This is a genomic window from Bifidobacterium sp. M0399 (assembly GCF_016100595.1).
In the GTDB taxonomy this organism is placed as follows: domain Bacteria; phylum Actinomycetota; class Actinomycetes; order Actinomycetales; family Bifidobacteriaceae; genus Bombiscardovia; species Bombiscardovia polysaccharolytica.
In genome coordinates this window covers 748,205-805,875 of the sequence record NZ_JACFSD010000001.1, presented here as the reverse complement: position 1 = coordinate 805,875, position 57,671 = coordinate 748,205, and the positions used below count along the sequence as shown (strand labels likewise).

General features: G+C 60.7%; 39 protein-coding genes and 2 riboswitches (2 of these 41 running past the window's edge). Of the genes, 22 read left to right on the top strand and 17 right to left on the bottom strand.

What is annotated here, in order from left to right; all coding sequences use genetic code 11:
• On the top strand, positions 1-735 hold the 3' portion of the coding sequence (locus tag H3V09_RS03240; RefSeq protein WP_198190917.1) for a TIGR00730 family Rossman fold protein. Its footprint begins 33 nt before the window's first position; only the last 735 of its 768 coding nucleotides appear in the window; its start codon lies beyond the left edge, outside the window; its stop codon occupies positions 733-735.
• Between the two features lie 21 nt (positions 736-756).
• Here the strand turns inward: H3V09_RS03240 and H3V09_RS03235 are convergent, their stop codons facing one another.
• From H3V09_RS03235 to H3V09_RS03225, 3 genes are all read right to left on the bottom strand, one after another.
• Positions 757-1,434 (bottom strand): O-methyltransferase, encoded by a 678-nt coding sequence (locus H3V09_RS03235; protein ID WP_198190916.1) that lies wholly within the window; start codon positions 1,432-1,434, stop codon positions 757-759.
• Positions 1,435-1,507: 73 nt separating this feature from the next.
• Positions 1,508-2,719, bottom strand: coding sequence for a succinate dehydrogenase/fumarate reductase iron-sulfur subunit (locus H3V09_RS03230; RefSeq protein ID WP_415873494.1), 1,212 nt, complete (start codon positions 2,717-2,719; stop codon positions 1,508-1,510).
• A gap of 129 nt (positions 2,720-2,848) precedes the next feature.
• Entirely contained in the window at positions 2,849-4,750 is a 1,902-nt protein-coding gene (locus H3V09_RS03225) for an FAD-dependent oxidoreductase (protein ID WP_198190914.1), read from the bottom strand.
• Positions 4,751-4,829: 79 nt separating this feature from the next.
• Here H3V09_RS03225 and H3V09_RS03220 point away from each other — a divergent pair, with 79 nt between their 5' ends.
• Entirely contained in the window at positions 4,830-5,174 is a 345-nt protein-coding gene (locus H3V09_RS03220) for an MGMT family protein (RefSeq protein ID WP_198190913.1), read from the top strand.
• A gap of 4 nt (positions 5,175-5,178) precedes the next feature.
• On the opposite strand, the gene H3V09_RS03215 is transcribed toward H3V09_RS03220, so the two are convergent.
• The 4 genes from H3V09_RS03215 to H3V09_RS03200 all read right to left on the bottom strand — a co-directional run bounded on the left by H3V09_RS03215 (position 5,179) and on the right by H3V09_RS03200 (position 10,505).
• A complete protein-coding gene (locus tag H3V09_RS03215) occupies positions 5,179-6,714 on the bottom strand; it encodes a DNA-processing protein DprA (RefSeq protein ID WP_198190912.1) in 1,536 nt (511 codons plus the stop codon).
• Positions 6,715-6,763: 49 nt separating this feature from the next.
• On the bottom strand, positions 6,764-8,350 hold the full coding sequence (locus tag H3V09_RS03210) for a YifB family Mg chelatase-like AAA ATPase (protein WP_198190911.1): 1,587 nt from the start codon (positions 8,348-8,350) through the stop codon (positions 6,764-6,766).
• Complete coding sequence (locus H3V09_RS03205) at positions 8,350-8,997, bottom strand: YraN family protein (RefSeq protein ID WP_232342048.1); 648 nt, start codon at positions 8,995-8,997, stop codon at positions 8,350-8,352. The genes H3V09_RS03210 and H3V09_RS03205 overlap by 1 nt, the downstream gene beginning before the upstream one ends.
• A 611-nt stretch (positions 8,998-9,608) precedes the next feature.
• Positions 9,609-10,505, bottom strand: a complete 897-nt coding sequence (locus H3V09_RS03200) for a pyridoxamine kinase (protein WP_198190910.1) — start codon at positions 10,503-10,505, stop codon at positions 9,609-9,611.
• 266 nt (positions 10,506-10,771) lie between these two features.
• Here H3V09_RS03200 and H3V09_RS03195 point away from each other — a divergent pair, with 266 nt between their 5' ends.
• From H3V09_RS03195 to H3V09_RS03175, 5 genes are all read left to right on the top strand, one after another.
• The gene (locus H3V09_RS03195; protein WP_198191130.1) at positions 10,772-12,091 is read left to right on the top strand and encodes an O-acetylhomoserine aminocarboxypropyltransferase/cysteine synthase family protein; all 1,320 of its coding nucleotides are present in this window, start codon (positions 10,772-10,774) and stop codon (positions 12,089-12,091) included.
• A gap of 194 nt (positions 12,092-12,285) precedes the next feature.
• Positions 12,286-13,176 (top strand): ABC transporter ATP-binding protein, encoded by an 891-nt coding sequence (locus tag H3V09_RS03190; protein ID WP_232339347.1) that lies wholly within the window; start codon positions 12,286-12,288, stop codon positions 13,174-13,176.
• Between the two features lie 11 nt (positions 13,177-13,187).
• Positions 13,188-15,881 (top strand): ABC transporter permease, encoded by a 2,694-nt coding sequence (locus tag H3V09_RS03185; RefSeq protein WP_198199031.1) that lies wholly within the window; start codon positions 13,188-13,190, stop codon positions 15,879-15,881.
• Positions 15,882-16,326: 445 nt separating this feature from the next.
• A complete protein-coding gene (locus H3V09_RS03180; protein WP_232339346.1) occupies positions 16,327-17,211 on the top strand; it encodes an ABC transporter ATP-binding protein in 885 nt (294 codons plus the stop codon).
• A gap of 10 nt (positions 17,212-17,221) precedes the next feature.
• The gene (locus H3V09_RS03175) at positions 17,222-19,897 is read left to right on the top strand and encodes an ABC transporter permease (protein ID WP_198199030.1); all 2,676 of its coding nucleotides are present in this window, start codon (positions 17,222-17,224) and stop codon (positions 19,895-19,897) included.
• Between the two features lie 18 nt (positions 19,898-19,915).
• Here H3V09_RS03175 and H3V09_RS03170 read toward each other — a convergent pair whose 3' ends face one another.
• The 6 genes from H3V09_RS03170 to H3V09_RS03145 form a co-directional block, all read right to left on the bottom strand.
• Entirely contained in the window at positions 19,916-20,605 is a 690-nt protein-coding gene (locus H3V09_RS03170) for a response regulator (protein ID WP_046323043.1), read from the bottom strand.
• Between the two features lie 318 nt (positions 20,606-20,923).
• Positions 20,924-23,647 (bottom strand): sensor histidine kinase, encoded by a 2,724-nt coding sequence (locus tag H3V09_RS03165; protein WP_198190907.1) that lies wholly within the window; start codon positions 23,645-23,647, stop codon positions 20,924-20,926.
• Positions 23,648-24,365: 718 nt separating this feature from the next.
• The gene (locus H3V09_RS03160) at positions 24,366-25,349 is read right to left on the bottom strand and encodes a ribokinase (RefSeq protein WP_198190906.1); all 984 of its coding nucleotides are present in this window, start codon (positions 25,347-25,349) and stop codon (positions 24,366-24,368) included.
• A gap of 54 nt (positions 25,350-25,403) precedes the next feature.
• Positions 25,404-26,438 carry a LacI family DNA-binding transcriptional regulator gene (locus H3V09_RS03155; RefSeq protein WP_198199029.1) on the bottom strand — a complete coding sequence of 345 codons (1,035 nt, stop codon included), beginning with the start codon at positions 26,436-26,438 and terminating at the stop codon, positions 25,404-25,406.
• A 485-nt stretch (positions 26,439-26,923) separates the two neighbouring features.
• The gene (locus tag H3V09_RS03150) at positions 26,924-30,454 is read right to left on the bottom strand and encodes an RCC1 domain-containing protein (protein ID WP_198190904.1); all 3,531 of its coding nucleotides are present in this window, start codon (positions 30,452-30,454) and stop codon (positions 26,924-26,926) included.
• A 508-nt stretch (positions 30,455-30,962) separates the two neighbouring features.
• Entirely contained in the window at positions 30,963-34,382 is a 3,420-nt protein-coding gene (locus H3V09_RS03145; RefSeq protein ID WP_198190903.1) for an RCC1 domain-containing protein, read from the bottom strand.
• Between the two features lie 254 nt (positions 34,383-34,636).
• Here H3V09_RS03145 and H3V09_RS03140 point away from each other — a divergent pair, with 254 nt between their 5' ends.
• The 6 genes from H3V09_RS03140 (at position 34,637) to H3V09_RS03115 (ending at position 40,734) form a co-directional block, all read left to right on the top strand.
• Positions 34,637-36,016, top strand: a complete 1,380-nt coding sequence (locus tag H3V09_RS03140) for an alpha/beta fold hydrolase (protein WP_198190902.1) — start codon at positions 34,637-34,639, stop codon at positions 36,014-36,016.
• 10 nt (positions 36,017-36,026) lie between these two features.
• Entirely contained in the window at positions 36,027-36,830 is an 804-nt protein-coding gene (gene proC, locus H3V09_RS03135) for a pyrroline-5-carboxylate reductase (RefSeq protein WP_198190901.1), read from the top strand.
• 56 nt (positions 36,831-36,886) lie between these two features.
• The gene (ychF, locus tag H3V09_RS03130; protein WP_110425366.1) at positions 36,887-37,993 is read left to right on the top strand and encodes a redox-regulated ATPase YchF; all 1,107 of its coding nucleotides are present in this window, start codon (positions 36,887-36,889) and stop codon (positions 37,991-37,993) included.
• Complete coding sequence (locus H3V09_RS03125; RefSeq protein WP_198190900.1) at positions 37,990-38,790, top strand: alpha/beta fold hydrolase; 801 nt, start codon at positions 37,990-37,992, stop codon at positions 38,788-38,790. The genes ychF and H3V09_RS03125 overlap by 4 nt, the downstream gene beginning before the upstream one ends.
• A 35-nt stretch (positions 38,791-38,825) precedes the next feature.
• Positions 38,826-39,620, top strand: a complete 795-nt coding sequence (locus H3V09_RS03120) for a L,D-transpeptidase (RefSeq protein WP_198199028.1) — start codon at positions 38,826-38,828, stop codon at positions 39,618-39,620.
• 106 nt (positions 39,621-39,726) lie between these two features.
• On the top strand, positions 39,727-40,734 hold the full coding sequence (locus tag H3V09_RS03115; RefSeq protein WP_198190898.1) for a bile acid:sodium symporter family protein: 1,008 nt from the start codon (positions 39,727-39,729) through the stop codon (positions 40,732-40,734).
• 33 nt (positions 40,735-40,767) lie between these two features.
• On the opposite strand, the gene H3V09_RS03110 is transcribed toward H3V09_RS03115, so the two are convergent.
• The 4 genes from H3V09_RS03110 to H3V09_RS03095 form a co-directional block, all read right to left on the bottom strand.
• On the bottom strand, positions 40,768-41,148 hold the full coding sequence (locus H3V09_RS03110; RefSeq protein ID WP_198190897.1) for a fluoride efflux transporter FluC: 381 nt from the start codon (positions 41,146-41,148) through the stop codon (positions 40,768-40,770).
• Positions 41,145-41,582, bottom strand: coding sequence for a FluC/FEX family fluoride channel (locus H3V09_RS03105; protein ID WP_198190896.1), 438 nt, complete (start codon positions 41,580-41,582; stop codon positions 41,145-41,147). Before H3V09_RS03105 ends, H3V09_RS03110 begins: the two co-directional genes overlap by 4 nt.
• 90 nt (positions 41,583-41,672) lie before the next feature.
• A riboswitch (Fluoride riboswitch) is annotated at positions 41,673-41,745 on the bottom strand.
• Positions 41,746-41,792: 47 nt separating this feature from the next.
• Entirely contained in the window at positions 41,793-43,169 is a 1,377-nt protein-coding gene (locus H3V09_RS03100; protein ID WP_198190895.1) for an ABC transporter ATP-binding protein, read from the bottom strand.
• On the bottom strand, positions 43,166-44,905 hold the full coding sequence (locus H3V09_RS03095) for an ABC transporter permease (protein WP_198191128.1): 1,740 nt from the start codon (positions 44,903-44,905) through the stop codon (positions 43,166-43,168). The genes H3V09_RS03100 and H3V09_RS03095 overlap by 4 nt, the downstream gene beginning before the upstream one ends.
• A gap of 97 nt (positions 44,906-45,002) precedes the next feature.
• Positions 45,003-45,161: riboswitch (M-box (ykoK) riboswitch) on the bottom strand.
• 133 nt (positions 45,162-45,294) lie between these two features.
• Here H3V09_RS03095 and H3V09_RS03090 point away from each other — a divergent pair.
• The 9 genes from H3V09_RS03090 to H3V09_RS03050 all read left to right on the top strand — a co-directional run.
• Positions 45,295-45,927, top strand: a complete 633-nt coding sequence (locus tag H3V09_RS03090; RefSeq protein WP_198190894.1) for an NAD(P)H-dependent oxidoreductase — start codon at positions 45,295-45,297, stop codon at positions 45,925-45,927.
• Entirely contained in the window at positions 45,924-47,087 is a 1,164-nt protein-coding gene (locus H3V09_RS03085) for a glycosyltransferase family 4 protein (RefSeq protein ID WP_198190893.1), read from the top strand. The genes H3V09_RS03090 and H3V09_RS03085 overlap by 4 nt, the downstream gene beginning before the upstream one ends.
• Before the next feature lie 9 nt (positions 47,088-47,096).
• Positions 47,097-50,303, top strand: a complete 3,207-nt coding sequence (locus tag H3V09_RS03080) for a UPF0182 family membrane protein (RefSeq protein WP_198190892.1) — start codon at positions 47,097-47,099, stop codon at positions 50,301-50,303.
• Positions 50,300-50,830, top strand: coding sequence for a GNAT family N-acetyltransferase (locus tag H3V09_RS03075; RefSeq protein WP_198190891.1), 531 nt, complete (start codon positions 50,300-50,302; stop codon positions 50,828-50,830). Before H3V09_RS03080 ends, H3V09_RS03075 begins: the two co-directional genes overlap by 4 nt.
• 40 nt (positions 50,831-50,870) lie before the next feature.
• Positions 50,871-51,470: an aminoacyl-tRNA hydrolase gene (gene pth, locus H3V09_RS03070; protein ID WP_198190890.1), complete on the top strand. Its 600-nt coding sequence runs from the start codon at positions 50,871-50,873 to the stop codon at positions 51,468-51,470.
• On the top strand, positions 51,460-55,083 hold the full coding sequence (gene mfd, locus H3V09_RS03065; RefSeq protein WP_198190889.1) for a transcription-repair coupling factor: 3,624 nt from the start codon (positions 51,460-51,462) through the stop codon (positions 55,081-55,083). Before pth ends, mfd begins: the two co-directional genes overlap by 11 nt.
• A gap of 43 nt (positions 55,084-55,126) precedes the next feature.
• Positions 55,127-56,422, top strand: a complete 1,296-nt coding sequence (gene eno, locus H3V09_RS03060; protein ID WP_015021986.1) for a phosphopyruvate hydratase — start codon at positions 55,127-55,129, stop codon at positions 56,420-56,422.
• A 101-nt stretch (positions 56,423-56,523) separates the two neighbouring features.
• Positions 56,524-57,102 (top strand): FtsB family cell division protein, encoded by a 579-nt coding sequence (locus H3V09_RS03055; RefSeq protein WP_046323028.1) that lies wholly within the window; start codon positions 56,524-56,526, stop codon positions 57,100-57,102.
• A gap of 51 nt (positions 57,103-57,153) precedes the next feature.
• A protein-coding gene (locus H3V09_RS03050; protein ID WP_198190888.1) for a DUF501 domain-containing protein crosses the window boundary here: on the top strand, positions 57,154-57,671 show its 5' portion. The gene runs 211 nt beyond the window's last position; the window shows 518 of its 729 coding nt (coding positions 1-518); its start codon is at positions 57,154-57,156; its stop codon lies off the right edge, out of view.

Genomic DNA, 57,671 nt, shown 5'->3' with positions numbered 1-57,671 from the left:
GAAGGCCCGGACCTGGGCAGGACCTACCACAGTGGTCCGGTCATCATGCGCGGGCCCATGATTCCCGAGGCGGACGCCAACGCTGGTTTGCTCTCGTCAGGCGGCGATACGGACTGGCTGCATATGGACCCCTGGCGGGTGCTGCGCATCCAGGCTGAGTTCGTCGACGGGTTCGGTGCACTGGCTGAGCTGGGACCGGCAGCCGCCATCTTTGGCTCAGCTCGGACCGGCAGGGAGGATCCCACCTATGCTGCTGCACGCAAGATGGGCGGCGACCTGGCCAAGGCCGGTATGGCGGTCATCACCGGGGGAGGGCCTGGCATCATGGAAGCGGCCAACAAGGGCGCTGCTGAGGTCGGCGGCAAGTCCGTCGGCCTGGGCATCGAATTGCCCATGGAGCAGGGGCTCAACCGCTGGGTGAATCTGGGCATCACCTTCCGTTACTTCTTCGTACGCAAGATGATGTTCATGAAATACTCCTCGGGCATCATCGTCTGCCCCGGTGGGTTCGGCACCCTGGACGAGATGTTTGAGGTGCTGACGCTTGTCCAAACACATAAGGCGCCCAGCATGCCCATCGTCCTCTTCGACAGGGTCTACTGGCAGGGGCTCTTTGACTGGATGTCAGACACAGTGCAGCAGAGGGGCATGATTTCTGAGCTGGACCCCGATCTGGTCATCCGCACTGATGATCCTGATGAGGCTGTCGAAGTCATCCTGCGCCACCGTGACTGATAAATAATAGGCGGGCGGCGGTCAGCGGGCGCGGGTGGCCATGATCATACCTGTGCCAATGGGTAGCAGACAGGATTCCCAGGCATCGTCTTTGCTTATGGCTTCCATGATGGTCCGTAAGGTGATTGTTTTGGCGGACCTGTTGGCCGGGTTGAGTACGCCGCCCTTGACCGGATCCTTCAGCAGATCGAAGGCATCCGTGAAGATCACCTGTCCTCGGTCCTTGAGCAGGCGCGGAGCCTGGTCCATGACCTGTTGGTAGTTGTCCCCATTGCCTGAGACGACGATAAGGTCGTAGTCGCTGGGGTTGAGCTTGGGGAAGTAGGTTTTGGCAGCCGCATTGACTGCCCGCAGCCTCATTCCAGGGTGGGCTTTTTCCATGCCCGCGAATATTTTTTTGACCAGTGAGGTGCCTTGGGCTGTGGAGTCGACGGCGGTGAACTGGCCATGACCATGCAGGCCCGTCATCAGGCGCAGGGCTTCGACCACAGAGCCGTTGCCGACCAGGATGATGGATGCCGGAGCGTTCCGGCCAGCCAAAAACTGCAGAAAGGCGCCTTGAGACCGGGAGCACTGTGCGAATCCGGCCTCCGAAGCCTTGTCTCGCAAGGTCTGCAACTTGTCTGATTCGACGTTCAGAGCGCTTGCCTCGGCGAATTCCCATCCTCTGGCGATGTTGTTGTACGAGGTTTTGTCCATGCTAACCATGGTAACGACCAGAGGGCACAAGCCTGTCGAATGCTCATGCTGACCTGTGTGCGTACGAGTCTGACTACTCTTTGACGGCTTCGACTAGCTTCCACATCTCTTCACCCACGTCGATGCCTCTGGGGCAGGGTCGGGTGCAGGCCCGTATGGACTGGCATGCCTGGATTCCGTCCACCTGGTCAATGGCCTCTAGACGTTCCTGTCGATGGCTGTCGCGGGAATCGTTGATGAATCGAGCCGCTGCAATCATGGCCGCCGGGCCGACAAAGGCCTCGCCGCCCGCATAAATAGGACAGGCGCCCTGGCAGAGTCCGCAAGCGATGCAGGTGCTGAGCAGTTCATACCGGGCCAGCTCTTCCGGAGTCTGCCGGTATTCTGACGCCGGTTCTGCGTCGACCACCTTAGCCTTAGCTGTTTGGCTGATGGCTTTTGTTAACGGGTTTTGCGCCGAATCCTGGGTCTCTGGTTGATCGGATTCGTGGTGATTTTGGCGGCTTTCGGCAGAGGAATCATCATGAAGCAGATAAGGCATAAAGCGTCGAATCTGTTCAAACATGGTGTCGGTGTCCACTATCAGGTCTCTGAGTGGGGTGAAGCCGGGGAGCGGACGGATCTCTATCACTGAAGATTTGTCAGGGTCTGAAGTTTCTGTAAAGTGTGTGGTGCCTGTATGGTTTGTGGTTTCTGTATGGTCTGAGGTTCCAGAAGGGTTTATGGCTTTAGGGCCTGTGGCTCTGGAGCCTATGCCCGAATCTGAGTGCAATGCCGACGAGGATGTGGTCGTTGCGGTGGTCGCCGTGCCGGTTCGGCGGAAAGCTGGAGGCTGTTGAACTTGTGGACTTCCATTAGCTACACCGAATGAGGCGTATGCGTTCGGCATGGTCTCGGATGCAGACAAGCAGTCGGCGATGGTGGCTGTGCAGAGCAGATCCGGACGGTCGTTGATGAGCACGGCATCCGACCCGCACATGCCATGCCCACAGGAGTACCGGAAGTTCAGTGTGGGATCCACCTCTCGCTTGATCTGCAGAAGGGCATCGAGAACAGTGCGCTGTGGGGCAATGCGGATCGTGTACTCCTGTGTCCAGCGGCGTCCTCGTGCTCGTCGGGTACCCGCTGCGGCAAAGGGGTTGCTCTTGGCGAATGGGCTGGTTCGCGCCGGACGCTCTGATTGAGGTCGTGGGGTAAACCGGGCTATTCGGAAGGTCACCGGACGGGGATCGCGGTCCAATGCTGATGCCTTGGATCCGTCTGAGCCTGTGGACTGTGATGTCACGGTTGCTCCTGTCCTTGTTTGGGATGTGGCCCGATGCCCACTAATATGCGCGGCCTCCATCCTAATCCCTGACTGACCAGCATAGGTGTCGAGCAGGTGTCTGTCGGAACAGGCTGAACTCAGGGTCCATCAGTAATTGCGGCCCTTAGGAGGCATGTCAACGATATGAACAGGCTGCCAGGAGACAACTTCCCTGGCGTCGATCATAGTGTGGGCCAGGTAGTGTTCGTCGTCGCGTTGCGGATAATCGCTCCGGTACAAGGCACCGCGAGATTCCTTACGTTTCAGGCTGGCGTTCAGTACGGCCCGGGCCAGGGTCAGCAGGTTGTCTACCTCCATGATGGCGGTCACCTCTTGGTTGAGCACTGCTGTGCCACTGTGCGCACGCAACTGCCTGGCATCGGCATCCAGTCGATCAATGCCACGCAAACCCTTTTCGATGCTGCTCTGATCGCAGCGGACGGCTACGGCCTCCTCCATCAGACGTCCCAGCCGACCCATTAACGCGTAAGGGTTGTTCGGGCTGGCACCGCCATTGGGGTCGGATTCTTCGTTTTGGTTGTTGGTCAATGTTGACTCCGAGGACTCGGCATCACTCTCTACAGCCAGCAACTTGTCCATGAAGGTCTGACGCCTTCGCAGTGCCTGTGCGAGCGTAGGCGCGTCGGTCATGTCCTTTGGCTTGTCGGCATTGGCCATGATGGTGGCGATGGTCTGTCCGGTTCTGGTGCCGAAAAGGCAGGCGTCCAGCAGGGAGTTGCCGCCTAGCCTGTTGGCCCCGTGAACGCTGACGCATGAGCATTCCCCGGCGGCATACAGTCCGTCGACGATTCGACGGCGGCCATCCTGCCAGCGATAGACGCGGCCACGATCTGTGATGGGTATGCCGCCCATGGTGTAGTGGGCGGTGGGTTTGACCGGAACCATGTCCACAGTGGGATCCAGGTGGGCGTAGCGGTGGATGGTCTCGGTGACCTGGGGGAGCAGACTGGTCATGCGCTGGGCGTCAATGCCGGTCATGTCCAGCCAGACGCAATCATGAGGTCCGTCCGGGTCTGATGGATCGGCCACTCCGCGACCTGCATCAATCTCGGCCACAATGGAACGGCTGACTACATCCCTGGCGGCCAGGTCGCCGTGTCCCGGCGCGTAGTCCTGCATGAACGCCCGTCCTTGGCAGTTCCTGAGCACGCCGCCTTCTGCGCGGGAGGCCTCCGACAGCAGGATGCCAGTGTGACCCAGGCCGGTGGGATGGAATTGGATGAACTCCACATCCTCCAACTGCAGACCAGCCTGTAGGGCGAGCGCCATGCCGTCACCGGTCAGATCCCAGGAGTTGGAGGTCGTATGGAAGAGTCGGCCGGCTCCGCCCGTGCATAGAACGATATTGTCGGCTTGGATGGCCTGCAGCTTGCCGGCATGGGTATCCAGCACGATTAGTCCTTGGGCATGGCCGCCGGGTTCCTCATCAGTGGGCGGGTCAAGGACCAGATCGGTCACATACCATTCCTCGGCGAACTCGACTCCATGACGCAGGCACTGCTGCCAGAGGGCGTGGAGAATCTGGTGGCCGATACGGTCTGCTGCATAGGCGGCTCTCCTGACTGGATGGCCGCCATAATCAGCGGTATGGCCGCCGAACTTCCGCTGGGCGATGTGCCCGTCTTCGGTCCTTGAGAAGGCCACTCCGTCATGCTCCAGTTCGATGACGATGCCCGGGGCCTGCTCGGCCAGAATCCGTACCGCATCCTGGTCAGCCAGCCAGTCGCCGCCCTTGACGGTATCGTAGTAGTGCCAATGCCAGTCGTCTTTTTCCTGGTTGCCCAGACTGGCCGCGATGCCGCCTTCTGCTGAGCCGGTGTGGGAGCGTAGGGGCTGTAGTTTGGAGACGACCAAGACCTTTGGAGATAAGTCGCTCTTGCTCTTTTTGCTCTCTAAAGCTCTGTACAGGCCCAGAGCTGTTGACAATCCGGCCGCTCCAGCTCCGACGATGACGGCATCATAGCGGTTTCTGACCTTCTGGGGATTCATACCAACGATACTGTCACGACCTATTGATAGCGGCACCCTCATCCGGTCTATGTCTGCTTACGCGGGCAGAATGAGTCTTATGACCGAACTTTCCTTCTCCCAGCAGGTTTATCAGGTCGTTAGACGGATCCCTCGTGGCAAGGTCGCCACCTATGGTCAGGTCGCCTCCCTGACAGGTCATCCGCGCAACGCCAGGTTCGTAGGTTATGCGCTTCATGACAATCCCGAACCTGGGGTGATTCCCTGTCATCGCGTGGTCTTTCGTGATGGTTCGCTGGCACCAGGATTCGCCTTTGGTGGTCCGGAGCGTCAGCGTCAACTGCTGGAGGATGAGGGTGTTCACTTTGTTCCTCCCCTTAGTGACGAATCAGCTGGTGCCGATGGTTGGGTGGTGGATTTGGATCGCTGTCGCTGGAAGGCCTGACTCTTCAGGTCTTCGGATCTTCGGCTACCACACATCCGTCCTGCAGACTGACCAGACCACGAATTTCCAGGGATCCCAGCAGCTGCATCAGTTGCCTCACGGAGAGCTCATGTCCCTGATTGGCGAGCTGAACACGAAGCTGTCCCGTCATGGGTGGACCATTCTGACGCTGACAGTTGCGGATCGCCACCAGCACTGCGGTCTCTGCCTTGGTTAGGCGCTCATCGCCGGCTTTTTCCCATTCATGGTCCATAGCTGGATTTGATGGCGGGGTTGAAGAATCCTGTTTGCCCTGAGAGCGGGCCGAAAGCCTGTCTCTATATGTCCGAGATTGTTTGAGTGTGGTTGAGGGCAGTTGACTGCCGTGGCTGGTCTGGGTCGGATGATCGGAGTCAAGCGGTGGTGTGCGCTGCGTGGGCTGTCGAATTGCTCGGTGGTTCTCATGATCTTTGGTGGTTTTGACTGAAACGCCGGTTCCATGTTGAACGGATTTGTCAGGGTGGATAGGTGCATGGGCGGGATGGCAGATGTCTTGGATATCGGTCGCCGACAGGAGCAACTCCGCCTTGCCCTCATGGATGAGTCTGTTGCAGCCGGTGTTTTCTGGCTGGTCGATTCTTCCGGGGGCAGCCAGTACACGACGGCCCAATTCCACGCCCCAGTTGGCTGTGTTCAGCGCGCCGGATCGGTGTCGTGCCTGTGCCACTACAATGTCGGAGGCCAGAGCGGCGATGATTCGGTTGCGCAGCAGGAACCGCCGTGCCTCGGGGATAGTGCCTGGCGGTAGCTCGCTGATCAGTGCGCCACCATCTGCCTCAATGTTTTCAAACAGACGACTGTTGCGTTTGGGACCCATATGCAGCAAGCCTCCAGCGAAAACGGCCACCGTTCGTCCGCCGCCAGCTGCCAATGCTCCCCAGTGGGCGGCGGCATCCGTGCCCATGGCCCCGCCGGAGACGACCAGGTGGCCTTTACCAGCAGCCTGTATGGCTATCTGGTGGGCGGTGGACCGGCCATACTCGTCGCATGTCCTTGATCCGACTACGGCCAAGGGGCGGTCACAGCAGATCAAGGCTTCAGGATTGCCTTGTCCCCACAGGCAGAGGGGAGGGGCCCAATCAGAGCGACGTGCCAGGTCACCCACCTGACCTGGCCAGCAGGGGTCGCCAGGGGTCATCACCCAGAACCGACCTCCACCAGTCATCATGGTCCGCACCTGGTCAGTGTCCATGGCCAGCAAGGGTGTTAGGCGTCTTCGCCAGGAGTCACTGATCTTATGGAACCGAGTTAGGTCTTCAGTGCTCGTTCGTCGCCCCCATCGAGCCGTCCCCTTCAGAAAGCGTTCGTCTAGTCTAGCGCGAGCAGCATCATGAGGGCCGTCGCCATCCGAGTGGTTCGGTGCCCTTAGTTCGATCAGATTTCGACAAAGGTCGGCCGCCTGGTTCGAGCCCAGCAGACAGCTGATCATGAAGGCATCCGGACCGTCTGCAGCCAGGGTCAGCACAGCTCTGGCAAGCCAGTCACCTTCTACCATGGTCATCGGTCGCGGTTGGTCTGCTGGCATGGTTTTCATCAAGGGTTTGGTCATCTCAGACGGCCCTTGTCCTGAGTAGGATGCCGGTGGTCACATCGTCGGCACCGGGGCTGGGCCGTCCGTCCAGGTCTGCCAGAGTCCATGCCAGGCGCATGGTCCTGTCGGCCCCTCGCAGACTGATCCGCTGTCTGCGCAGTGCTTGATCCACGATCGAACGCGCCTTGGAAGATGTGTTCTGACGCAGCCATTCTCCGCTGATCTGGGCGTTGCAGGTCCAGCCTTCCTTGTGGAAACGCTCTTTTGCCGTCTGGCGTGCACGTGTCACACGCTTGCGGATCTGGACGCTGTGCTGGCGTGGACGGTGATCGTCGAATCCCGGGTCGATCACCGGGGGGACCGTGGTCTGGATGTCGATGCGGTCCATGATGGGTCCTGACAGCCTGTTCCAATAACGGAGGCGCTCGCGGGGCGTGCAGGTGCAGCGCTCGCCTGTGCCGTATCCATATCCGCAAGGACAGGGGTTGGCGGCCATGACCAGCTGGAAACGAGCCGGGAAGGTGGTGCTGCCCTTGGCCCGGGACAAGAAGATCCGCCCGATCTCCATGGGCTCGCGTAGGGATTGGATCACCCTTGGAGAGAATTCCGGCGCCTCATCCATAAAGAGGACTCCGCGATGGGCACGGGTGATGGCACCAGGGGTGGCCAGTCCGGCCCCGCCCCCGACCATGGCCGCCATGGAGATCGTATGATGAGGGGCCTCGAAGGGTGGCACATTGGTAATCCCATACTGGCTCAGCGTGCCGCATAGGGATCGGATGGAAGCCACCTCAAGCTGTTGAACAGCATCCAGAGCGGGCATGATGCTGGGAAGCCGTTCCGCAAGCATGCTCTTGCCGGCTCCTGGAGGACCGACCATGAGCATGTGGTGGCCGCCGGCTGCAGCCACCATCATGGCCCATTTGGTCTCCTCCTGGCCAATCACGTCAGCCATGTCCGGCTTCGGTGGAGCTGGTTCGGCATTGGCGGGGGAGTTGACATTATGAGCTGAGTTCCTAGTGTGCACACTCGCTATGGCGGTTGGCTCGTCGGCTTTCTTATGGCCGTCTGCTTCAGGGACGGCGATTCTGCTTCGCCCGCCCAAGGCCTGAATGAGCTGGCCCAGGTGACGCAGTCCGACAACCTCAATATCGGGAACCAGACGGGCTTCGTCAAGGTTGTCTGCGGGGACGAAGGCTCGCGTGATTCCCTGAGCTCTGGCCTGCGTCAGGATGGGCAGCAGACCGTTGATAGGCAGAATCGTGCCATCCAAGTTAAGCTCGCCCAAGATGACTGTATGATCCAGGCCTTCCGTCGGCAGCGCACCGCCGGCTTCTAGGACGCTGGTCGCAATGGCCAGGTCGTGTGAGGAGCCGTGTTTAGGCTTTGAAGCAGGGGACATGTTGACGGTGACTCTGGTCTGCGGCCACCGAAATCCGCAGGCCGAGCAGGCGGATTTGACCCGTTCCCGCGACTCCGACAAGGAGGCATCCGGCAGCCCGATGATGGAGAAGTAGGGCAGTCCTGGGGAGATGAAGGACTGCACGTGAATGAGAAAGGCCTTGAGCCCTATCAATCCTACGGATTCAGCAGATCCAAGACGCATCAGAAGGCCTCTTTGGTGTGCCTGAGGAAGACTGATCCCGGTTTCCATCCGCCCCTGCCCGAATGGTTGGATCCTCTGACAGTCTCGGCGGATGTCTGACAGGAAGTCAGGGGATGGGCACCCTCGGAATACATGCTTCTGCCAGGGTCGGACTTGACTGACAGGCTGATGACATCGAATCGGGTGCTGCGATGCCGTGCGTTGGGTTCTCGGTCGTGGCTTATCAGCCATTGGACTGCTGCGTGACGCAGGTGGATCTGCTTGCGCGGGCCGACAGCCTGTTCTGGGGATCCGAACCGACCGGTGCGCCTGGTCTTGACCTCTACGAATACCAGAGTCGCCTCGGGATCCAGAGCGATGATGTCCAACTCGCCGAATCTGCTTCTCCAATTGCGGGCTAGAATCTTCCAGTTTCGTTGCCGCAGCCACTGGCAGGCGTAATCCTCACCCAAACGTCCGAGCTCTCGGCTGTTTATGCCACTGACTCTGATCTGTCGTTCAATATCTGCCAGTTCTATGTCGATGGATTCATCGTTGTTCGTACTAAACCTTGCTCCACTAGTTCGTGTGTTTTCTGGGTTGTCGAAGGATCTCTTGGAATCGGGCAGAGCTCTTATGGGTCGCGCGACCAATGGGTCTGTGATCATAATGTCGGCATCGGTTCTGCCACCCCTGTTGTTTATGGCTGTGCGGAGATTATTTGCTCTAGTCAGTTCTTGTGTGTCCATGTTTCTAGGAGACCACTGGAAGGAAGTCGGTGACTAGCCGAACCAGGCATGTGGTCGAATGATCCTGCGCACGCACGAAAGTGGATGAACGAGTGGATTCCCGATGCTGATGCTGTATCGATTGCATTCATCTCTACACCAGGCAGAGTCGGCAGAGGCAAGAAGAACTGAAACAGAAGCGAAAGAAAGTGTAAGCAAGCAAAGCGGAACTAAGTAAAACAGAAACCAAGGAAACCGAAACGCACGATACACATAGAGAAAAATAAGCGAAGGGAGCAGAGCATCAGGCAACTAAGAACCCAGGAATAAAGAGATAACAGAGACCGGAAGGTACCGTCGGCGAATTCGCTGGCAACGCCTTCCGGTCTGCTGTGTCCGGGTCGCTCTATGACTGATTTGTCACATTGTCGACCACGTATCTGGCCGGCAAGAATGCGCCGATTAAGGCGGTCTAGGTTTTATTCATCCACCTTGGTCTTCCACCTTTGACAAATGCCCAGACTCTTATGCCGCTTTCGCCGACCTTGGGCTCACAGCTCCTGCACCAGAGCAGTCATCTGCCCCAGGTCCAGCTCAAAACTGACCCCGCGTTGCTGATAGTCGGGTTGATTGCGCGTGTGCTGCATGGCCGAGCGGACGAATTCGCCGGCGATTCGGGCGGCATCGGCCAAGCCTCGTCCAGTAAAGAGCGCCCCGCAGAGGCTGGAGGCGAAGGCATCACCGGTGCCGTGAATCATGAAGGGCAGCTTGTCGTGGACCAGCTCGGTGCGCTCGCTGACTCCGCCATGATCCGCCGAGGCCACGAAGTTGCGCAGCTTGCCGTCCTTCCGGTCGATGCCCTTGATGATGACGTTTTTTGCGCCCATGTCCAGCAGACGGCCCAGACGCTCACCAACCTGGGCATCGTCGAGGTCCTGGCCTTCGTAGTCGATGCCGGTCAGCAGACTGACCTCGGTCAAGTTGGGCATGAGCAGGTCGGCTCCATCAACCAGATTGGTCACGGCCCGGCACATCTCCTCGGTGTAGGTGGGATACATTGATCCACCGTCGCCCATTACCGGGTCGACCAGCCTCAGGGCCTTGGGGTATTCCCGATACATGCGCTGAATAATGTCAACCTGTTCGGCGCTGCCCAGGAACCCGCTGTAGATCCCGTCCAGGTCGACACCCTCCTTCTGCCAGGCATCCAGGTATCTCGGCAGCATCTCGGTGGTGTCGTGGAAGGTGTAGTCCTTGAACATGGTGTGCGCGCTGAACAGGGCTGTAGGCACCGGGCAAACGTCGCATCCGGCCGCCGAAAGAATGGGGATGGCGGCCGTCAGCGAGCACTTGCCATACCCGCACATGTCATGCACAGCGGCGACTCGGGGGATGTACTTGTTGTCGCGCTGGTAGAGCCTGTTCTGATCGTCCGTCTGTCCGGCCATCTTTTGAACTCCTTCATGCCTGCTGAGGCTGTCCGCATCGAAGCTTTCTCCGTTGCTTACTCGACTCTACAGCGGAGGGATTAAACGGGTACTGCCGCGTGTGCAATGTGGAGACAAAAAGGCCCGCTTTCAGCCTTTTGGAAGCTGTTATAAAAAAGGACGATACCGAAAAGTCCTTTTTGGCTTGAACAGGTGGGCTTGGGCCGCTTATGGTCACATTCAAGAACTTACAAGAGGACGCACGTCACCAACAGATAGGAATCGACATGACCGACCAGAACCCGCACAAGTACCATTTCGAGACGCTTCAGCTCCACGTGGGCCAGGAGCAGGCCGACCCTGCCACTGATTCCCGGGCCGTGCCCATCTACGCCACCACCAGCTACGTCTTCCACGACTTCGACCACGCCGAAGCTCGGTTCGCGCTGAAGGATCCGGGCAACATCTACGGCCGTCTGACCAACTCCACCCAGGGGGTCTTCGAGGACAGGATCGCCGCCTTGGAGAACGGCACTGCCGGCTTGGCCGTGGCATCAGGGGCAGCCGCAGTGGAGTATGCATTCCGGAACATCACCCAGACCGGAGACCATATCGTGTCCTCCAAGAACATCTACGGCGGAACCTTCAACCTCCTCAAGCACACTTTGCCCCGCGATGGTATCGAGACCACCTTCGTGGATCCTTCGGACCCATCCAACTTCGAGTCGGCCATCCAGGAGAACACCAAGCTGGTCTTCTTTGAGACCTTCGGCAACCCCAACGCCGACCTGCCCGACTTCGAGGCCATCTCCAAGATCGCCCATGACCACAACCTGCCGGTGATTGTAGACAATACCTTCGCCACTCCTTACCTGTTCCGTCCGCTGGAGCACGGCGCTGACATCGTCGTGGAATCGGCCACCAAGTTCATCGGTGGCCATGGCACCACCTTGGGCGGGGTAGTCGTGGAAGGCGGCAAGTTCGACTGGGCGGCAGTGCCCGGCAAGTTCCCCACCCTGACTGAGCCTGACCCCAGCTACCACGGTCTGCGCTTCTACCAGGATCTGGGTGCTGCGGCCTTCGTCACCCGCATTCGTGCCATCCTCCTGCGCGACACTGGCGCCGTCATCTCGCCCTTCGCAGCCTTCCTCCTCCTGCAAGGGACCGAGACGCTGTCGCTGAGGGTTGAGCGCCACGTTGAGAACGCCCTGAAGGTAGTGGACTACCTGCAGACCGTGCCGGAGGTGGAGTCGGTCAGCCACCCGGCCATCGAGGGGCGCCCCGACCACGAGCTTTACAAGCGCTACTTCCCGAACGGCGCCGGCTCCATCTTCACCTTCGATCTGAAGGGCGGCAAGGATGCGGCCAGGGTTTTCATCAACAACCTACATCTCTTCTCCCTTCTGGCCAACGTGGCTGATGTGAAGTCGCTGGCCATCCATCCAGCATCGACCACCCACTCCCAGGAGACACCGGAGGAGCTGGAGGATCAGGCAATCCATCCCGGTACCATCAGGCTCTCCATCGGCACGGAGAACATCGAGGACATTCTGGATGACCTCAAGGGTGCCTTCCGGGCATTGAAGGAGTCCGGTCTGGCCAAGTAGCCGACAATCACACTTCCTTCTTGGTGCCGTATCCGCGTGATATATGACCGAGAAGAGGAAGAAGCACAAAGTGCCTGTCGAAACCTCATTACGTTTCGATGGGCACTTTTGTATATGTTTCCCTCTTCCCCTCTCCAGTGGTGGACAGCATCTGACTGGTCAGGCTGAAATATTGTGGTGGGTAAAATGGAAGCATGAAACATGGAGCAAAGACGAGGACGTCTTCTGATTTGTCGTCCGGTGCGGGGAAACCGAGGCAGATCGCCCAGGTGGCCATCAAGGCCAAGGGACTGACCAAGGACTATGGGAGTGGGGAGAACCTGGTCCATGCCCTACGGGGTGTTGATGTCGAATTCGAACGGGGCAGGTTCACAGTCATCATGGGTCCCTCCGGGTCGGGCAAGTCCACTCTCATGCATACCTTGGCCGGCTTGGACACCGTTACCTCCGGACATGTCTACCTGAACGGGACCGATGCTGCCGGGGTGAAGGGCAGTCGAGCCAGCCGCCATGGAGGGCGGAGGGGAGTGGTCGACCTGACCAAGCTCAACGACAATCAGCTGACTCTCTTGAGGCGCCAGAGCCTGGGCTTTATTTTCCAAAGCTTCAACCTCCTGCCCATGTTTACGGCCAAGCAGAACATCCTCATGCCTCTGATCCTGGATGGGGCCAAGCCAGACACAGCCTGGCTGGAGGTTCTGGCCAAGACCCTGGGCTTGGAGGAGAGGCTGAGCCACCGGCCCAGCGAGCTTTCGGGCGGTCAGCAGCAACGTGTGGCCATCGCCAGGGCCCTCATTACCAAACCTTCCATTGTCTTTGCGGACGAACCCACCGGAAACTTGGACACAGCCTCCTCGACGGAGGTCCTCAGCTTCCTGAGGGACTCGGTCCGCGAGCTGGGACAGACCATCATCATGGTCACACATGATGTTTTTGCGGCCTCCTTTGCCGACCGCGCTTTGGTCTTTGCGGATGGGCGAATCGTGGCAGACCAGGACAGCCCCACTGTGGATTCTATGAACGCACTGCTCTCCGAGGAGGTCATGGCCTCTGCGGCTACAGCTGACTCGGCTGCTCATCGCTGAGGGTAATGTTTATGTTGTTCGTTGCCAGAAAAATGATGCGGCATGACCTGGGCATGATGATTCCCGCGGGCATTGCCATTGTCGTCGGAACAGTGTTTATTGCCATGACCTTCCTCTTCGGAAATACCATGGACGTTTCCATGCGGCGGATGGTCTCATCCGATGCTGCTCAGGCCAACTACGCCATCATCCCTGCGGAAGGGAGCCATTCCGATCAGAAGAGGGTGAAGGACTTCAAAACCGAGGAGCTGGCAAAAGTCCCAGGCGTTCAAGGAGTCAGATCAGACACGCAGCTCATGGTGGATGTTCGCGCCGGCAAGATCAAAAGCGAGAGCGTGATTGCCATTCCTATGGCGGATTCATCGCTGATGCCGGTCGGTTTGTCCAAGGGATCCTGGCCCAGCGCTGATGACCAAGTGGTTTTACCCGGGCCGACTGTTTCCAGACTCAAGCTCTCCCTGGGTGACAAGGTGAGTCTGAACCTGTCGCCTAGCATGATGTATATTTCCGAGGACCTTGGGCCGAAAGGGCAGGCCAGCGCTGACCAGGTTGCGGGCAGATTCATATCGAAGCCCCTGACCTTGTCGGGCGTCAGTTCGAACCAGGGCAACGAGGGCGGCGAGTTTGGCGAGTCGGGCGGCGCAATCGTGCTGACCCCCAAGACCATAGATGCTTTTATGGCCACAGCAGGTCTTGGTGAAATGGGTAACCTGTATGCCCAGAACGTTTACCTGAATGTTGGCGGGCAGGGAAGCGACCTTGATGGGAGTCTGGCTTCTCTGCGCAGGCTCATGCCTTCCGGCTATTCCCTTGAAGACCGTCACACCATGGAGGACAGACTGGTCAAGACCGCGCTCGGTGGTTCCCAAAACCCCGTGACCACCTTCCTTTTGGTCTTTGGCACACTGGCCATGTTCGTGGCTGCCACCGTCATCGCCAACACCTTCCAGGTCATGGTTGCTCGGCAACGTCGCTACCTGGCCCTCCTGAGGACTATAGGCGCCAATAAGAGCCAGGTCAGGGCCAGCGTCCTGATTCGTTCCATCATCCTGGGCGCTGTGGCATCCTTGATCGGGGTCGGCGCCGCCATTGGCATCATGGCTATTCTGGGTGCAGTTAAGGCTCATACGAATTCCCTCTACTTCCAATTGAAGCTGACTCCGGCGGTTATCCTGGTGCCTCTCGTGTTCGGCATCGTCGTTACGGTCTTGGCCTCCCTCAACTCCTCATGGGCCGCCACTAGAGTCAGTCCTTTGGAGGCGCTGAGGCCTGCTGATCTTCTGGAGAACAAACAGACGAGCAGGATACGTCTGTTTTTCAGCGTTGTCATGATTCTGTCGGGCATCACCATGACTGTTTGGTCTCTCTGGCAGGTCAGGCTCAATGTCACGGGAGACAAGGCCGGCAAGGCATCTGGAGACGGGCCGAACATTGTTGCTGTCATAGCTGTCATCGGCATTATCCTTGCCTTCCTGGGCATTTTGTTCAGTGCCAATCGTTGGATTCCTTTCATGCTCAAGGGAATCGGATCCCTGGTTTCGCGGGTTGGGCCCTCGTCCACAATCGCCGTGGCTAACATCGCGCGGAATCATTCCCGTGTGGCGGCAACAGGTACCGCCCTCCTGATCGGCGTGACACTGGTCGCCACGCTGGTCACAGGCGCCGCTAGCGCCAAGCAGACTATGGCCGACATGCTGGATGAGCACTACTCAGTCGATTTGCAGATCAGCGCTGATGGTCTGGATGCCAAGGCTTTGAACGACATTCGACGGATCGACGGGGTTGCACAGGCCGAGCTGGTGCCCCAGTATGCAGCCATGGTCAAATCAGGCGGCGAGAACGGGGCGGGAATGACTATTTTCGCCCTGGATGCGCATAAGATCGATCGTCTTCTGAACTCCAGGGTCGGCAAGGATCTTTCCGGACCGGATGCCCTGCTGCTTCCAGAAAGCCTCATGGACAGACAGAAGGATTTTCACGACGGCGGGAATCTAGGGCTCAATATTCTCAGCCCGATTCAAGGCGACGCTCATGGCGGATCCACGTCGGTGGCTCAAAGACTCTTCGTAACTAGCATCTATGCGCCCTACCAGGGGATTGATGCCAGCAATTTATATGGCATGACCGACTCATCCTTGCTAAATGGCGTTCAGCCTCAGACCGTGCAGATCTGGGCCAAGGTTGATGGCTCGCCAACAGTCTCGACGTTTATGGACAAGGTGAAGAGTGCGCTTTCTGGATATTCGGCTGTTTCCGTGAAGGGTGGGTTGGCTGAAAAGCAGCAGTGGGATCGGACCATCGACAGCCTGCTCATGATTATCCTGGGCCTGCTTGCGGTTGCAGTGGCCATCGCCCTGATCGGCGTAGCCAACACGCTTTCCCTGTCGGTGTTGGAACGTCGGCGGGAGTCTGCCACCCTACGGGCCATCGGGATGACCCGCAAGCAGATCAGACGTTCCCTGGCTGTGGAATCGGGGCTGATAGCCCTGGGGTCGTCCTTGTCAGGCATGGTCCTGGGCCTGCTCTTCGGCTGGGCTGCAGCCTATGAGATCTTCTCCTCTCTGGGGACGGTGGCTTTCCCGATTCCTTGGTCCATTGGCCTGGTGATTCTGCTGGTAGCGCTCGTAGCGGCGATTCTGGCAAGCGTCCTGCCTGCAAGGCGCGTCAACCGGACTCCACCGGTCGTGGCTCTAGCAGAGGAATGACGACCAGCAGTCAGATCGCATCAGAGCCAGCCAACTTTCACCAAGGCGCACCTTGGTTGGCGTCGGGAATGAATGATTTATTCTGCCAGATGATGTTTTCCTTGAGGCTGCTTGGAAGCGCGCCGGCTTGATCGCGGGGACCTCGTTATTCTCGTAGTCGATTAAGGGGATCGAGGCAATTGTCTCAATCCTCTGGTCTGATGGATCCATGTCTTTAGGCTCATGTCTTTTGTACTGAACATGATTTGCTTCATCTCCGCAGAGTCCATCCCCCGTCGCCCGCGTTGATTTGAATGGTGCCAGCCTAACAGGAAGAGTTCTTCAGTGCACTCATCCGTAAGGATGATTATCTTCATCGCTCCTAGGGAGCATATCGCTGCAGCCGATAGCCGGATACGGTCGGAAGCTGACGGGAGAAAGGCTTCCTCGCGGATAAAGGAGCACCATGCAGAACAAAGCGGATACTTCGTCTTCACAAGGATTAATCGACAGAGCAGTCTCGGGTGTCGCGGGACCGCCTGCCGTCAGTGCCAGACAGCTGACCAAGGATTATGGGCAAGGTTCGAACGTCGTCCATGCCCTGCGCGGAATTGACGTGAATTTTGAGCAAGGCCGGTTCACTGCCATCATGGGCCCTTCAGGTTCGGGCAAATCAACACTTATGCACGTTCTGGCTGGTCTGGATACTGTCACCTCTGGCCATGTCTATATGGCCGCTGATCTTCTGCATTCGAAGAGCGGAGATCGTCACCATCCATCGATTGATCAGGCCGGCCGAGTTGACCTGACACGACTGGACGACCGTCAGCTGACTCTGATCAGGCGGAGACATCTGGGATTCATCTTCCAGAGCTTCAACCTGTTGCCTATGTTCACTGCCAAACAGAATATCCTCATGCCGCTGGTACTGGACGGCGTTCGGCCTGACAGCTCGTGGATGGAGCAACTGGTAGAGACCCTCGGTTTGTCGGAGAGGCTGGACCATCTTCCCGGTGAATTATCCGGGGGGCAGCAGCAACGGGTCGCCATCGCCAGAGCGCTGATAACCAAACCCGGTCTGGTCTTTGCGGACGAACCGACGGGCAACTTGGACCTGGCCTCCAGCACTGGTGTTCTGAAGTTCCTGCGTGATTCCGTGCGCGAGCTGAATCAGACCGTTATCATGGTCACTCATGATGCCTATGCCGCATCCTACGCAGATCGTGCGCTTGTCTTTGCCGACGGACGGATTGTTTCGGACCGAAAAGATCCGACAGTGAAAGCCATGAACGATCTTCTGGCTGAACAAGTCTCGGCCGGCACTGCTGGCGATTCCCAGTTCCAGGACTAAGGGGTGCATTGTGTGGCGGATAACTCGTACGATGATGAAGCGCGATGCACGTATGATGATGCCGGCTGGTCTGGCCATCGTGATCGGCACCCTCTTTATGTGCTTGACGCTCCTTTTTGGCAACGTGGCGAATGCCTCCATGCGTCGCGAAATCAGCATGGATGCGGGTCAAGCCAACTATGCTGTGACATCCAGAAGGGATCTGGACAAGCCGATCCTGCTCGACGAATTCGATGGCAAGGGGCTGTCGAAACTGCGCGGTGTTAGTGGTTTGCGCCCTGATGTCGACCTTATGGTGGATACGGAAGCAAACGGTCAGTCCAGCAAGGGAATTCTGGCCATTGTGAGTGCCAGGCAGGAGCTTATGCCTGTCGATCTGGCTCGGGGGCAATGGCCTGATTCAGACGATCAGGTTGTGCTGCCGCATTCCGTCGCCAACAGGCTCCAGGCTGGTCTGGGCGATAAGGTGCGCCTCCATCTGTCCCCGCTGATGCTTCCAGGTAGTGATAGTGATAGTGCTCAGGATTCTTCAAGTAAAGAACGCCTTGTCGACCGAGGCACTGTGGACTTGACCATCTCAGGCATCAGCAAGAGCCATGGGGGAAAGTACGACGATTTCGGCGGAGCTGTGGTGCTGACGGGTTCTCGGATTGAACGCCTGCTGAGTATGGCGGGAATGGTTGGGCCGGAGTCCCTTCCTGTAGGAAACATCTATCTGCAGGTTGATGGCCAGGGCAAGGAACTCCAGAACACTCTGCAAAATATCAGTCGATACATTCCCGACGGATACCAGCTGGAGGACCGTCGTGCCATGGAGGACAGACTGCTCAGTGAGCAGACCGGCAATGGTGTGAACATCATGACTGTTTTCCTCATGACTTTCGGTGTGCTGGCCATGGTGGTGGCTGCCTTGGTGATTGCCAACACCTTCCAGATCATGGTGGCCAGACAGCGCAGGTATCTGGCCCTGCTGAGGGTTATTGGTGCTGATCGATGGCAAATCAGGGCAGGCGTGTTGCAGCAGGCCCTGTTCCTTGGCGTTATATCTTCCCTGGTCGGCATCTTGTTGGCTATGGGATTGATGGGCCTTGCCGGTTGCCTTGGTTTGCATTCGGGCACCATGAAGCTTGAACTTCTGCTTACACCTACAGCCCTTCTGGTTCCGTTTGTGCTCGGTGTTCTGGCAACCTTGGTGGCTGCCTTTGGGTCTACTCGTACGGCTATCAGGGTCAGACCGCTTGAAGCTCTGCAACCAGTGGATCATCAGGAACAAGGCAGCAGGAAGCGGACCGGTTTGTGGATCAGCATCCTGCTGGCAGTCAGCGGCTTGGTATTCGTGATCTGGTCCTCTTGGCGCGTCACAGAGCTGGTCAGGACAAACTCTGGCGATACAGTCCAGACCAGTAATCAGCAGGAATTATTGCTAGGTCTTGTGGTATTGGGTGTTTTGCTGATTTTCCTGGGTGCCCTGATGGGTGCGCGTCGATGGATTCCGGCTCTTCTGCGTTGCCTGGGTGGACCTGTGTCCCGGATTGGACCATCTTGCAGGGTCGGAGTGGCGAATATCGCTCGAAATCCCTCACGAGTCGCTGCCACAGGTGTTGCTCTGCTGATCGGCGTAACTTTGGTTTCCACTCTGGCTACAGGTGCGGTAACCACTAAACGGACCTTGGCCAAGGATATTGATCAGCGTTATTCCTTGGATATTGAAATATCCGGTCAGGGGCTGAACAAGAATAATGTGTGGGCCATTCAGCGTATCCAAGGTGTTGCTGATGCAGAGCTGGTGCAGCGGTTCAATGCCGAGGTCGAGTCAGGTGGCCCCTCAAAAGATTCCATGACTGTCTATGCCTTGGATACTCCACGGATTAGGCGTGTGCTTCATGGCGATCTGGGTCCAGGTATGCAAAGGTCTGATGCGTTGTTGGTGTCGACCAGAACGATTTCCAAGCATTCCGGTTACCGGGATGGAAGTCAGTTGAAGTTGTTGATAGCTGATCCTCAGGCGGACGATGAACGTGGAAAAGAGGCAGAAGCAAGAAGAACATTGACTGGGGTCTTTGCCGGATTCGGCGGGCTGGATACCAGTGGCGTCTATGCAATCACGGACTCTCAAAATGTTGCCGGGATTGACACCAAGACGCATGAAATCTGGATCAGGACGCAGGGAGATCGCGATGCTGCACTGCTCTTGGATGACATACGTCAGGCTGTTGGAGAGCATGACGACATGGCTATGAGCGGAGGGCTGACACAGAAGAGGATATGGGGTGAAAGAATCGATTCCTTGTTAGCAATCATGGTGGCATTGCTGGGGGTTGCCGTCATTATCGCCCTGATAGGGGTCTCCAATACTTTGATGATGTCGGTGCTGGAGCGCCGTCGTGAGACTGCCACGCTCAGAGCAATCGGCATGAGCAGTGTCCAAGTTCGCCGATCCTTGGGAGTCGAGGCCTGCATGATTGCCCTAGGAGCCAGTCTGGCTGGAATCGTTCTAGGAACGCTATTCGGGTGGATAGGAGCTTATCAGGTCTTTGTGTCCTTAGGGTCCGTGATCTTTACCGTACCATGGTCGGCTTTTGCGCTGATACTGCCAGTGGCCTTGCTGGCTGCGGTGGTAGCCAGTGTGCTGCCAGCCAGGGAGGCAGTCAAGGTTTCTCCCATTGAGGCGCTCAGTGACGATTGATACCGCCCGACGGCCGGTTCATACCAGATGGTTTTCGTAAGCGAAGACCACCGCCTGGACGCGGTCGCGGGCATTGATCTTCTGAAGAATGTGAGTGACATGAGTTTTCACTGTGGGCAGTGAAATTCCCAGATTGTCGGCGATCTCCTGGTTGCTCAGGCCCTGGGCTATGTGAACCAGGACCTGCAGCTCACGATCAGTGAGCAGGTCCGCCTCGGGATCGCGATAGATCGATCCCGATGGCATGGACCCGGTCGCAGGCATGTCATGGGCCATATGTTCGATCAGGCGTTTTGTAGCCGAAGGAGCGATGATCGCATTGCCCTGGTGAACTGTACGGATGGAGGTCAGGAGGGTTTCAGGCTCGGTATCCTTGAGCAGAAATCCTGATGCGCCGGCTTTTATAGCCGCCATGACGTATTCGTCAAGATCGAAGGTGGTTAGCACAATGACCCTGGGCTCGGGGCGGTCAGGTGACAAAGCAGTGATACGGCGGGTGGCTGTCAAACCATCCATGCCGGGCATACGGACATCCATGAGGATCACATCGGGCCGCAGGCGTGAAGCCAGATCCACTGCTTGCTCGCCGTCCGCGCCTTGGCCGACCACGGTCATGTCATCCTGGGAGCCGATGACCATGGCAAAGCCAGCTCGGACCAGATCCTGGTCGTCCACGATGGCAACGCTGATGGGTTCGGTCCGTTCCATGACTGCCTGCTTCTTTCCGCTATATGGTGGCCAGCGCCACCATCCAATTTTATCTGAGTTGAGTGTTGCTTGAAATTACAACTGGATTTAACTTGGATCCAGGGTAATCGCTGTCTGGTTGATTGCTGATTGAGTAATTGTTGGCTAAGCGACTGTCGTCGGAGAGACTTTCAACTGGTGAAGTTATGCTCGTCAGCAATCGATTCCCGGAGTGGCTAATCTTCGAGTTCGCGATTCATGGAGTGCTCAATTTTCCGATTGTGCTGATTACCTGACACGGTCATTTTCCTGTTTGCCATCCATAGGAGGTGCTTATCATCAAGAACGCTCACGCCTGGAGTCTGGGTGGTCCTGTTGGTCCGATTGGGCATGCTCTGGTTCCTTATCCTGTTGCGATTGTTCCGAATAGTTGTCAAGCTGATCATCAAGATCTACTGGCAGGGGTTTGGCTGGGTGAAGAGCCGGTATATGTGGGTTTTTACGGGTGGGCTCGCCCATATGGTTCCTGTCTGAGTTGAGGCTCTTGTTTGGGGAATCGGCGGTGTCGGTGTTTGAGCGCAGACCGGTGCTGGAACTGTGACGCAGGACGGTCAGCAGTTGTCGCATGCGAGCCAGGGCCTGGCGTCCTTGAGAAGCAATGTCGCCGAAGGCTTGCGCTACCTGCTCTGGGGGAGGGTTCACCCCTTTGACCTGATAATGGTTCAACTCGGAGATGGCTTTGGTAGTGGATGCAATGACTGTATTCAGGGTTGCGGCCACTTCTACCTGCATGGTAGAGCCAATGAGTTCGCGCTCTTGATTGGCTGCCAGAGCCTGGCTTTCCTGCAGGGTCTGGTTTAGCGCGCGCTCGCGTTCCTGCTGGAGGAGCAGGACCGAACCACGAGTACGTCGGCGTGAGGCAATCAGAATGGTCAGCAGACAGATCAGGGCCGGTGCGGCCATCACTATGAAAAGTGTTACATGGGATTCAGAGAAAGATGATTCTGCCGGGCCTTCTATCATGTAGGCCAGAATGGTTGGACACCCTTGGTTATTGGCTACACATCTGACAGCCCATAAAACCGTATCCGTGATGACCGCCAACGGAACCCACCGCCGGGTGGTGTATTTACCGTAAACCATTGCTGAATAGACGGCGACTGGGGATAAGACTGCAGCTTCTGGCAGCCAGGGTGAGAAGAGCAGCAGCAGGGCGGCAACTGCAGACACTATGGCGGCGCAAATGCCGGGACGGACCCTGCGCACAATCAGAGGCAAAGCGATACCTAGCGTGGCGATGATCCTTACTGGTCGGCCCGGATCATATTGTCGCGTGACAGGTGCTATAGCAAGAGCTTGACCTGGATTCTCTATCAATACGAGTCCGATTACCAAACCCAGGTCGGCCGTCAATGGATGGCGTTGAAACCAGACGAAGAGCGTGGAGACAATTGAGCGCAGGGACCATTGAGCTTGTCGATTGGCACGTACCCCCGCTTCAGGGTCGGACTTTGGCGGAGTGGCAAAAGGAATCCACGCTTGGAGGTGGTACCCGCCTTCTGTTTCGGGACCAGTTTGAAGGTTGCCTCCAAGAGAAGTCAGTCGTTCGCGCATCCCTAAAAGACCGAAACCTGAATGCGTAGGTCGGTCCATCTGTGGCGGAGAATCTGAATTGGTAGAGGCATGGTCAAATGGGCGGTCGTCAATGGTTAGACACAAACCGTCCGTGAGCCACTGTTCTTCAACTAGCACAGCCGAAGCCGGAGCGGCATGTTTGCGAACATTGGTCAATGCTTCTTGCAGCACTCGGTAAGCAGTTATGGCGCGGCTGCGATCCAGCTTTTCTGGGCAGGGTCGGCCTTCAATGCGTCGGCTGAATTGGGATTTCGGCTGAGCAAGTCGGGCGGCATCTATCAGGTCTGACCATGATTTATAGCTGGTCGGCGGATTGTTTGAAGAGGTGGCAACCGAGGGCCAGGTACGCGCATTGTCGGCCGTATCCATGTTGGCCTTGGCAGTGTTGGCAGCTGGAATCTCTTTGATTGTGGGAAGATGGCCGCTGGCTTGGCTCGGCTGAGTGCAATCTGTTCCGGCTGGATTCAGATTATGAGCGTTCGCGGATTGACTAGCGGAATTCGTTTGGGCAGTTGCTTGAGATTGGTCAGGCGGCTGGATATGGGCTGGGTTCGTTGGTGGTGGGGAGGAAGAGGGTTGGCCTGGAAGAGAATCCGCTGTTTTTTGGCTGGTTTCGGATGCCGGGTTGGGTGGAGCCTTGAGTTTGCCAAAAAGCGAGCTCAGCTCACGTAGGGCGCGGCGGCTCTCTTGATCAATGGTGCGCATGGTCTTGAGAGCAAGGTTCGCATCGGCAGTGGCTGCGTACCTGCCGGCATCTGCCTGCACAATGACAATGGACAGAGTGTGAGCGACTACATCGTGCATTTCACGCGCTATGCGGGCCCGCTCAGCGCTGGCAGACAGGGCCGCGCTTTGCTCTGCCTGCAGGGCCAAGGCGTGGTTGCGTCGCCGGGCCTCATCAATGGCATCCCTTCTGGTCCGCGTCCAGTAGGCTGCAACGATGGCTATGAGCAGCAGAAGCCCCTCGATCAGCAAATTCGATAGGAAGGTGATTGCCAGATCTTTGAATGAGGTCGGCAACATTGAGATGTGGTCCGGCCACGTCTTGCCCGGAGGCAGAAATCCCAGATCGACCAATGTGAAGACAAGGCAGGATAGGGGTGTCATGACCCAGGCCACAGTCAGATAGAGTCGGCGCCAGGATGGACGTCCGTAGAGCAGACAGGAATAGACCATCACCAGGCAGACTGCGTCGGAGAGCATGATGGCAGGTCCCAACAGGAGCTGAGCCAGAGCCACAGCGACGAAGAGCCCGGCTGCTACGTTCGGGAATCGGCGACGGATAACGACAGGGGCTATGAGCAGGACCGTCCACATCAGGATCAGGTTTTCCTGCAAGGGGATCAGAGCCCCATCTCGTAGATTGGCGCTGGAGCCGCTCACCAGCAGAAACAGAAGGATGGCGAAGAGAGCGTCAGTCAGTAGCATTCGATTATTGGACCTGGTGATTGGTCGCTGCGCTGTTTGACTGACTGTGTTCATGGAATCAACAATATTCGGGGACAGCGGGAGGTGCCATCAGTCCGAGGGATGATGAGGTCAAACGCGGTCCCAGGCTGTCGCAAGGCGGATGAGCCGGAGTAGTTGTAATCGGGAACGGGCGCTTAGTGGTGAGTCAAAAGATGGCGGCCTTGCATATGACGATTGGTGATCAGCTGTCTGACACTTGGACAGACTTGTTGCCGCTCCTTGCCGTGGTGCTGCTCACGCATTCTCGCATCGAATGATTCTCTGCATAGCTTATACGGCCAAGACACACGCGTACTCTCCAATGCCCGTCCGATCCTTAGATGCATTTAACTGGCGCTAATAACAGATTCCGTGCTTGAATTCAGTTGGCAACAAAAGCGAATTTCGGACTTGCTCTCAGTTGGCAATGAGTCTAAATTCCACATTTGCACTTAACTGGCAACAAGTATGCATCCCATATTCATTCATCCAGCCTCTATTGCACAGATACCAGTCAGGCCGACGAACCGTCGTGCAATTCGCAACGGTTCATCGGCCTGACAACGCAGGGGAGGGAGTCAGCAGCGCTCTACCTGTCTAATCGTTGGACCCTGACCAGCGGACCCTGGTTACAAGACCCCGGTGGTCAGGATTCCGATGACTCGACCTTGATAGCTCCGGCCCCGAACGTTCAGACTCAGGAGAAACGCAGCCTAATCTGCTCGGCCGTGCCGTAGGAGGCCTGCGCCCCCTGCCCGGTGGCAGCGTAGGCGGAGACGTAGGAGGCCAGCTGGGCGGCCTGCACCAGGGTCATGTTGGAGGCAAGGCCAGCTAGCACGGTGCCCATGAAGGCGTCCCCGCAGCCAGTGGTGTCCACAGCGTCCACATGCACGGCGTGAATCCGGTAGGTCTGGCCATGGTCCAGCACCATGGATCCTTCGCCGCCCAGGGTGACAATCGCCCGGTGGAAGCCGAAGTCCTGCATGGTCTGGTTGATCCGGTCCCAGTCGGCCCCCAGCCAGTCGCCGTCCTCGGGTTCGTCAATGCCCAGAAGCTGGGCCATCTCATGCTCGTTGACCAGGATTAGGTCCGAGTTGGCGATCAGGTCGGCGGGCAGGTCGGCGCGGAATGGGGAGTCGTTGAGCAGCACGGTCATGCCGGCCTCGTGGCCCATCCGCGCGGCCTCGGTGACCGTCTCGATGGGACTCTCCAGGCACAAGCCCAGCACCTTGGCCGAGGTCAGGGCCTGGCGGGAGCGGTGGGCGTAGTCCACATCCACCTTGCCGTTGGAGCCGGGGGAGTAGACGATGGTGTTCTCACCGCGCGCATCCACGGTGATGACTGTGGTTCCGCTGGCTCCTGGAACGGTCATCACATGGGAGACGTCCACCCCGGCGTTGCCCAGCTGCCCCAGCAGAAAGTCAGCGTTGGAGTCGGATCCTACGGCCCCGAAGAGCCTGACCTGGGCGCCGATGCGGGCAGCGGTCGCCGCCTGGTTGGCTGACTTGCCCCCGGGAAGCACCTGCAGGGGACCCCCGTTGATGGTCTCGCCAGGCTTGGGCAGCCGGTCGGTGTTGACGGTGTAGTCCGCATTCATGGACCCGACCACCGAGATGGATCCCTTGATGGTATCCAGTCCCTTGAGCACCTGGTCGGATGCCGCCGCCATATCTTTAATCATGTTTCTCCGTTCCTTGATGAGCTTGTCCGCCTTGATGATCACACTGTGACAGGTTCAGGGATCCTGGCCGGTGTGCGCGGGCGGGCGCCCCACCGAGGCGCAGTGGCGGTAGCTGGTCTGCAGCCGGACCGACCGCACGGGCGAGCCTGCCATCAGCTGCAGGAGCATGTCTACGCAGCGGGTCCCCATGGTGTCGATTTGCTGGGAGATGGTCGACACTGCCGGGGTTAGGATGCGGAAGACGGGCAGGTCGTCGAAGGTGATCATGGACAGGTCCTCGCCGATGCTGATTCCTCGGGACTGGGTCGTTTTGATGGCGCGTATGGCATCCAGGGAGGATCCGAAGAGCACCCCGGTGATTCCCTGCCGGACCCAGAGGTCGATCATATCGGGGTCGAAAGTGCCGGGCTCTACCTGGTCGGTCAAGGGGTCGTCCATGCCCTCGATGCCTGCCAGCAGGTTGCGGTATACGTCCAGGCGTTCCCGGAAGGTGGCCGATTCCTTGAGGGGCCCAGGCACCAGGGTGATACGTCGGTGGCCATTGACGTGCAGATCCTCAAGGGCCTTTCTCAGGCCGGGCTCGGGGTCGGCGTCCACGCAGGGGATGGCCCGTCCGTCGCGTCCGGTGGCACCTTCGGCGGCACGGTCCACGCAGACCAGGGGCAGCCCGCGTCGGGTCAGCTCCTCCAGGGTGTGGGAAGAGCGCGGCCCGGGCACGATGATGGCTCCGTCAATGTGCTGGCCCAGCAGGTTGCGCACCTGGGCCCGGTCCTCGCCGGGGTCGCCCTGGATTGAGGTGCAGATCAGGGTCTGGAAGCCATGGTTGAGCAGCTGGCCCTGGATCAGATAGGCCAGGTCTGCGAAGTAGGAGTTGCGGATGTCGGGGATGAGCAGGCCGATGGTGCGCGAGTGGGTGGAGTGCATGGATCGGGCTCGGGAGTCCGGCACATAGTGCAGGTCGTGGATGACCTGGTTGATGCGCTGTCGAGTGGCAGGGGAGATGCGCCCGGAGTCGTTAAGGGCTCGGGAGACCGTCGATACGGAGACACCGGCCTGTTGGGCCACATCCCTGATCGTCGCGTACGCCATCATGGCCTTTCGTCGAAGTGGTCGGCCGCCGGGCCGGACTGCCGACCTCGGCGGTTGCCTGACCGCCGCCATGGGCAGGCGAACGGTTCTGACAGCCTTCAGTTATATCAGTGCGGTAACGATACCGCAACTTTCGCAGCATGGCCCGTCGAGGCTTGGCTATAAGTAAGGGCGGTCGCGGCTAAATGTTCGGGGATGAAGCTGCTGTTTGCGCGATTATGCTGGGATAGGGAGAGGACAGCGGCCGGGCTGGTTGAAGGCTGTTGAGCCTCCTGGCTGGCCTGTCCGTGTTTCCTCCTCTCCCAAGCGGAGGCGGGGGCGTGCATGCCTGCCCTCGTGCTTCCTGCCTGCAGAAGTGTGGTGGGGGCGCGGGAGGGGGGGTATCGGCTCTCTTGGGGTTTGAGCCTTAAGTGACACTTTCCCTCCCTGCTCCCCAGTGCTTGGCCGGGGACGGGGGAGGGAGGTGATACGCTATCCGGCCTGTCTTACTCGTGCGAAGCATCTGAGAGACTATGCGTTTCCCTTCGGTGGCGGCGGGATGCCAGGACCCCGCCCATGCTGGTCATGCCGGTGGCCAGGGCGAGCAGGATGCCCTCCCCTCCGGCTCTGGGGAGCACGCCTACGGGCAGGTACGTGTATTGGAGGGAGGTGTCCGGCGTTTTGGGTGCGCCGCCCAGCGTGTAGTCCACGCTGACCGTGACCGTGCCCGGCGCGTGTGCGGGCGTCGTCACAGTCGCGCTGCTGCCATCGCCGCGCGTCAATCCTGATACGAGGGTCTGGTCGAATCTGACGCTGGTGATCACCAGCTGTAGGTTGAACGCCACCGGCACAGGAGCCGATTTGTCGTTTGTGGTGTCGTCGCCGAGCTGGCCGGTGTCGTTGCTTCCCCATGCGTAGGCGTTTCCGTCGCTGCCCACTGCCAGCGAATGATTGAATCCGGAGCTGACCTGTGTGGCTTTCAGACCTTGGTCCTTGTCTGTGGGGTTGGCGGGGTCGCGCACGCGCATAGGAACAGGATTCGCGTCACCGAACCAGCTGGCAGTGTTGTTGCCGAGCGCGCCTTGCTGGTTGCATCCCCATGCGTAGGCGTTTCCGTCGCTGCCCACTGCCAGCGAATGAGTGTTCCCGCCGCTGATCTGTGTGTAGGTGAAGTCCGCAGGCGTGCCTGCAGGCGACCTGACTTTGACCGGCGTAGTCTGATTAGTGGTCGTCCCGTCGCCGAGCTGGCCATACTCGTTGTCTCCCAATGCGTAGGCGTTTCCGTCGCTGCCCAGGGCCAGCGAATAAAATCGTCCGGCGCCGACTTGCACGTAGGTGAAGTCCGCGGGCGCGTCTGTAGGCTTCTCCACTTTGACCGGCGCAGTTCGGTGGGTGGTCGTCCCGTCGCCGAGCTGGCCATTCCTGTTGTCTCCCCATGCGTAGGCGTTGCCGTCGCTGCCCAGGGCCAGCGAGTGATAGCCTCCGGCGTTGACCTGTGTGTAGGTGAAGTCCGCGGGCGTGTCTGCAGGCGGCACGACTTTGACCGGCGTAGTCTGGTCGGTTTCCGTCCCGTCGGCGAGCTGGCCGAGGTAGTTGTATCCCCATGCGTAGGTCTTGCCGTCGCTGCCCAGGGCCAGCGAATGCCGGCATCCGGCGCTGACTTGCACGTAGGTGAAGTCCGCGGGCGCGTCTGTAGGCTTCTCCACTTTGACTGGCGTAGTCCGGCGGGTGGTCGTCCCGTCGCCGAGCCGGCCATTGGCGTTGCTTCCCCATGCGTATACGTATCCGTCGCTGCCTAGGGCCAGTGAATGCTGACCTCCTGCGCTGACCTGCACGTAGGTGAAGTCCGCGGGCGCGTCTGTAGGTTTCTCCACTTTGACCGGCGCAGTCCGGCTGGTTCTCGTCCCGTCGCCGAGCTGGCCATACCTGTTGTCTCCCCATGCGTAGGCGTTCCCGTCGCTGCCCACCGCCAAGGAAAAGCCAAAGGTATTCATACTGTCGTATGTTGAACCGCTGACCCGGGTGAATCTGATGCCTCGGCTGGTGTCTGGCGGGGTGATGGTGGTGGATTCCTTACCCAGCTGGCTACCCTGGTCGGGGTTGATTTTCCACGTGTTGTTGGGGTCTTTGAATGTCCATTTGGCGGTGAGGGTGAGGTTCTGGGTGACGGGCTTGCTGAAGTCGTAGGCGATTTCCCCGATGAACCATCCGTCGAACAGGTAGCCTTCAAGCGTCGGGTCGGGGGAGGGCCGCTTCACCCTGCCGTACGGGGTAGTGAAATTCTGGTCTGTTGGTTCGGGGCTTCCCCCGCCCGTGTCGAAACGGACCGTGTGCGTGGATTGTTGCTCGACGCTTCTGGTCAGGGTCTGGTCGACGGTGTAGTTGAGGTTTTTGGTGAAGGGCTGGCCGTCCTGTTTGCCGGCGATGGTGATGATGGCTGGTCCAGGCTGGCGGGCGGGCATGTCCGTCTGCCATGAGTCGTTGTTCCTGGTGATCATCAATGCTTGGCCGTCCGTGCTGGCTGATTCCAGGATGGGCGCCTGTGTGGTGTCGATTCTTGCCGGCTGGCCTGGCTGGTCCTGCTCGCCCAGGCTCCAGCGGTATATGAAGCCTTGTCTGCTGATGGCGGTGATCCCGCTGCCGGTGTTAGCGGCCTGCGTGTACGGCTGGCTCCCGTCGTCCGCGCGCTTGGGTGTTCCGTCGGGTTTCCAGGCCCAGATGTGGCCGTCCTTGTCGACGATGATGGCCTGGCTCCTGTCAGCCGTGATCCTACTGGCTTGCATGCTTTCCGGCAGGCTTACGGCTGTGGGACTGGTTGTGCTGTCGGCCAGGTACCGGGCGTGTCCGTCAGTGTCCAGGAGGAGGAACCCTTGGCTGAGGCCTTGGGCCTGGACGGTGCGCGTGCCCAGGTCCTGTTTGATGCGTGCGGGTTTGGCGTTTCCGGTGTTGCTCACATCCCATGTCCAGGCCTGCCCGTCCGCGTCCACGATGAGAGCCTGGCTGCCGGAGGCGAGGGCGGTGACGGCCTGCGCCTGTCCGGGCAGGCTGGTTGCGGCTTGTTCGGCGAGCTTTGCAGCCGGGTCCTGGGTGTCGGACTGGCTGGCTTGGAAGACGTGGACGCGGCTTTGCCGGTCCATGGCCAGCAGCAGGTCGTCGTTGATGCTGATGCTGGTGAACCTGGTGTCCTGGCCGGTGTCGAGGATCGTGGGCGTCGACTGCTGGCTGGTCCAGGTGTAGATCCGCTGGTCGGATCCCAAGGCGGCCTGCCAATGGCTGCCGGCTGCCGCCTGCAGGTAGCGGAACCCGTCGGGAGCCTGAACAGGGGCGGGAACCTGCTTGGGCGTGCTGTCCTGCGTCCAGGCGTGGATGCGGCCGTCGCCGGTTAACCCGACCATCTGATCTCCTGCTGCTTGGATGCTGACGTAGCAGGGCTCCTGTCTGTCGGGCGGGCTGATGGCCAGGCGGGCGCCGGTGGCGGGCCCGTGATCCGGGCTCAGCGTCCAGTCCGCGGTCTTCGACCACTGGGCTTTCAGGGTCGTGTCCCGGAGGATCGGGGTCTGCAAGTCATAGGGCCGGCCGTCAAGCATCCACCCGTCGAACCGGAAGCCTTGACGCTGCGGGTTCTGCTGCGGAGGGGATACGAGGGTCCCGGTCTTCACTGTTGACTGTGTTGGCTTGCTGCCGTCGGCCGGGTCGAAACGCACCATGTACGAAGCCTGGTCTTCCGTCTTGCCGGCCGATTCAGCCGGAGCGGAGCCTGCGCTGTCCGGATTGCCCGTCATCGATGACGGGGTGCTGGGCGTGGGGCTTAATGGCGTGGCGGCTTGTATCGGCGAGGGCGAGGAAAGGGGAGTGCCTGTTGCGCTGCTGGAAAGAGTGGCGGAGGACTGCTCAGCTACGCTAGGGGTCTGAAGACCCCCTCCCCCGGAGGGGACAGGAGCGTCGTCTTGGGCGGATGCGATACCCAAGCCTGCCAGCAGGCCCAGCAGGACGATCATCATCGCCATGATGCGATGCAGCCGGGAAACCAGACGCATGAAGCCAAAACCCCTTCACCAAACACCAAGTAGAGCAAACGCCGCTTGCCTATACAAGGTTCTTCCTGTCGGAAAGCCCTTCTACCTACCAGCGCCAGTCCTACATCAAATTGCAGGAGCCAATGGCGGGACCCAGCCGTCTTACCGACATCCCCTGTCCTTCACCCTACCACCCAGCCCACCAACAACACACGAGCCAAATCAGCAGCCCGGCGACGATAATTAACTCGGTTGGCGAAAGCGGTTGTTGACAGCAATTAAGCCGGGATCGTGAGCACGGACAGCGGCCAGAGCTGGCTCAGGTTGTAACCCTATGTCCTGCCCTGCTTTGTTCATCTCTTTCTAGGGCGGAAAAAAGAAGGGCCAGTTGGTATTCTGCTGGCGGAAGTGTGGTGAGGGGGGCGCAAGAGGAGTGTCGGCTTCTTGGGAATTGAGCCATGTATGACACCTCTCTTTGTGCCCCCCCCCCTGAGCGGGTGGTCGTGGGTTGACCCACCTGCCGGCCTTCTTACTCGTGTGAAATGCGCAGGAGCCGACGTGTTTCTCTCCTTTGGCGGCGGGATGCCAGGACCCCGCCCATGCCAGTTATGCCGGTGGCCAGGGCCAGCACTATGCCCTCACCGCCCGCCCGGGGGAGCACGCCTGCATGCGTGTACATGTATCTGAGGGAGGTGTCAGTCAGCGTGTTTCCAGCGCCGCCCATCGTGTAGTCCACGCTGACCGTGACCAGGCCCGGCTGATGCGGGGGTGTGAGCACGGTGACGCTATTGCTGTTGCTGACAGGAATCAGGTGCGTGCCGGAGCTGGTGTCGAACCTGGCTGCGGTGATCACCGGCTGCATGTTGAACGCCACCTGCACGGGAGCTAACTTGTTGTTTGTGGTGCCGTCGCCGAGCTGACCGTTTCCGTTGTTCCCCCAGGCGTATGTGTTTCCGTCGCTGTCTAGGGCCAGTGAATGCCAGTATCCGGCGCTGACCTGTGTGGCTTTCAGTCCTTTGCTCGTGTCAGTGGGGCTGGCGGGGTCACGCACGCGCGCAGGAAAAGGATTCCCACTGTAACTGTCGTTGGTGGTGTTGTTACCGAGCTGGCCCTTGATGTTCCATCCCCAGGCGTATGCGTATCCGTCGCTGCCCACGGCCAGTGAATGATTGTATCCGGCGCTGATTTGTGTGGCTTTCAACCCTCTACTCGCGTCGGAGGGGTTGCTGGGGTCGCGTACGCGCACAGAGAAAGCCGAATGTGAATCCTCAGAGATGTCGTTGGTATTGTCGCCAAGCTGTCCATAGCTGTTCCATCCCCAGGCGTACACGTATCCATTGCTGCCCAAAGCAAGCGAATGCAAGTTTCCTGCACTGATTTGTATGGCTTGTAGCCCCTTGCTTGCATCAGCGGGACTGTCGGGATCGCGCACTTGCACAGGAAAAGACGAATACTCACTACGGCCGCTGATGTTGTTGCCGAGTTGGCCATACCAGTTGTATCCCCAGGCGTATACGTATCCGTCGCTGCTTAGGGCCAGCGAATGCCAGTATCCGGCGCTGACCTGTATGGCCTTTAGTCCTTTGCTCTCATCAGTCGGGCTGCCGGGGTCACGCACGCGCACAGGAACATGATTCGAATCGTTGCTGCTGCTGGTGGTGTTGTTGCCGAGTTGGCCGAAGCCGTTGTTTCCCCAGGCGTACACGTAACCATCACTGCCCAAGGCCAGCGAATGCCGACCTCCAGCGCTGACCTGCACGTAGGTGAAATCCGCCGGCAGGTCTGGATACCTCTCTTGATCAGGCTTCTTCACCATCACCGGCGTAGACCGGGAGTTTTTGGCCGTCCCGTCGCCAAGCTGACCATACGTGTTGTCTCCCCAGGCGTATGCGTTCCCGTCGCTGCCCACAGCCAGGGAGAAAGAACCTGTCTTTGAGCTGCTGATCTGGTTGAACTTGATACCATTTGTATTGGTTGGTGGAGTAATGGTGGTCGTTTCACCGCCGATTTGGCTACCCGTATCAGGGCTTATTGCCCACTTGTTTGACGACCAATGGGCAGTAAGTCTGAGGTCCTTGGTGACGGGCTTGCTGAAGTCGTAGGCGACTTTGTCGATGAACCATCCGTAGAACTGGTAGCCAGCGCGCGTCGGGTCTGGTGAGGGGCGCTTCACCCTCCCGTACGGGTAGTTGACTTTCTGGGGTTCGAGTTCCTGGCTTCCTCCGGCTGTATTGAAGGTGACCGTATGGGTGGAATACTGTTGGACATCCCTTAACAGTGGCTGGTCGACAGTGTACTTGAGATTCTTGGTGAAAGGCTGTCCATCTTGCCTGCCGGTGATAGCGATAATGGCTTGCCCGGGCTTGTGGGCTGGAGCATCCACCTGCCAGGTGTCGTCTTTTTTGCTGATTGCCAATGCCTGGCCGCTCATGCTGGCTGATTGCAGAGTGGGTGCTGTGTCGGCGTTGATTCTTGTTGGCTTGCCTGGTTGGCCCTGTTTGTTCAGGATCCACGTGAAAATGTCGCCTTGCCTGTCCAAGGCGATGATCCTGTCACCTGTTGCGGCAGCCTGCACGTAGTGCTGGTTCCCGTTGTCTGCGCGAGCGAGCTCCTCGCCTGGCTTCCAGGACCAGAGGCGGCCGCCCTTGTCTGTGATTATGGCTTGGTCATTGCTGGCGCTGATCCGGCTGGCTTTCATGCTTTCTGGCAGGTTGACGGCTTTGGCGCTGGTTGTGCTGTCGTCCAGATACAGGGCTTGTCCGTCAGCGTCCAGCAGGAGCAGACCCTGGTTAAGAGCTGCAGTCTGGATGATGCGCACGCCCTGGTCCTGCATGATGGGTGATGGCCTCATATTTCCTGCTTGGCCTGGCTTCCATGCCCAGGCTTGCCCGTCTGCGTCCACGATGAGGGTCCGGTTAGGGGAGGCGGCGACGATTATCGCCTGTGCTTTCCCTGGCAGGCTGATTGTGGACTGCTCCGTAAGTTTCATGTTCTGACTGTCGGCCTGATCGGCCTGGAAGATGTGGACACAGCCCTGCTGGTCTACGGCCAGCAGCCTATCGCTTCCTGTGCTGATAGTTGTGAACCTGATGTTCCGGTCAGTGTCGAGGATGGTGGGCGTGGGTTGTTGGCTGGCCCAGATGTAGATTTGCTTGTCGGATCCGAGGGCCGCCTGCCATTGGCTGCCGGCTGCAGCTTGCAGGTAGTGGAATCTGTCTGGAGCCTGGGCGGGGAAAGGAACTTGTTTTTGTGTGCCGTCTTGTGCCCAAACGTAGATTCTGCCGTCGCCGGTCAGGCTGAAAACCTGGCTGCCTGCGGTATGGAAGCTCGTGTAGTAGGGTTCCTGCCTGTCGGGCGGGCTGATGGTCAGTCGCGCGCCGGATGCGGGCCCGTGGTCCGGGCTCAGCGTCCAGTCCGTGGTCTTCGACCACTGGGCTTTCAGGGTCGTGTCCTGGAGGATGGGGGTCTGCAAGTCGAAAGGCTGGCCGTCATGAGTCCACCCGTCGAACCGGAAGCCTTGACGCTGAGGATTCTCTTGCGGGGCAGCGGCGAGGGTGCCGGTTTTCACGGTTGTTTGTGTGGGCTTGCTGCCGTTGGCCGGGTCGAAACGCACCATGTGCGAAGCCTGATTATCAGCATGGGATGGCTTGGCGGGAGCTGATGCTGGGCTGTCGGGCGTGCCCGTCGGCGATGACGGGGTGTTTGGACTTGGTGAGGGGTTTAATGACGTGGTGGCTTGTATCGGCGAGGGTGAGGAAAGGGGAGTGTCTGTTGCGCTGCCGGGGAGAGTGGCGGAGGACTGCTCAGCTACGCTAGGGGTCTGAAGACCCCCTCCCCCGGAGAGGACAGGAGCGTCGTCTTGGGCGGATGCGATACCCAAGCCTGCCAGCAGGCCCAGCAGGACGACCATCATGGCCATGATGCGACGCAGCCGGGAAACCAGACGCATGAAGCCAAAACCCCTTCACCAAACACCAAGTAGAGCAAACGCCGCTTGCCTATACAAGGTTCTTCCTATCGGAAAGCCCTTCTACCTGCCAACGCTGGCCCTGTTCTGGATTACAGGAACCGTGGCGGAAGCCAGCAGTCCTCCCGATGTCCCCTGTGTCTCACCCTACCACCCAGCCCAGCAACAACACATAAGCCAGGTCCAACCGCCCGGCGACAATGAACCCGACTGACCTGTAGGAAAGGAGCCAGCGTATGACCAACCAGGGATACTATCTGCCGGGACTCTACGTGTGTGAGGGGTCTATCCCCGTTCCTCTGGACTGGGCGGGCAGTGAACCTGGCGTCTGGCGAGCCGAAGATCATTCGGACCAGGCGGTCATCCGCTTCTTCTACCGCGTGGTCTGCGCCCCCGAGCATGTCCACGACGACCTTCCGCTGCTGGTCTACCTGCAGGGGGGACCTGGCTATGGGGCTCCACGGCCGCTGAGCGCCACTGCCGACGGGTGGATGGCCGAGGCCTTGCACCACTTCCGTATTGTCCTGCCCGACCAGCGGGGTACAGGTCGGTCCAGCGCCATCGACGGAACCACTATGGCATCCATAGGAGAGCCCCGTGCCCAGGCCGATTATCTGAAACATTTTCTGGCGGACTCCATCATTCGGGACTTCGAGCACTTGCGTCGCACGGTCTTCGCCGGCCGCCCCTGGGTGGCCTTGGGTCAGAGTTTCGGCGGCTATCTGACCCTGGCCTACCTGTCGAACTTCCCCCAGGGGCTGGCTGCGGCCTTCACCGCCGGGGGCGTGCCTCATATCCCCACTGATGCCTACGAGCTATTCTCTCATACCTTCACCAAAATGGCTCAGCGGTCCCAGGCCTTCTACCAGCGCTATCCGAGGGATCAAGACCGTGTGGCGGCCATTGCCGACCGGCTGGCCCAGGGTGATGTGGTCCTGCCCGGCGGCGATACCCTGAGCGTGGAGCGGCTGCAGACCCTGGGCGCCGACCTGGGCAAGAAAGGCGGGTTCGAGCGTCTCCACTGGTTGCTGGACACGGCCTTCCTGGATGGCGATGGCAGCCTGCCAGCTTCCGGTACTGACGGCTCCCGGGCCACCCTGTCGCAGACCTTCCTGGAGGGGGTGCGGGCGGCTACCTCGGTCAGCCCGCTCTACTGGCCCTTGCAGGAGTTCATCTACGCCGACGGGGACTGCGGCCCCCTGCGCTGGGCAGGGCAGCGGGTGCGCGATGCCCGACCCGAATTTGATACTGCTGCCCGCCCGCTCATGTTCACAGGGGAGGCGATCTTCCCCTGGATGTTCGATCAGGAGTCGGCCCTACGTCCCTTCGGCCCGGCGGTCAGCCTGCTCATGGAGGAGGGCTCCTGGGGCCACCTGTACGATCCCGACCGCCTGGTCGACAATCAGGTTCCTCTACAAGCCGCGGTCTATGCCGACGACCTCTACGTGCCCTCCGAGCTCCAGCTGGACACCCTCTCGCGCGTGGGCCATTCCCATGCCTGGGTGACCAACGAGTTCGAGCACGACGGTCTGCACGGGGACGGGGTCTTCGCCCACCTCTACCGGCTGGCCCTGGAGCGCGGCGATCTGGAGGGGCTCTTCCCGGCGCGCGGCTAGACTTGAGGACATGAACACGGACTCATTGACTCTTGGATTCATCGGATACGGCAACATGGCCCAAGCCATGGCCCAGGGGCTTGTCGACGCGGGTGTGCTGCCCGGCGGCCGGATTGTGGCTTGCGCAGCCCACTATGACCGGCTAGTGGAGCGGACGGCTCAGCTAGGTGTGCGGCCCATGCACTCCGGCACCGAGGTGGCCGCGGCTGCCGACCTTGTGATTCTGGCCGTCAAGCCGGGGCAGGTGACCCATGTCTGCGAACCCATCCGTCATGAGCTGGCTGATCCGGACCGCATGGTCCTGTCCGTTGTGGGCGGCATGACCATTGAGGATTATGCCGACATCCTTGAGGAGGGCACCCACCTGATTTGCGCTATCCCCAACACCCCCATTTCAGTGGGGCAGGGGATTCTGGTCACCCAGGAGGACGACACCCTGACCGACCAGCAACGGGAGCTCTTCACCCAGGTCTTTGACCCGGTGGCCATGATCGAGCGTTTGCCCCGGGAGCTGGTCTCGGTGGGGACGACCATCGCCGGATGTGCGCCCGCCTACACGGCCATGTATATGGAGGCTCTGGCTGACGCTGGGGTGGAGCATGGGCTGCCCAGGCAGGCGGCCTACCGGCTGGCGGCGCGAATGGTGGAGGGGACTGGAGCCCTCTACCTGGCCACCGGCACCAACCCCGGGGCCATGAAGGACGCGGTCTGCTCACCGGGCGGAACCACAATCAAGGGTGTTGCATCCTTGGAGAAGCACGGCTTCCGTGGAGCGGTTATTGAGGCTATTGATGCGGTGGAGCGCGGTGACTGAGCCTGCCGCTCTATGGGGAGCCACGCCGGGGCAGTCCGGGCAATAGACTGGTGGATATGTCGTTAACCATAGGAATCGTCGGGCTGCCCAACGTTGGCAAGTCCACACTCTTCAACGCCCTCACCCGCAACAACGTTCTGGCGGAGAACTACCCCTTCGCCACCATCGAGCCCAACACCGGCATCGTGCCCCTGCCCGACGACCGGCTGCCCGTCCTGGCCAAGCTGGTCCACACGGACAAGATCGTGCCCGCCACGGTCACCTTCGTGGACATCGCCGGCATCGTCAAGGGGGCCTCCGAGGGGGAGGGGCTGGGCAACCAATTCCTGGCCAACATCCGCGAGGCCGACGCCATCTGCGAGGTGGTACGCGCTTTCAATGACGACGACATTGTCCACGTCAACGGCAAGGTGGATCCGGCCGACGACATCGATACCATCAATACCGAGCTGATCCTGGCCGACATGCAGACTATCGACAAGGCCCTGCCCAAGCTGGAGAAGGACCAGCGCGGGGGCAAGATCAAACCCGCCTACCTGGACACCGTCCGCAAGGCCAAGGAGATTCTGGGCCAGGGGCGGACCATCGACCAGGCGGCCCAGGCCGGGGACATCGACAAGGATGAGCTCTACGACCTGCATCTGATGACTGCCAAGCCTTTTATCTACGTCTTCAACGTGGATGACGACGAACTGCAGAATGTTGATATGAAAAAGCAGCTGGCTGACTCCGTGGCTCCCGCGCCTGCCATCTTCCTTAACGCTCAGTTCGAGTCCGAGCTGACCGAGCTTGATGAGGCGGATGCCCGCGAGATGCTGACCGATGCCGGGCTCAAGGAGTCCGGCCTGGACCAGCTGGCCCGGGTGGGCTTCGACATCCTTGGTCTGCAGACCTTCCTGACCGCCGGGGTCAAGGAGGTGCGCGCCTGGCAGATCCACAAGGGCTGGACCGCCCCCCAGGCCGCCGGGGTCATCCACACCGATTTCGAGAAGGGCTTCATCAAGGCCGAGGTGGTCTCCTACGACGACTTCGTGGCCGCCGACGGGTCCTACGCCAAGGTGCGCGAGGAAGGCAAGATGCGCCTTGAGGGCAAGGACTATGTCATGCAGGACGGCGACATCGTGGAGTTCAAGACCGGCATCCCCTCCGGTGCCAAGAAGTGAGTACCAGGCCCGGGTTCGCCATTCGCCGGGGTCATGGGCTGCCGCTGATTTTTGTACACGGGTCGGGTGTGGATCACCACATTTTCGATGACTTGGACCCCGTTTTCGAACGGGTGGGCGGCTTTGAGCGGATCTACCTGGACCAGCCCGGCTTTGGCCGCACGCCACCCGACCCGTCCATCCTCGACCTGGACGGTTTGGCTCGGTGGCTGGATGACCAGGTGGACATTTTCAGCGGAGGAGGCCCCTTCGCCCTGGTGGGCAACTCCCTGGGTGGGCTGCTCAGTCGTCATGCCGCCGCTGGTCGTTTGGATCGCTGCCGGGGGATGGCCCTGCTCTCTTCGGTGGTCGACCCGGTGACCGCCCACAGGCGCCTGCCCTCACGTCAGGTGCTGGTCCATGACGACCAGGGCCTGGCCGACGCGGACGAGTTCACCAGGCATGCTTACCGGCAGATGGCAGTGGTGGAGTCCCGGGGGCACTTGGAAGCCTACCAACGCACCATCATGCCCGGCATTCGTTCGGCCGATGCCGATACGGTGGCTCGAATGGAGAAGTACTACCAGTTGGATCTGGACTTCGACCAGGTTTGGTCCAGGTTCATAGCCCCGGTGCTCTTCGTCTGCGGCCGCCAGGACGACCGTGTAGGCTACTTGGACCAGTTTGACCTGGCCTGCCGCTTCCCCCGGGCCTCCTACTCGGTGCTGGACCGGGCCGGCCACAATGTGCAGATTGAGCAGACCGCCTTGGTTTGCGACCTGCTGGAGGATTGGGCCAGGCAGGTGCTGAAAGGCTGAGGCCGTCCTGGTTTCTTCTGTCGCTAAAATGAACTGTGCATACAGGTTCGTTCAATGGCGACGAAGGGAAGGACATGGCTGACTGGGGATTGGATTGCAAACGCCTTAAGCGGCGTGTGCTTGCCATGCTCCGTTGGCTGCTGGACCCCGTCCGCCGCACGCCTGTGGTAGTTACAACCGCCTTGCTGACGCTGTTGCTGGCAGTCATGATCGCCAACCTGTTCCAGCCGGTGAATGCGGCTCATGCCGAACGATCCGCGGGTGCGAGCGCTTCTGGCGCATCCACTGTTTCTACGAGACGATTCCCCAAGGTGCATCATCACAGCAAACCTAATTCCTCTTCATCAACCGCAAGGGTTCAGAAGACAGACCCTGCTGGTACCTCCATCCAACCTGTCGATTGGCTCAAGCCTTCGCAGCAGATCGATTACCCGGATCCTGCAGCCCATCCTGGCCTCTCCCTGGAGGTCAGCCTTCAGGACCAGCGGGTTTATGTGCGCGACGGGTCCGAACTGCTCTACACCATGTATGCCTCGTCGGGCATGGGTGACTCCACGCCCAGGGGAAGCTTCCGCATCCAAGCCGAACGTGGCGACCACTTCTACAATCCCAGTGAGGGGATGGGCGCCCGTTACTACACCAGTTTTTTGAACCACGGGGTCTTCCTTTTCCACTCGGTTCCCACTGATTCCAGCGGCAGCTACATCAAGGAGGAAGCCGACCTGTTGGGCGTCCGACCCAGCTCCCACGGTTGCATCCGACTGACGGTGCCCGACGCTCGATGGATCATGCAGTTCGTGCCCACTGGCACGCCCGTTTTGGTCACGTGAATTTCAGCACGTCCAAAATGTGACCATTCACCTGCGCACACGCCTTGGGTTTCCTAACTTTGCCCCTACCACAGAGAGAATTATCGAGAGGAAGTGGTCAGGAATCATGCAAAAGGTGCAGCGGTTCAGTGACTGGTTGACTAAGTGGTTCATCCTGGTGGTCCTAGCGTGGGCCGCCATTAACTTCTTTGTCCCGCAGATTAGCATTTGGGCCCGTAGCTACACCAACTACTTCCTGAGCATTATTCTCTTCGGCATGGGGCTGACCCTGAGCTTGGACGATTTCAAGCGAATCATCAAGATGCCTCTCATGGTCATCGTTGGCACCGTGGCCCACTACCTGATCATGCCCCTGCTGGCCGTGCTGCTCTGCCGCATCTTTCGCTTGGACGGCATGATCGCCGTGGGAGTCATCTTGGTGGGCTGCTGCCCCTCGGGAACCTCATCCAACGTCATGTCTTACCTGTCGCGTGGCGACGTTGCCCTGGACGTGTCCATAGGCTTGCTTTCCACACTGTGTGCGCCCTTCATGATCCCCATGCTGATGAACCTGCTGGCCAGCCAGTATGTGGCCATCCCCACCAAGCAGCTCTTCCTGACCGCCCTTGAGGTGGTGCTCATCCCCATCGCCCTGGGCCTGGCTGTCCACGCCTTCTTCAAGGAGAAGGTGCAGAAGGTGACCGTGGCCCTGCCGGCGGTCTCGCAGATCGCCATCCTGATCATCATCGGCGTAGTGGTCTCCGTCAACCATGCCAAGCTCTTCACCGCCGCCACCGCCCTGGTCCTGCCGGTGGTCATGCTCCACAACCTATGCGGGTATGGGCTGGGCTTCCTCTTCAGCCGGCTCATGTACCGCATCTACCCCAAGGGGTTCCGCTACGCTCAGCAGAAGGCCATCACTTTCGAGGTGGGTATGCAGGATTCCGGACTGGGCGCGACCCTGGCCCTGCAGGCCTTCGCTGCCGACCCGATTGTGGCCATCCCCTCCACCTTCTTCAGCGTCTGGCACAACATCTCCGGCTCGGTACTGTCTGCCTGGTGGCGTCGGCATGATGACCGTCTGGGGATTGCTGCCGACTCCGCCCAGGGTCGTCCGGAACTGGCTCGCGCCTAGGTTCCGCAGCTCCTTGATTGCTGGCTGGATCTGCTACATGCCCGGTCCGGCCAGCAGGAAACCCAGGGCTGTCAGCAGGGGCGGCAGGAGCATTGAGGCTGCCAGATAGCCAAGAGCCGCCAGATGCCGTCTCTGCCGGGTCAGGGCCAACACTTCGTTGACCGCTGTCGAGAAGGTGGAGAAGCCGCCCAGCAGTCCTGTGGCCAGCAGCAGCCGTCCCCAGGCGGGCAGTCCGTGGAAGGCGGCCAGTGCGGTCACCAGTCCTGCAGCCAATCCGGCCAGCAGGTTGATGATCATGGTCGAGAGGGGCAGGTCCACCTGCCAGCGGGCCTTGACCAGGGTATCCAACAGGTAGCGAAGTCCGGCACCCAGGCCGCCGCACAGGCAGATCAGCAATGTAAATGCAATGGTCATCGCACACCCGCCTGGATGTGTGCGGCCAGACGTGCTCCCAGCGCGGCCATGGCCCAGGAGACCATCAGGCCTCCGGCAAAGGAGATCAGCAGGTAGGCAAGGGTTGCCCGGACTTGACCGCCCGACAGTCCTTGGACCAGTTCCAGCGAGAGGGTGGACATGGTCGACAGCCCTCCGCACAGGCCCATGCCCAGGCCCCTGTTGGTCAGTTGCCTTTGGCGCGCGTGTGCGCTTTTGGGCAGCCCGGCCAGGAAGGCGGTCAGCAGGGCGTAGACTGCGCAGGCGATCAGGTTGGCCAGGAGGGTTCCCGCATGCAACGGTCCGGCCTGGCCCGGCAGCAGGCTCAGGGAATACCGGCATCCGGTGCCTAGGGCTCCACCTAGAATCACCACCACAGCTGTGGCCATGTCAGGTCTGGTAAGGGGTTTGGTCATTGAAGGCCTCGGTTCCCGACGGATCAGCGTCCGCAGGGACGGGCTGAATGGCATGCGCCTGCACCCGGCCCGTGGACGGGATCGTCGAATCGTGGTGCAGGAACTATCAGCAGTTTGCGGTTCGGGGCCCAAGCTCCGGGCGGGTTCCATCGCCCGGAGCCCATTCTATGAGTGGAAGGGGACCGTAACTGACGTGGCTGCCGCAACAGCTCACTCGGTGTGGTTCTCCGGATCCAGGGTCAGCCGGTCGTCGTCGGCATCGTAGTCGAAGAGCTCGCCGTAGCGACCCCAGGTGATGGCGGTGTCGAACTGCTGGACGGCCTCCTTGTCCGAGTGGTGGGCCCGCAGCAGGTCCAGGATAAGAGAGCCGTGCAGACTCTTGTCGTCACTGTTCTTCAGGGCCCGGTCGATGATGCGGATCAGCGGAACATGATCCATCAGCATGTGTGAGAACATCTCCTTGCTCTCCAGGATGTCGGCATCATGCCAGGCCCGGCCTTGGTCGGTCAGCCTGACGTGCCCGTTGTCGGCTTGGAAGATGCCTAGCATAAGTCCGGCGTCGATCAGGGGGAAGAGGTCGTCCACCTCAAAGGAGAGCTTGGCGGCCAGGTCGGCCAGGTCCATGCCGTTGGGCTGGTTGACCATGACATCGGCCAGGCCTGCCAGGCCGCCGGGGGTGGCGTCGGGCAGGTTGCGCTCGGCGGTCTCCTCGCCCCGCACCGAGTCCCGCACGGCCTGACGGTTGCGCACCTTGGTCTGCAGACGGCGGCGGATATCCTCGCTGTCGCGCTGGCCGGTCAGGATTGAGTAGAGGTAGTCCACGCAGGACTGGAAGAGGTCGGACTGCTTGTCCCTAGGCCTGTCCAGATTGATGGGCACGTTGGCGATGACCCGGCCGGGATGCGAATCCAGGACCAGGACCCGGTCGGCCATCTCCACGGCTTCCTCGATGTTGTGGGTGACGATCAGGACCGACTTGACGCTGCCAGCCTCCTCGGACCAGACCTTGAGGACCTCCTGGCGGAGATTCTCGGCTGTCAGCACGTCCAGGGCCGAGAAGGGCTCGTCCATGAAGAGGGCATCCGGCTTGAGGACCAGGGCCCGGGCGATGCCCACGCGCTGGCGCATGCCGCCGGAGAGCTCTTTGGGGTAGGCGCTTTCGAAGCCGTCCAGGCCTATGGCATCGATGGCAGCCAGGGAGAGTTTCTCGCGTTCCTTCTTGGGCACGCCCCGGGCCTGCAGGCCCAATTCGACGTTGTCTTTGACAGTCAGCCAGGGCATCAGGGCGAAGCTCTGGAAGACTAGGGCCACGCCGGGGTTGGGCCCGTCCAGCTGCTTGCCCCGGTATTCGACGCTGCCCTTGCTGGCTGGAACCAGACCGGCGAGGATGCGCAGCAGGGTGGACTTGCCGGCGCCTGAGCGGCCCAGGATGGCCACCACCTCGCCCTCGTGCAGGGTGAAGTCAATATTGTCCAGGACGGTCAGCTCCGCGCCCTTGTCAGACTGGTAGGTCTTGGTCACGTGCTCGGCCGTGATGATCCCGTTGGAATTGATCTTGGTCATTGTCGAACCTTTCAGACTTCTCATGTCAGGGAATAGCGCCGTTGTGCCAGTGATTGCAGGGGAGACCAGAAGAACCGGTCGGCCAGGACCACGAAGATGCTCATGACGGCCACACCAAGGATGATGCGGGGGGTGTCGCCGGTGGCGGTCACCTGGGCTATGTAGGCACCCAGGCCCCGGGCCGTCAGTTCCGTTTTGCCGTAGGAGACCACCTCGGAGACGATGGAGGCATTCCAAGCCCCGCCCGCCGCTGTGATGCCGCCGGTGCACCAGGAGCCGAACAGGGCCGGTAGGATCAGGGTCTTCCATCGTTGCCAGCGGTTCTGTCCCAGACTGCGCGACATCTCCAGCAGGTCGTCGGGGATGGCCGAGGCCCCGGCGATGACGTTGAAGAGGATGTACCACTGGGTGCCCAGGGCCATAAGCAGGATGCTGCCCCAGTTGATGTCGATTCGCCAGATGATGAAAACCATGGTGACGAAGGGGAAGATGAAGTTGGCCGGGAAGGAGGCCAGGATCTGCACCAGGGGCTGCAGGTAGCGGGAGATGCGCGGATTCATGCCGATCAGAGCACCTATCGGGACCCAGACGATGGTGCAGACCACCATCAGGATCAGCACTCGCAGGAAGGTCAGCAAACCTAGCTGGAAGACGTGCCCGACCTCGCCCAGGCCCAGAGGATGGATGACCATACGGTCCAGCTGCCAGAGACCCCACAGGCCGATCAGAGCCAGGCAGGCCCACCAAACCAGATCGCTTGCCCTCCTGCGTCCGCCGCCACGGCTCCAACGCGCTCCAGTGCGGCCCAGGGGGCGGGTGATCCGATCCAGCATGTCCGCCAAGGGGTGGCCCACCAGGCCCAACAGGTCCTTGACCCCGGACAGGCGGATGACCGTCAGCACCAGGCTGCGCCGGGGCTCGGTGGACTGGCTGCTGGTGTAGCGGAACTTCTCAGCCCAGGCGGTCAGCGGCTTCCAGAGCAGGAAATCAATCAGCAGAACCACCACGATCATGGTCAGGATGGCCAGGCCCACCTTGCCCAGGTCCTGCTCGGCGGTGGCCTCCTCCACAAAGGAGCCGATGCCTGGCAGGGCCAGGGTCCTGTTGTTGACCGAGATCATCTCGGAGGCAGTCAGGAAGAACCAGCCGCCGCCCATGCTCATCATGCAGTTCCAGAGCAGGGGAATCATGGAGTTGGGCACGTCCAGTTTCCAGAAGCGTTGCCAGCGGGTCAGGCGCATCAGCCTCACCGCCTCGTCCAGGTCGGCGGGTTCGCTGGTCAGTGAGTTATAGAAGGAGAAGGCCATGTTCCAGGCCTGGCTGGTGAAGATGGCGAAAATGGAGGCCGCCTCCACGCCCATGATGGAACCGGGGAAGAGGACCAGCCAGATGGAGATGGTGGCCGACAGGAAGCCCAGGACGGGCACCGACTGCAGGATGTCCAGCAGGGGGATGAGTACGGCGCCAAGGCGACGGGAGCGCGCGGCGGCCAGCCCGTAGAGGAAGGCGAAGACCAGGGAGATGATCAGGGCCGTGAACATACGGAAGAGGGAGCGCAGCGCGTAGTAGGGCAGGTTTGACGGGTCGGTGGAGACGTGCGAGGGTACGCCGGCGGGGCCGATGGGGGCACCCAGTGCCGGCAGCAGATAGGCCAGGGCCCCCAGCAAAACCAGGGCGCCTATTGCTACGGCAAGGCCCGTCCATATGCGGGTGGAGCGCGATGCCTGGCTGCGGTCGTCGTTCAGTGGCGAACGGAGCATTCCCGGCAGTGCGACTGTATTCACGATGGCCTCCCTCCAAGGTGCGGAACATCCCTGTCGGCAGCCTCGAAGACGGCGTGGCGGTCGGCCATGGGCCGACCATTGTCATCGTTCAAGCTTCGGCTTCGCATGGTATTTGGCCCTGCATTAGTCCCTGCCTTGATCCGACGGGGACTGTTGACCTGCGCGGGGTGTCTCCACCACTTTGCGGCAGCATGCCTTGTCCATGCGGTAGCTTCACCTACCGACCACCCAATAACATAGATGGACCCAAGAGCAGTGTCAAGCATTTGTCAAACCAGTGTTGCCGTCCTTGCCAGGACTGACAATGGCAAGGGTCTGCACGCAGTCGGTGCAGGCGCGAAATGAAATGTAAGGAGTGAATCCCTATGAAGATCGTGGCAGTCACGGCCAACCCCGAACCCAAGAGTCTGACCGATGCGGCAGGCAATGCCCTGCTGGACGGGGCGGCCGAGGGCGGGGCTCGCACCGAGTTGATCGACCTTTGCGCCGAGGGGTTCAATCCCGTCTTCGGCATGGAGGACAGGACCCATTACCTGGGCCAGGGACCTATGCCCGAGGATGTTCAGGCCATGCAGGAGCGGATCAAGGATGCGGACGTGCTTGCCCTGGTCTTTCCCGTCTACTGGTACAGCATGCCGGCCATCATGAAGGGCTTCATTGACCGGGTCATCTGCCGGGGTTTCGCCTACACCGCTGATGGCACCCCGGGAGCCCTGGCTGGACGTCGGGTGGAGCTGGTCATGCTGACCGGCGGGGAAAAGGAATGGTACCAGTCCAGCGGTATCGGTGAGGCCCTGGACAATCAGCTGCGCAGGCAGACCTTCCTCAAGTACTGCCAGGTCGCGCAGGTGGAGACCATCTATGTGGACAATCTGGACTCGGGCAACGACGAGCAGCAGGCGCGGGAGGCCGCTGACCGGCACCTGGTGGCCCTGGCCTTAAAGGGTCGTCAGCTAGCCGCAGGGACCGAGCCCGGAGCGGACCAGGACGCTCAGTGACACTCAGCATCGGGTTCGTCTTCGATGACACCCTGGATGTGTTCGACGGGGTCCAGCAGCACATTCTGACCCTGGGACGGGAGCTGGGCAAGCGGGGTCACAGGGTCCAGTATCTGGTCGGGCAGACCGCCCATCCGCCGGTTGACGGAGTCCACTCCCTGTCCCGCAACGTCATGGTCTCCTTCAACGGCAACAGGATGCGCATACCGCTGCCAGCGCCCAAGAAGCCTATCCGCCGGGTCCTGGAGGCCGGGCACTTCGACCTGTTGCACGTCCAGGCCCCCTATAGCCCCTTCCTGGCCGGGCGGGTCATCCGTGCCGCAGATCCGGCAACGGCCCTGGTGGCCACCTACCACATTGCCCCCACAGGAAACCTGCAGTTGCTGGGCGGTCGGCTGTTGGGAATGATCAACCGAAGGACCCATAGGCGCATCGACAGGGTCATCGCAGTCTCGCCTGTGGCGGCCAGTTATGCCTGGCAGACTGCCGGTGTGTCCAGCAGGGTGGTGGCAAACCCTGTAGACGTGGCTGCGCTGCGCCAGGCTCGTCAGGCCGCTGGCGACCAGGAGGTGGCGCGTCTGCACGGCCAGGGACCGCATCTGGTCTTTCTGGGACGGTTCGTGGCCCGCAAGGGGGCGGGGATCCTGCTTTCAGCCCTCCAGACGGGGGAGCGGGCCGGCATCCTGCCTGAAGGCCTGCATGTGACTATGGCCGGCAAGGGTCCACTGCTGGAGGATTGCCGTCGAAAGGCCGCCGCCCTGCGCACCCCGGTGGCCTTCCCCAGCTTTGTGGACGAGAAGGACAAACCTGCCCTCCTGGCCTCCTCCGACCTGACCGTTTTCCCCTCCACCGGAGGCGAGTCCTTCGGCATCGTCCTGATGGAGGCCATCGCCTCGGGCACTGCTCCTGTGCTGGCCGGTGACAATCCTGGCTACCGGTCCACCCTGATGGGCGATGAGCGGGCTCTGGTCCCCGTCGACTCACCCAACACCCCCGAACTGCTGGCCCGGCGAATTGCCCAGGCCTTAGGGGACCCCTCATGGAGGCGGAACGTGCGCCATGACCAAATTGCGCTCCTGGACCGCTACGACGTGACCGTGGTGGCCGATCAGGTGGAGGAGGTCTACCAGCAAGCCATTCAAGACCGCCGTCTCATGTAGGGTAGGTACATGTCATTCTTTGATTTCTTCGGTGCCATGTTCGACCCTGAGGGCGGTCCAGGCGGTCCAGGCCGGCGTCGCAATGAAGACGACCCGGTCATCCTGCACGTGCAAACCGATGGTGAGGGTCCCGGCCAGGGGGGCGGCGGCACGCCCCGCTTCCGCTTCTCCAGTCCGGGTGATCCTCGGCTGACTTCCCGAAGAAAGGGCGATGAAGGGCCTTCCCGGGGCTCGCGGATCCTGGCAGTGGTTGTGGCAGTCGTGCTGGTCGTCTTCCTGCTACTGTTCGCGCTCAGCCGCTTCATCACCGATGTCATGTGGTTCTCCCAACTGGGGGCGGCGCAGATAGTCTGGACCCAGCTGGGCATCAAGGTGGGCCTATGGCTGGCTTATGCACTGCTGCTGGCCGCGGTGACCCTGCTTTCGGCCATCCTGGCCATCCGCAGCCGTCCCGATTCGCCTGATGGGTCCACCATCAGGGTCAAGGGCGATCTGATTGAGGTAGGCAAGGGAGTCTCCTCACGCACGGCGCTGAAGGTGGCCGTGGTGGTCTCCCTGGTTGTTGGCGTCTTCTTCGGCTTCCAGTTCAACGCCGACTGGAAGCAGGTGCTCCTACTCTTCAACGCCCAGTCCTTCGGGGTGCGCGACCCCCAGTTCGGCCTGGACAACGGCTTCTATGTCTTCATCCTGCCTGGCCTGCAGCTGTTGGTCTCCTCCCTGCTGATGATGCTGCTGGCGGCCACGGTCTTCAGCCTGGTCACCAACTTCCTCATGGGTGGCATTCGCTTGACCATGCCTGTGCACGGCCGGGGCATTCTGGAGATGACCCGTTCCGCCCGCAGGCAGGTGGCCGTCTGGTTGATCCTGTTCATGCTGGTCTGGGCCGGCGATACGGCCCTGGGTGTCTTCGGCAGGCTGACCGAGGAGGGCGATCGGATCACCGGCGCCTCTTACACCTCGGTCAAAGCGGCCATCCCAGTGACCCTGATCATGGCCGTGGTCATAGCTCTGCTGGGCATAATTTTGGCCGTCTGGATTCTGAGGTCGCCCACCCTGGAACCCGGCCGTGTCCATGCAGGATCCCTGGGTTCGGCTGTCAAGCAGTGGAGGATTCCCGCTCTGGCTGTAGCCGTCACCATCGTTCTGTCCCTACTTCTGACCGTTTTCTGGCCGGCACTGGTCCAGCGCTTCCGGGTCAACCCAAACGCTCAGGAGATGGAATCCGCCTACATTCAGCGCAACATCGCCGCCACCACCAAGGCCTATGGGCTGGATAGACTCAAGACCGAGGCCTATGATGCCACTACCGAGGTCCAGTCAGGCGCCCTCTCCCGGGATGCAGAGACTACCGCACAGATTCGTTTGTTGGATCCCCAGGTGGTTTCTCCCACCTTCCGCCAGCTGCAGCAGTCCAAGCAGTACTACACCTTCGAGGACACTCTGGCCGTCGACAAGTACGACATCGACGGAGTCAGCCAGGATACGGTCATCGGCGCTCGCGAGCTGGACCTGGAGGGCAACGACAACCGCAACTGGGTCAACGACCACACGGTCTTCACCCACGGCTACGGCATCGTGGCCGCCTACGGCAACAAGGTCACCCCAGACGGGCAGCCCGAATTCTTCGAGCAGGACATCCCCACCAAGGGCAAGCTGACCGACAGCCAGCACTATGAGCCGCGCATCTACTTCTCGCCCAATGCGCCCGAGTACTCCATCGTCGGCGCGCCCCAGGGCTCATCGGGCTGGGAGTTTGACTATCCCACTGGCTCCAAGGGAGCCACCAACACTTTCAAGGGCAACGGCGGCCCCTCGGTGGGCAACTTCCTGGCCCGGGTCCTTTACGCCATCCGCTTTGGATCCGATCAAATCCTCTTCTCGGACCGCGTCACGCCCGACTCGCAGATTCTCTACAACCGCTCGCCCAAGGAGCGCGTGGCCCAGATCGCCCCCTATCTGACGCTGGACGGGCGCGTCTATCCAGCTGTGGTGGATGGCCGGGTCAAGTGGATCGTCGACGGCTACACCACCTCTGATGCCTACCCCTACTCACAGAAGGTAGACCTGGGGCCCATCACCCAGGACACGACCACCCTGAGCTCTGAGGCCGTCAAAGGCCTGGGCTCTCAGAAGGCCAACTACATCCGCAACTCCGTCAAGGCTACGGTCGATGCCTACGACGGCTCGGTGGATCTGTATGTCTGGGATGCCAAGGATCCGGTGCTCAAGGCATGGCAGAAGGTCTTCCCCGGCCAGTTCAAGCCGCTTTCGTCAATCTCCGGTGACCTGATGAGCCACATGCGTTACCCGGAGAGCCTGTTCAAGGTGCAGCGCCAGCTCCTGTCCCAGTACCACGTCAACTCGGCCAGCCAGTTCTTCTCCGGCGAGGACTTCTGGCAGACCCCCGTGGATCCGACCGGCACCAGCAAGGAGCAGAAGGCGGGGATCAAGCAGCCTCCCTACTATCTGACCCTGCAGACCCCGGGGACTGACAAGCCCGCCTTCTCGCTGACTTCCACCTTCATCCCCGCCGGCACCTCCACCAGGGAGATTCTGACCGGGTTCCTGTCTGTGGATTCCGACGCCGGGTCGACCAAGGGGGTGATAGGGCCGGACTACGGGACCATCCGGCTGATGGAGCTGCCCAAGAATTCCAATGTTCCCGGCCCGGGGCAGGCCCAAAACAACTTCAACTCGGATGCTGCGGTCTCGACCGAGCTCAACCTGCTCCAGTCCGGATCCACCAAGGTCAAACGCGGCAACCTGCTGACTCTGCCAATTGGCGGCGGACTGATCTACATCCAGCCGGTATACGTCCAGTCCAGCGGTGCCACCAGCTTCCCCCTGCTCAAGCGGGTTTTGGTGGCCTTCGGAGACAAGGTTTCTTCCTCAGCGACCTTGGATGCGGCTCTTGACAAGACCTTCCAGGGCAACTCGGGCGCATCGGCAGGCGATGCCGACAACACTGGACGCACCAATTCCAATGCTGACCAGAGCGAGCAATCCGATAAGGCCCCAAATAAGACCGCCGGGTCCGGCGGGGCATCGACCACAGGAGGACAGGCCTTGAAACAGGCCTTGGACAAGGCCAACCAGGCCATGAGCGACGGCGATGCCGCCTTGAAGAAGGGTGACTTCAGCGCCTACGGCGAGGCTCAGAACCGTCTGCGTGAAGCCCTCAAGGAGGCCTCCGACCAGGAGGGTGGCAACAAGTGAGCGCCACCCCGCGTATCCGGCTCTGCCGTCGCGGGGACCTGGAAGCGGTCACCGCCATCTACAACCAGGCGGTCATGGATGGTGGTTCCACAGCGGATACGGCCCCGGTCAGCCTGGATCAGCGCCTGCAATGGTGGCTGGACCACAATCCGGACCAGGGCCATCCGGTCCTGGTCCTGGAGCTGGAGGGCCGGGTGCTGGCCTTCGGCTCCCTGTCGGCATACTACGATCGGCCCGGCTACCAGGAGACCTGCGAGCTGAGCTACTACGTGGACCGTGGCAGCCGTGGCCGTGGCCTGGGTGTCCTGATGGTCCATTCCCTGCTGGAGCGTGCCCAGCGGGAGGGCATGCGTCTGGCCGTGGCCATCATATTCGATGACAATTCGGCCTCCAAGGCCCTCTTGCACCGGTTCGGTTTCAGCCGCTTCGGCCTTCTGCCCCAGGCAGCTTGTGACCGGTTCGTCCTGCATGATGTTTCCTACTGGAGCCTGTCCCTTGAGCGAAATGGGGTCGGGGAGCCTGTATAGAATCTCACCGTCCCGTCTGAGAGCAGGAGGTATCACCTACATGGCATCCGATTTCTGGCTGATAGCCGGACTGGGCAACCCGGGTGACGAGTATAAGGGCACCAGGCACAACATGGGCTTCATGTGCGCCGATCTGCTGGCCGAACGATGGTCGGTCAACCTGCGCGACCACAAGGGTCTGGCCCAGCTGGGCCGTGGCACTCTGGCTCTTGACGGACGCCGCATACCCTTCTTCCTGGCAAAGCCGCTGACTTTCATGAACGATTCCGGCGATGCCTTGGCCTCCATCTGCTCCTACTACCACATTCCGGTTGGCCGGGTCGTGGTCATCCATGACGACATGGACTTGGAGTTCGGCCGGATCAAGGTCAAAGCCGGCGGCTCCTCTGGCGGGCACAACGGCATCCGTTCCATCGACCGTTCCCTGGGCAGCAACGCCTACGCTCGGGTTCGCATGGGCGTGGGGCATGCCCGGAGAGGTCCGGACGCCCATCGCCGCACCGTGGACTGGGTTCTGGGCACCTTTGTCGGCGATCAGCGCAAGCGCCTGCCCGAGTTCCTGGCCGACGGCGCGGATGCCGCAGAAACCGTAATCGCCAAGGGCCTCAGCCAGGCTCAGGAGCAGTTCAATGGTCGATAAGCATATCAAGTCAGGGCAGGAGACCGGCAAGAAGGTGGAACCTCAGGAATCGCTGAATGGATCCCTGCGTCCTCTTTTGGACGACCTGCAGGCGGATGCCGCCTTCAAAAGGTTGGTCCAAGGAGACTCCCAGCCAGCGGCCGCCACCGACACCTCGCTTGTGGTCCAGGCCCCCCAGGGCATCACGCCAGCCTTGGCCGCCGCAGCAGCCGGGCGGGCACCGGTGGTCCTGGTCGTCCCCTCTGAACGAGACGCCCAGGAGATGACCGGCGCCATCCGCTCCTGGTATGAGGGCGACCCGGGTAATGTGGCCCTGCTGCGCTCTTGGGAGACTCTGCCTCACGAGCGGCTCTCGCCCAGGGCAGACACCGTGGCCTCCCGGATGGCTGTCTTCAGGCGGCTGGCCCATCCGGTTGAGGACGATCCCGACTTCGGACCCATCCGCATCCTGGTCATGCCCGTGCGGTCCCTGCTGCAGCCTGTGGTCGAAGGTCTGCAGGATGTGGAGCCCCTGGTCTTTTTGCGCGGCCAGGACCTGCCATTGGACCAGGCTGTCGAAGCTCTGGTTCGCAACGCCTACACCCGTGTGGACCTGGTCATGGAACGCGGCCAGTTTGCCGTCCGCGGCGGCATTCTGGATGTCTTCGTCCCTACCATGGCCCATCCGGTGCGCATCGAGTTTTTCGGCGACGAGGTGGACACCATCCGTAGCTTCCACGCCTCCGATCAGCGCACCTACGGCCCCGACCTGGACCGGATCTGGGCGCCGCCCTGCCGCGAGCTGCAGCTGACCGACCAGGTCCGCGCCCGCGCCCGCTCCCTGATAGGGAGCATCCCCAACGCCGACGACATGTTGGAGTCCATCGCCCAGGCAATTCCGGTGGAGGGCATGGAATCCCTCCTGCCTGCCCTGGTTGACGATCTGGTACCAGTAGGGTCCATGCTGCCTGAGGGTGCTCTGATTTTACTGTCGGAACCTCAGCTACTGGCCCGCTCCGCCCAGGATCTGGTCAAGACCGCCAACGAGTTCCTGGCCGCCAGCTGGCATGTGGCCGCCTCAGGACAGGGTTCGGGCGCGCCAATCAGCTTCGACAGGGCCAGTTTCCTGGACTACGACGAGGTCATCTCATCCCTGGAGTACCGCAAGGGTGAGGTCTGGAAGCTGACCGACCTGTCGGTGGATCCGGACCGTGAGGGGGCCGAGCGGCTGGATGCTCTGGCACCGGACCAGTACCGCGGTGACGAGGATCGGGCCGCCTCGGGAATCGCCTCCCTGCTGGAAAGAGGCGACCGGGTTGTGGTGACCGCCCCGGCCCAAGGGACCCTGAGCCGTCTGCGTCGGGCCGTGCAGACCACGGGGATCACCGGGTTGGAGTACCACCGCTCCCTGGCTGTTGACGGCTTCGTGGACCAGTCCGCCCATCTGGCCCTGCTGACCGAGCGGGACCTGACCGGGCGCACCAGCGTGGCCGCCGGCAGCAAGACCTCCAACCGACGGCGCAAGGCCATCGACCTGGACGAGCTCAAACCCGGTGACTATGTGGTCCACGACCAGCACGGCATCGGCCGCTTCCTAGGCATGCGCCAGCGCAGCGTGGGCGTGGGCCCCAGCAAGGGCAGCCGGGAGTATCTGGTCCTGGAGTATGCCCCCTCCAAGCGCAATGCCCCGCCAGACAAGCTCTTCGTGCCGGCCGACCAGCTGGACCAGGTCAGCCGTTATATCGGTGCCGAGATTCCCAGGCTCAACAAGCTGGGCGGATCCGACTGGTCGGCCACCAAGGCCAAGGCCCGCAAGCACGTTCACAAGATCGCCCAGGGACTGGTCAAGCTCTACTCGGCCCGACAACGCACCAAGGGGTTCGCCTTCAGTCCCGACACCCCCTGGCAGAAGGAGCTGGAGGATGCCTTCCCCTACCAGGAGACCCCCGACCAGCTGACCGCCATCGACGATGTCAAGGCCGATATGGAGAAGCCGGTGCCCATGGACCGCCTGATCTGCGGGGATGTGGGCTTCGGCAAGACCGAGATAGCCATCCGTGCCGCCTTCAAGGCCGTTCAGGACGGCAAGCAGGTGGTCGTCCTGGTGCCCACGACCCTGCTGGTTCAGCAGCACTATCAAACCTTTACCGAGCGGTTCGAAGGCTTCCCGGTGGATGTGGCCGCCATGAGCCGCTTCCAGACCGCAAAGGAGAACCAGGCCACCATGGAGGGCCTGGCCAGCGGGGCCGTGGACGTGGTCATCGGCACCCACAAGCTGCTCAACCCGCGCATCCGATTCAAGGATCTGGGTCTGATGATCGTGGACGAGGAGCAGCGCTTCGGCGTGGAGGCCAAGGAGACCCTCAAGGCCATGCGGACCAACGTGGACGTCCTGTCCCTATCGGCCACGCCCATTCCGCGCACTCTGGAAATGGCGGTGACCGGCATCCGGGAGATGTCGACCTTGGCCACGCCACCCGAGGACCGTCTTCCGGTGCTGACCTATGTAGGCGCCTACGAGGATGCCCAGGTGACAGCGGCCATTCGTCGCGAGCTCCTGCGCGGGGGCCAGATCTTCTACATCCATAACCGGGTGGAGGACATCGGCAAGGTCTCGGCCAAGGTGCAGACGCTGGTTCCCGAGGCCAAGGTGGGCGTGGCCCATGGCAAGATGGGGGAGAAGCAGCTGGACGGGGTCATCCGGGACTTTTGGCACCGGGATATCGATGTGCTGGTCTGCACCACCATCGTTGAGACTGGCCTGGATATACCCAACGCCAACACGCTGATCGTGGACCGGGCCGACCGCTTCGGGCTCTCCCAGCTCCACCAGCTGCGCGGCCGGGTGGGACGTGGCCGGGAGCGAGCCTACGCCTACTTCCTCTACGACCCCAGCAAGCCAATGACCCAGACCGCCCACGACAGGCTGGCCACCATCGCCCAGAACACGGCCCTAGGGTCCGGCTACGACGTGGCCATGAAGGATCTGGAGCTGCGCGGCACCGGCAACCTGTTGGGCGACGAGCAGTCCGGCCATATCGAGGGGGTCGGCTTCGACCTTTATGTGCGCATGGTCTCCGAGGCGGTGGAAGAGTACAAGGAGCCTGGGCGGACCGAGCCGGTCACTGTCAGCATCGACCTGCCCTTGGAAGCTTCCATCCCTATGGACTACATTGATTCGGACAAGCTGCGTCTGGAGGCCTACCGCAAGCTGGCCTCGGCCCGCAACGAGCAGGATCTGCGCGACCTGCATGAGGAGCTGACCGACCGATATGGGCGTCCGCCGGCCCAGTTCGACACCCTCTTCGCAGTTGCCAGGCTGCGGGCCAAGGCTCGTTCCCTGGGCATTGCGGAGATCGCCTCCCAGGGCTCCAGGGTGCGCATCAGGCCCGTGACTATTCCCGACTCCCTCCAGGCCAGGATCGCACGCATCTACAAGGGCAGCCAGTACCGTCCGGTCACGCAGACCCTGCTGATCCCAGCGCCCTTCGCGGGCTCCCTGGGTTCGGGACCCATGGATTCAGCGGCCATGACCGCCTGGGTGGACACCTTGCTGGACGACCTGGCTTGGGGGCTGCCCGAGTCCTCCGACGATGGCACGCCAGCGGGTCCCTCGCCCGTCCAACAAAACTAGTATCCTGTAAGAGACATCACAACAACTTATTGAAGGAGCAGTTGTGGCAGCAATTGAAAGCGTGTTCGCGCGCGAAATTCTTGATTCCCGTGGCAACCCGACCGTCGAGGTCGTTCTGCAGACTGAGGACGGCGCCGAGGGGCGTGGTCTGGTTCCCTCCGGTGCCTCCACCGGCGAGGCCGAGGCCTGGGAACGTAGGGATGGCGACAAGAAGCGCTATCAGGGCAAGGGTGTGCTGGACGCCGTCAAGGCGGTCAATGAGACCATCGCTCCTAACGTCATCGGCATGGACGCCACTGATCAGCGCGCCCTGGACGAGACCATGATTGATCTGGACGGCACCCCCAACAAGGGCAAGCTTGGCGCCAACGCCATTCTGGGTGTCTCCCTGGCTGCGCTTTATGCGGCTGCCGAGTCCGCCGAACTGCCTCTCTACCGTTACCTGGGTGGCACCAACGGCCACATCCTGCCCGTGCCCAACATGAACATCATGAACGGCGGCGCCCACGCTGACTTCGCCACCGACATCCAGGAGTACATGATCTCCCCCTACGGCTTCGACTCCTACCGGGAGGCCCTGCGCGCCGGCGTCGAGGTCTACCACACCCTCAAGGGCATCCTCAAGAAGGACGGCCACGAGACCGGCCTGGGCGATGAGGGCGGCTTTGCCCCCAAGATGAAGTCCAACGAGGACTCCTTGAAGTACATCGTCGACGCCATTCAGGCTGCCGGCTACGAGCCTGGCAAGCAGATCGGCCTCTGCCTGGACGTGGCATCCTCGGAGTTCTACAACAAGGACACCGACAAGTACCACTTCGACGGCGAGGACCGCGACGCGGACTACATGCTGGACTACTACCAAGGCCTGGTCGAGAAGTATCCGCTGGTCTCCATCGAGGATCCCTTCGCTGAGGAGGACTGGGGCGCCTGGCAGAAGATTACCGCCGCAATGGGTGACCGTCTGCAGTTTGTGGGCGACGACCTGCTGGTGACCAACCCCAAGAGGCTGCAGAAGGGCATCGACCTGAAGGCCGCCAACTCCCTGCTGGTCAAGCTCAACCAGATCGGCACTGTGACCGAGACCCTGGACGCCATCGAGCTGGCCACCGCCAACGGGTTCACCTCCATGGTTTCCCACCGTTCCGGCGAGACCTCCGACACCACAATCGCCGACCTGGCTGTGGCCAAGAACACCCGCCAGATCAAGACCGGTGCTCCGGCCCGTGGCGAGCGCATTGCCAAGTACAACCGTCTGCTGGAGATCGAGGAGGAGCTGGGCTCCACCGCCGAGTACGCCGGCTACAGCGCCTTCAAGGCCTGCAAGAAGTACACCAAGTAAGGCCTTGCCAGTCGGGCCGGACCCTTTGCAGGTTTCGACCCGACTGTGAAGTCTTTCACCCGTGGTGGTCCGCGTCGGCTGCCGCGGGTATTTTTATGGGTATGGCCAAGAACAAACGTGACGGTGCCAACCGGCGGACAAGCAGGCGGTCGTCGGGACCCATCACCTTCTTTGTGGCGGTCATCATCGTGGCTCTGGGGCTAATTCAACTGGTCTCCACCTTCCACGCCTACGCCATTAATCTTTCCGAACTCAACGGCCTGCGCAATCAGCAGGCCCAGCTTGTCGAGCACAAGCGTGACCTGGAGAACCAGATCCGGCGTTGGGATGACAAGGCCTATGTAACCGCCCAGGCCCGGGATCGGCTGGGATTCATTTTCCCCGACGAGGAGGCTATCCGGGTCCTGCACCCGGAGGCGGTCACGGGCAGCAAGGACAAAGACCAGGCTGGAAGCAAGGGGGTCCGGGCCCCCAGGAAGAACTCCCTGCCCTGGTATCAGGAAATGGCTTACTCCTTCGCCAAGGCCGATCAGGACCCTACTGCTGATAGAAGCAAGGGGAGCACAGGTCAGCATCCTGGCGATGGAGCCAGTCCGAACGGCTCTGCCAGTCCGTCTGGTTCAAGTAGTCCGGGTGGCTCTGATGGCTCCTCTCCATCTGGGGGCGGGGGAGCGCAGTGAACTTCGAAGGCTCGGACTTCGCCGCTTCAACAGGCCATGAACTTTGCAGCAATGCACAATCAGAAAGATGAGGACAGCGTGAACAAGGCCCAGGGAAGGCCCCAGGCAGCAGAGGAATCTCAAGTCGTAGACAAGGTCAGGGTCGAGTCCGAGGTTGGGCAGAATAAGGTCGAGGCCTTTATCCTGATTGGCGACCGGGAACTGGCGGCGGTCAGAGATAGGGTCCAGGAGCTTCTGGCGTCTCCGGCCACGCCGGAACAGATAGATGTCGTGAACCACCAGCTGGGTCGCTATCCGCGGGGTATGGTGGCCGTGGGCGCTCGCTGTGTCTGCGGCAACCCCCTGGCCGTGGTCACCCGGCCGCAGCTGGAGGACGGCACGCCTTTTCCGACCACGTGTTATCTGACCAGCCCCGAGGCCGTCAAGGCCGTCTCCCGGTTGGAGGCTAACGGTATCATGACCGACTGGAATGCCGAACTTGGTTCCGATCCGGATCTGGCCAGTGCTTACCGCAGGGCCCATGAGCTCTACCTGGCCTTCCGGTCTGCCCTGGCCCTTCAGCTGGGCGA

Coding starts and splice junctions, on each gene's coding strand:
- ychF (WP_110425366.1), top strand. CDS start 36,887: ATGTCGTTAACCATAGGAATCGTCGGGCTGCCCAACGTTGGCAAGTCC.
- H3V09_RS03225 (WP_198190914.1), bottom strand. CDS start 4,750: ATGAATCCCCAGAAGGTCAGAAACCGCTATGATGCCGTCATCGTCGGA.
- H3V09_RS03090 (WP_198190894.1), top strand. CDS start 45,295: ATGAAGATCGTGGCAGTCACGGCCAACCCCGAACCCAAGAGTCTGACC.
- H3V09_RS03215 (WP_198190912.1), bottom strand. CDS start 6,714: ATGACCATGGTAGAAGGTGACTGGCTTGCCAGAGCTGTGCTGACCCTG.
- H3V09_RS03155 (WP_198199029.1), bottom strand. CDS start 26,438: ATGGCGTACGCGACGATCAGGGATGTGGCCCAACAGGCCGGTGTCTCC.
- H3V09_RS03190 (WP_232339347.1), top strand. CDS start 12,286: ATGAAACATGGAGCAAAGACGAGGACGTCTTCTGATTTGTCGTCCGGT.
- H3V09_RS03210 (WP_198190911.1), bottom strand. CDS start 8,350: ATGCGTCTTGGATCTGCTGAATCCGTAGGATTGATAGGGCTCAAGGCC.
- H3V09_RS03165 (WP_198190907.1), bottom strand. CDS start 23,647: ATGCTACTGACTGACGCTCTCTTCGCCATCCTTCTGTTTCTGCTGGTG.
- H3V09_RS03110 (WP_198190897.1), bottom strand. CDS start 41,148: ATGACCATTGCATTTACATTGCTGATCTGCCTGTGCGGCGGCCTGGGT.
- H3V09_RS03220 (WP_198190913.1), top strand. CDS start 4,830: ATGACCGAACTTTCCTTCTCCCAGCAGGTTTATCAGGTCGTTAGACGG.
- H3V09_RS03095 (WP_198191128.1), bottom strand. CDS start 44,905: ATGCTCCGTTCGCCACTGAACGACGACCGCAGCCAGGCATCGCGCTCC.
- H3V09_RS03140 (WP_198190902.1), top strand. CDS start 34,637: ATGACCAACCAGGGATACTATCTGCCGGGACTCTACGTGTGTGAGGGG.
- H3V09_RS03105 (WP_198190896.1), bottom strand. CDS start 41,582: ATGACCAAACCCCTTACCAGACCTGACATGGCCACAGCTGTGGTGGTG.
- H3V09_RS03055 (WP_046323028.1), top strand. CDS start 56,524: ATGGCCAAGAACAAACGTGACGGTGCCAACCGGCGGACAAGCAGGCGG.
- H3V09_RS03205 (WP_232342048.1), bottom strand. CDS start 8,997: ATGATCACAGACCCATTGGTCGCGCGACCCATAAGAGCTCTGCCCGAT.
- H3V09_RS03235 (WP_198190916.1), bottom strand. CDS start 1,434: ATGGACAAAACCTCGTACAACAACATCGCCAGAGGATGGGAATTCGCC.
- H3V09_RS03160 (WP_198190906.1), bottom strand. CDS start 25,349: ATGATTAAAGATATGGCGGCGGCATCCGACCAGGTGCTCAAGGGACTG.
- H3V09_RS03195 (WP_198191130.1), top strand. CDS start 10,772: ATGACCGACCAGAACCCGCACAAGTACCATTTCGAGACGCTTCAGCTC.
- pth (WP_198190890.1), top strand. CDS start 50,871: ATGGCATCCGATTTCTGGCTGATAGCCGGACTGGGCAACCCGGGTGAC.
- H3V09_RS03185 (WP_198199031.1), top strand. CDS start 13,188: ATGTTGTTCGTTGCCAGAAAAATGATGCGGCATGACCTGGGCATGATG.
- H3V09_RS03145 (WP_198190903.1), bottom strand. CDS start 34,382: ATGCGTCTGGTTTCCCGGCTGCGTCGCATCATGGCCATGATGGTCGTC.
- H3V09_RS03170 (WP_046323043.1), bottom strand. CDS start 20,605: ATGGAACGGACCGAACCCATCAGCGTTGCCATCGTGGACGACCAGGAT.
- H3V09_RS03200 (WP_198190910.1), bottom strand. CDS start 10,505: ATGGCCGGACAGACGGACGATCAGAACAGGCTCTACCAGCGCGACAAC.
- H3V09_RS03080 (WP_198190892.1), top strand. CDS start 47,097: ATGTCATTCTTTGATTTCTTCGGTGCCATGTTCGACCCTGAGGGCGGT.
- mfd (WP_198190889.1), top strand. CDS start 51,460: ATGGTCGATAAGCATATCAAGTCAGGGCAGGAGACCGGCAAGAAGGTG.
- proC (WP_198190901.1), top strand. CDS start 36,027: ATGAACACGGACTCATTGACTCTTGGATTCATCGGATACGGCAACATG.
- H3V09_RS03180 (WP_232339346.1), top strand. CDS start 16,327: ATGCAGAACAAAGCGGATACTTCGTCTTCACAAGGATTAATCGACAGA.
- H3V09_RS03100 (WP_198190895.1), bottom strand. CDS start 43,169: ATGAGAAGTCTGAAAGGTTCGACAATGACCAAGATCAATTCCAACGGG.
- H3V09_RS03150 (WP_198190904.1), bottom strand. CDS start 30,454: ATGCGTCTGGTTTCCCGGCTGCATCGCATCATGGCGATGATGATCGTC.
- H3V09_RS03115 (WP_198190898.1), top strand. CDS start 39,727: ATGCAAAAGGTGCAGCGGTTCAGTGACTGGTTGACTAAGTGGTTCATC.